General features: G+C 44.6%; 51 protein-coding genes (2 of these 51 running past the window's edge). 24 read left to right on the top strand and 27 right to left on the bottom strand.

Annotated features, from left to right (window positions below; all coding sequences use genetic code 11):
• A protein-coding gene (locus L4C35_RS11670) for an Hpt domain-containing protein (RefSeq protein ID WP_428463019.1) crosses the window boundary here: on the bottom strand, positions 1-1,569 show its 5' portion. It extends 390 nt beyond the left edge of the window; only the first 1,569 of its 1,959 coding nucleotides appear in the window; the start codon lies at positions 1,567-1,569; the stop codon falls past the left edge of the window.
• Between the two features lie 184 nt (positions 1,570-1,753).
• Entirely contained in the window at positions 1,754-2,767 is a 1,014-nt protein-coding gene (yejK, locus tag L4C35_RS11675) for a nucleoid-associated protein YejK (protein WP_428463020.1), read from the bottom strand.
• A 76-nt stretch (positions 2,768-2,843) separates the two neighbouring features.
• Here yejK and L4C35_RS11680 point away from each other — a divergent pair, with 76 nt between their 5' ends.
• Both L4C35_RS11680 and L4C35_RS11685 read left to right on the top strand, forming a co-directional pair.
• Entirely contained in the window at positions 2,844-3,059 is a 216-nt protein-coding gene (locus L4C35_RS11680; protein WP_048899141.1) for a YejL family protein, read from the top strand.
• 41 nt (positions 3,060-3,100) lie between these two features.
• Positions 3,101-4,963 carry a DUF3413 domain-containing protein gene (locus tag L4C35_RS11685; RefSeq protein ID WP_428463021.1) on the top strand — a complete coding sequence of 621 codons (1,863 nt, stop codon included), beginning with the start codon at positions 3,101-3,103 and terminating at the stop codon, positions 4,961-4,963.
• 72 nt (positions 4,964-5,035) lie between these two features.
• On the opposite strand, the gene L4C35_RS11690 is transcribed toward L4C35_RS11685, so the two are convergent.
• Positions 5,036-5,344, bottom strand: a complete 309-nt coding sequence (locus tag L4C35_RS11690) for a hypothetical protein (protein WP_428463022.1) — start codon at positions 5,342-5,344, stop codon at positions 5,036-5,038.
• A gap of 474 nt (positions 5,345-5,818) precedes the next feature.
• Between L4C35_RS11690 and L4C35_RS11695 the strand changes: the two genes are divergently transcribed.
• Complete coding sequence (locus tag L4C35_RS11695) at positions 5,819-6,970, top strand: GGDEF domain-containing protein (protein ID WP_428463023.1); 1,152 nt, start codon at positions 5,819-5,821, stop codon at positions 6,968-6,970.
• A gap of 17 nt (positions 6,971-6,987) precedes the next feature.
• On the opposite strand, the gene L4C35_RS11700 is transcribed toward L4C35_RS11695, so the two are convergent.
• The 3 genes from L4C35_RS11700 to L4C35_RS11710 form a co-directional block, all read right to left on the bottom strand.
• Complete coding sequence (locus tag L4C35_RS11700; protein ID WP_428463024.1) at positions 6,988-8,922, bottom strand: DNA topoisomerase III; 1,935 nt, start codon at positions 8,920-8,922, stop codon at positions 6,988-6,990.
• A gap of 124 nt (positions 8,923-9,046) precedes the next feature.
• Positions 9,047-9,595, bottom strand: a complete 549-nt coding sequence (locus L4C35_RS11705; RefSeq protein WP_428463025.1) for an NAD(P)H nitroreductase — start codon at positions 9,593-9,595, stop codon at positions 9,047-9,049.
• Positions 9,596-9,747: 152 nt separating this feature from the next.
• Positions 9,748-11,763: an oxidoreductase gene (locus L4C35_RS11710; RefSeq protein WP_428463026.1), complete on the bottom strand. Its 2,016-nt coding sequence runs from the start codon at positions 11,761-11,763 to the stop codon at positions 9,748-9,750.
• A gap of 267 nt (positions 11,764-12,030) precedes the next feature.
• Between L4C35_RS11710 and sppA the strand changes: the two genes are divergently transcribed.
• From sppA to L4C35_RS11725, 3 genes are all read left to right on the top strand, one after another.
• Complete coding sequence (sppA, locus tag L4C35_RS11715; protein WP_428463027.1) at positions 12,031-13,887, top strand: signal peptide peptidase SppA; 1,857 nt, start codon at positions 12,031-12,033, stop codon at positions 13,885-13,887.
• A gap of 85 nt (positions 13,888-13,972) precedes the next feature.
• Positions 13,973-14,983: an asparaginase gene (gene ansA / locus L4C35_RS11720; protein WP_428463028.1), complete on the top strand. Its 1,011-nt coding sequence runs from the start codon at positions 13,973-13,975 to the stop codon at positions 14,981-14,983.
• 179 nt (positions 14,984-15,162) lie between these two features.
• A complete protein-coding gene (locus tag L4C35_RS11725) occupies positions 15,163-15,822 on the top strand; it encodes a glutathione S-transferase family protein (RefSeq protein ID WP_428463029.1) in 660 nt (219 codons plus the stop codon).
• Positions 15,823-15,898: 76 nt separating this feature from the next.
• Here the strand turns inward: L4C35_RS11725 and L4C35_RS11730 are convergent, their stop codons facing one another.
• The gene (locus L4C35_RS11730) at positions 15,899-16,201 is read right to left on the bottom strand and encodes a YeaC family protein (RefSeq protein WP_428463030.1); all 303 of its coding nucleotides are present in this window, start codon (positions 16,199-16,201) and stop codon (positions 15,899-15,901) included.
• Positions 16,202-16,615: 414 nt separating this feature from the next.
• On the opposite strand from L4C35_RS11730, the gene L4C35_RS11735 reads away from it, so the two are divergent.
• Positions 16,616-17,476, top strand: a complete 861-nt coding sequence (locus L4C35_RS11735) for a DUF2989 domain-containing protein (protein WP_428463031.1) — start codon at positions 16,616-16,618, stop codon at positions 17,474-17,476.
• Positions 17,477-17,587: 111 nt separating this feature from the next.
• Here L4C35_RS11735 and msrB read toward each other — a convergent pair whose 3' ends face one another.
• Positions 17,588-17,971, bottom strand: coding sequence for a peptide-methionine (R)-S-oxide reductase MsrB (gene msrB / locus L4C35_RS11740; RefSeq protein WP_428463032.1), 384 nt, complete (start codon positions 17,969-17,971; stop codon positions 17,588-17,590).
• Between the two features lie 486 nt (positions 17,972-18,457).
• Here msrB and gap point away from each other — a divergent pair, with 486 nt between their 5' ends.
• Together gap and L4C35_RS11750 are read left to right on the top strand one after the other, a co-directional pair.
• Positions 18,458-19,453: a type I glyceraldehyde-3-phosphate dehydrogenase gene (gene gap / locus L4C35_RS11745; protein ID WP_428463033.1), complete on the top strand. Its 996-nt coding sequence runs from the start codon at positions 18,458-18,460 to the stop codon at positions 19,451-19,453.
• A gap of 319 nt (positions 19,454-19,772) precedes the next feature.
• On the top strand, positions 19,773-20,648 hold the full coding sequence (locus tag L4C35_RS11750; RefSeq protein WP_428463034.1) for a D-hexose-6-phosphate mutarotase: 876 nt from the start codon (positions 19,773-19,775) through the stop codon (positions 20,646-20,648).
• 34 nt (positions 20,649-20,682) lie between these two features.
• Here the strand turns inward: L4C35_RS11750 and L4C35_RS11755 are convergent, their stop codons facing one another.
• On the bottom strand, positions 20,683-21,063 hold the full coding sequence (locus L4C35_RS11755) for a VOC family protein (RefSeq protein WP_428463035.1): 381 nt from the start codon (positions 21,061-21,063) through the stop codon (positions 20,683-20,685).
• Positions 21,064-21,619: 556 nt separating this feature from the next.
• Here L4C35_RS11755 and L4C35_RS11760 point away from each other — a divergent pair.
• The 3 genes from L4C35_RS11760 to L4C35_RS11770 are packed head-to-tail and all read left to right on the top strand — an operon-like array spanning position 21,620 to position 26,423.
• Positions 21,620-23,554, top strand: a complete 1,935-nt coding sequence (locus L4C35_RS11760; RefSeq protein ID WP_428463036.1) for a PrkA family serine protein kinase — start codon at positions 21,620-21,622, stop codon at positions 23,552-23,554.
• Positions 23,555-23,584: 30 nt separating this feature from the next.
• Positions 23,585-24,856, top strand: coding sequence for a YeaH/YhbH family protein (locus L4C35_RS11765; RefSeq protein ID WP_428463037.1), 1,272 nt, complete (start codon positions 23,585-23,587; stop codon positions 24,854-24,856).
• Positions 24,857-24,890: 34 nt separating this feature from the next.
• Positions 24,891-26,423, top strand: a complete 1,533-nt coding sequence (locus L4C35_RS11770; RefSeq protein ID WP_428463038.1) for a SpoVR family protein — start codon at positions 24,891-24,893, stop codon at positions 26,421-26,423.
• 129 nt (positions 26,424-26,552) lie between these two features.
• On the opposite strand, the gene fadR is transcribed toward L4C35_RS11770, so the two are convergent.
• Entirely contained in the window at positions 26,553-27,404 is an 852-nt protein-coding gene (gene fadR, locus L4C35_RS11775) for a fatty acid metabolism transcriptional regulator FadR (protein ID WP_428463039.1), read from the bottom strand.
• Positions 27,405-27,926: 522 nt separating this feature from the next.
• On the opposite strand from fadR, the gene nhaB reads away from it, so the two are divergent.
• Both nhaB and dsbB read left to right on the top strand, forming a co-directional pair.
• A complete protein-coding gene (nhaB, locus tag L4C35_RS11780) occupies positions 27,927-29,519 on the top strand; it encodes a Na(+)/H(+) antiporter NhaB (RefSeq protein ID WP_428463040.1) in 1,593 nt (530 codons plus the stop codon).
• Positions 29,520-29,661: 142 nt separating this feature from the next.
• A complete protein-coding gene (dsbB, locus tag L4C35_RS11785; protein WP_428463041.1) occupies positions 29,662-30,186 on the top strand; it encodes a disulfide bond formation protein DsbB in 525 nt (174 codons plus the stop codon).
• A 74-nt stretch (positions 30,187-30,260) separates the two neighbouring features.
• On the opposite strand, the gene L4C35_RS11790 is transcribed toward dsbB, so the two are convergent.
• On the bottom strand, positions 30,261-30,665 hold the full coding sequence (locus tag L4C35_RS11790; RefSeq protein WP_428463042.1) for a (deoxy)nucleoside triphosphate pyrophosphohydrolase: 405 nt from the start codon (positions 30,663-30,665) through the stop codon (positions 30,261-30,263).
• Positions 30,666-30,671: 6 nt separating this feature from the next.
• Positions 30,672-31,316, bottom strand: a complete 645-nt coding sequence (locus L4C35_RS11795; protein WP_428463043.1) for a YecA family protein — start codon at positions 31,314-31,316, stop codon at positions 30,672-30,674.
• Positions 31,317-31,516: 200 nt separating this feature from the next.
• On the opposite strand from L4C35_RS11795, the gene L4C35_RS11800 reads away from it, so the two are divergent.
• Both L4C35_RS11800 and dusC read left to right on the top strand, forming a co-directional pair.
• Positions 31,517-32,185, top strand: coding sequence for an NAD(P)H-binding protein (locus tag L4C35_RS11800; protein ID WP_428463044.1), 669 nt, complete (start codon positions 31,517-31,519; stop codon positions 32,183-32,185).
• Between the two features lie 64 nt (positions 32,186-32,249).
• Positions 32,250-33,203 (top strand): tRNA dihydrouridine(16) synthase DusC, encoded by a 954-nt coding sequence (dusC, locus tag L4C35_RS11805; protein ID WP_428463045.1) that lies wholly within the window; start codon positions 32,250-32,252, stop codon positions 33,201-33,203.
• Between the two features lie 334 nt (positions 33,204-33,537).
• Here dusC and L4C35_RS11810 read toward each other — a convergent pair whose 3' ends face one another.
• Positions 33,538-33,972, bottom strand: a complete 435-nt coding sequence (locus L4C35_RS11810) for a YcgN family cysteine cluster protein (protein WP_428463046.1) — start codon at positions 33,970-33,972, stop codon at positions 33,538-33,540.
• 246 nt (positions 33,973-34,218) lie between these two features.
• Here L4C35_RS11810 and L4C35_RS11815 point away from each other — a divergent pair, with 246 nt between their 5' ends.
• Positions 34,219-34,467 carry a YkgJ family cysteine cluster protein gene (locus L4C35_RS11815; RefSeq protein WP_428463047.1) on the top strand — a complete coding sequence of 83 codons (249 nt, stop codon included), beginning with the start codon at positions 34,219-34,221 and terminating at the stop codon, positions 34,465-34,467.
• Positions 34,468-34,534: 67 nt separating this feature from the next.
• On the opposite strand, the gene L4C35_RS11820 is transcribed toward L4C35_RS11815, so the two are convergent.
• Both L4C35_RS11820 and L4C35_RS11825 read right to left on the bottom strand, forming a co-directional pair.
• Complete coding sequence (locus tag L4C35_RS11820) at positions 34,535-34,780, bottom strand: TIGR02647 family protein (protein WP_428463048.1); 246 nt, start codon at positions 34,778-34,780, stop codon at positions 34,535-34,537.
• Between the two features lie 184 nt (positions 34,781-34,964).
• On the bottom strand, positions 34,965-35,840 hold the full coding sequence (locus L4C35_RS11825; RefSeq protein WP_428463049.1) for a Tim44 domain-containing protein: 876 nt from the start codon (positions 35,838-35,840) through the stop codon (positions 34,965-34,967).
• A gap of 213 nt (positions 35,841-36,053) precedes the next feature.
• Here L4C35_RS11825 and L4C35_RS11830 point away from each other — a divergent pair, with 213 nt between their 5' ends.
• From L4C35_RS11830 to L4C35_RS11840, 3 genes are all read left to right on the top strand, one after another.
• Positions 36,054-36,452 carry an NINE protein gene (locus L4C35_RS11830; protein WP_428463122.1) on the top strand — a complete coding sequence of 133 codons (399 nt, stop codon included), beginning with the start codon at positions 36,054-36,056 and terminating at the stop codon, positions 36,450-36,452.
• 231 nt (positions 36,453-36,683) lie between these two features.
• On the top strand, positions 36,684-37,280 hold the full coding sequence (locus tag L4C35_RS11835; RefSeq protein ID WP_428463050.1) for a TetR/AcrR family transcriptional regulator: 597 nt from the start codon (positions 36,684-36,686) through the stop codon (positions 37,278-37,280).
• A 12-nt stretch (positions 37,281-37,292) separates the two neighbouring features.
• A complete protein-coding gene (locus L4C35_RS11840) occupies positions 37,293-39,173 on the top strand; it encodes an MFS transporter (protein ID WP_428463051.1) in 1,881 nt (626 codons plus the stop codon).
• Between the two features lie 101 nt (positions 39,174-39,274).
• On the opposite strand, the gene menE is transcribed toward L4C35_RS11840, so the two are convergent.
• The 6 genes from menE to L4C35_RS11870 are packed head-to-tail and all read right to left on the bottom strand — an operon-like array spanning position 39,275 to position 46,512.
• Positions 39,275-40,726, bottom strand: a complete 1,452-nt coding sequence (gene menE, locus L4C35_RS11845; protein ID WP_428463052.1) for an o-succinylbenzoate--CoA ligase — start codon at positions 40,724-40,726, stop codon at positions 39,275-39,277.
• Positions 40,714-41,694 carry an o-succinylbenzoate synthase gene (gene menC / locus L4C35_RS11850; RefSeq protein WP_428463053.1) on the bottom strand — a complete coding sequence of 327 codons (981 nt, stop codon included), beginning with the start codon at positions 41,692-41,694 and terminating at the stop codon, positions 40,714-40,716. Before menC ends, menE begins: the two co-directional genes overlap by 13 nt.
• An 11-nt stretch (positions 41,695-41,705) precedes the next feature.
• Positions 41,706-42,572 carry a 1,4-dihydroxy-2-naphthoyl-CoA synthase gene (gene menB, locus L4C35_RS11855; protein ID WP_048899114.1) on the bottom strand — a complete coding sequence of 289 codons (867 nt, stop codon included), beginning with the start codon at positions 42,570-42,572 and terminating at the stop codon, positions 41,706-41,708.
• A 46-nt stretch (positions 42,573-42,618) separates the two neighbouring features.
• Entirely contained in the window at positions 42,619-43,467 is an 849-nt protein-coding gene (menH, locus tag L4C35_RS11860) for a 2-succinyl-6-hydroxy-2,4-cyclohexadiene-1-carboxylate synthase (RefSeq protein ID WP_428463054.1), read from the bottom strand.
• Entirely contained in the window at positions 43,451-45,193 is a 1,743-nt protein-coding gene (gene menD, locus L4C35_RS11865; RefSeq protein ID WP_428463055.1) for a 2-succinyl-5-enolpyruvyl-6-hydroxy-3-cyclohexene-1-carboxylic-acid synthase, read from the bottom strand. The genes menH and menD overlap by 17 nt, the downstream gene beginning before the upstream one ends.
• Positions 45,190-46,512, bottom strand: coding sequence for an isochorismate synthase (locus L4C35_RS11870; RefSeq protein WP_428463056.1), 1,323 nt, complete (start codon positions 46,510-46,512; stop codon positions 45,190-45,192). The genes menD and L4C35_RS11870 overlap by 4 nt, the downstream gene beginning before the upstream one ends.
• 423 nt (positions 46,513-46,935) lie before the next feature.
• Here L4C35_RS11870 and L4C35_RS11875 point away from each other — a divergent pair, with 423 nt between their 5' ends.
• The 3 genes from L4C35_RS11875 to L4C35_RS11885 all read left to right on the top strand — a co-directional run bounded on the left by L4C35_RS11875 (position 46,936) and on the right by L4C35_RS11885 (position 50,298).
• Positions 46,936-48,150: a pyridoxal phosphate-dependent aminotransferase gene (locus L4C35_RS11875; RefSeq protein ID WP_428463057.1), complete on the top strand. Its 1,215-nt coding sequence runs from the start codon at positions 46,936-46,938 to the stop codon at positions 48,148-48,150.
• 196 nt (positions 48,151-48,346) lie between these two features.
• On the top strand, positions 48,347-48,931 hold the full coding sequence (yfbR, locus tag L4C35_RS11880; RefSeq protein WP_048899110.1) for a 5'-deoxynucleotidase: 585 nt from the start codon (positions 48,347-48,349) through the stop codon (positions 48,929-48,931).
• Positions 48,931-50,298 carry an anti-phage deoxyguanosine triphosphatase gene (locus tag L4C35_RS11885; RefSeq protein WP_428463058.1) on the top strand — a complete coding sequence of 456 codons (1,368 nt, stop codon included), beginning with the start codon at positions 48,931-48,933 and terminating at the stop codon, positions 50,296-50,298. Before yfbR ends, L4C35_RS11885 begins: the two co-directional genes overlap by 1 nt.
• Before the next feature lie 99 nt (positions 50,299-50,397).
• Here the strand turns inward: L4C35_RS11885 and L4C35_RS11890 are convergent, their stop codons facing one another.
• Positions 50,398-51,009 (bottom strand): tRNA-uridine aminocarboxypropyltransferase, encoded by a 612-nt coding sequence (locus tag L4C35_RS11890; RefSeq protein WP_428463059.1) that lies wholly within the window; start codon positions 51,007-51,009, stop codon positions 50,398-50,400.
• A gap of 9 nt (positions 51,010-51,018) precedes the next feature.
• On the opposite strand from L4C35_RS11890, the gene rrtA reads away from it, so the two are divergent.
• Complete coding sequence (gene rrtA, locus L4C35_RS11895) at positions 51,019-51,579, top strand: rhombosortase (protein ID WP_428463060.1); 561 nt, start codon at positions 51,019-51,021, stop codon at positions 51,577-51,579.
• A 110-nt stretch (positions 51,580-51,689) separates the two neighbouring features.
• Here rrtA and L4C35_RS11900 read toward each other — a convergent pair whose 3' ends face one another.
• The 5 genes from L4C35_RS11900 to clpX form a co-directional block, all read right to left on the bottom strand.
• Positions 51,690-51,974 (bottom strand): ComEA family DNA-binding protein, encoded by a 285-nt coding sequence (locus tag L4C35_RS11900; protein WP_428463061.1) that lies wholly within the window; start codon positions 51,972-51,974, stop codon positions 51,690-51,692.
• 138 nt (positions 51,975-52,112) lie between these two features.
• Positions 52,113-54,005, bottom strand: coding sequence for a peptidylprolyl isomerase (gene ppiD, locus L4C35_RS11905; protein WP_428463062.1), 1,893 nt, complete (start codon positions 54,003-54,005; stop codon positions 52,113-52,115).
• A 193-nt stretch (positions 54,006-54,198) separates the two neighbouring features.
• Positions 54,199-54,471: a nucleoid-associated protein HU-beta gene (hupB, locus tag L4C35_RS11910; protein WP_048899106.1), complete on the bottom strand. Its 273-nt coding sequence runs from the start codon at positions 54,469-54,471 to the stop codon at positions 54,199-54,201.
• A gap of 208 nt (positions 54,472-54,679) precedes the next feature.
• Positions 54,680-57,052: an endopeptidase La gene (lon, locus tag L4C35_RS11915; RefSeq protein WP_428463063.1), complete on the bottom strand. Its 2,373-nt coding sequence runs from the start codon at positions 57,050-57,052 to the stop codon at positions 54,680-54,682.
• Positions 57,053-57,189: 137 nt separating this feature from the next.
• Positions 57,190-57,671: the final stretch of an ATP-dependent protease ATP-binding subunit ClpX gene (gene clpX, locus L4C35_RS11920; RefSeq protein ID WP_048899104.1), read on the bottom strand. 799 nt of this gene lie beyond the right edge of the window; the window shows 482 of its 1,281 coding nt (coding positions 800-1,281); the start codon falls outside the window, past its right edge; it ends in the stop codon at positions 57,190-57,192.

A 57,671-nucleotide genomic window follows, 5' to 3' on the forward strand; every position in this document is an offset into this window, starting at 1 on the left:
GTCTGCTTTTTTTCCTGTTTGTTTCGCCTCCGCCGTAAAATGTTCACCTTTAGTAAGGGGATCACTGGCATCGATAGATTCGTTAACTGTTGCATCACTCAAGCTATCTTTTACCGCAATCTTTTCAGACTTATGCTTTTTTATGACAACCGTTATACCCTGCGTTTCTAGGTAATCCTGTACTGTTTTCACCACATCATTAAGGATAGTGCCTAATTCAATGCTGTCACCCTCAACGATCATATCTTCTTGTTTAATTGCTATCTCTAAGCGCTCAGCGATATTTTTCAATGCATTAGAGCCTATGCTGCCTGCAACCCCTTTCAAGCTATGAACGATACGAGCGGCGTCTTCAATACGCCCTTGCTCAAGCGCATCCATAAAATGAACATCATCACTATTGTGCTCTTGGACGAAAATCTCCAGTAACATCAGAACGGAATCGAGATCGTCATCCATGCAATGCAAGATATGGCTAACATCAAAAAGTTCGGTCGTGCTCACAGGTGATGAAACCGATGGCGTTTCCTGCTCTACCGCTGGCTGAATGGCAACTTGATGACTTGGTTGACCTTTTAATGGCGCAACTTGCTCTTGGGTAGCATTAGTATTAGGAGCGGCCTCTGTGGTGGTTGATCGCAACTGAGCGGTGTTTAGTGGAACTTCGTTATTTACGGCAACAGACTCTTTCGCTTCAGGGATTGGAAGGTGTGACAGTAGCTTCTTCGGTGCAACCTGAAAGAATGCAGGTAACAAGGTTGTTAATGTAAGGAAAATAACGAGTACAGCAAACAGCACCAACTGCCCTTGTGCATATTGGCTACGAACCTCTTTGATCTGAAATAAGACCTTGTTATATGTCTCGTCAAAGGGGGTGAGATGAATATCATGAATCGCCTGCAAATACTGCATATAACGCGATAGCATTGGCAATATAGACCTAATCACAAACTGTGCCTGAGCTTGTCGTTCTGGCGTTAATTGTTGCTGCTGAAAATCAACAGAAAGTAGCGAACGATTCAATGGCTCTAAAGCCATATCATTACTGATTTGCTCTTGGCTCAATAAACTTAATAAATCTAACGTCAACTGCTGATACAAGGATTCCAACATTGGATCTTCGTTATCTTGCTGCGCTGCGATCAAAGTTGAAGCGATATTGCTAAATGCGTCATGACTCATCAAGGCGACATCTAGTTGCTCGGCGTATTGACTACCTTGTAGCATCAAACGATTTAATTCTACTTGCAGCTCGCCACTTACTGCATGGCTACCTAACTGTAGCAGTCGCTGGCGAAACACAATTGAGATCTTACTTGGTTGATCTATAGATTCAAACCGATTCACAACCGCTTGTTTATGCAGGCGTAAGGCCTCTGCTTGCAGTTGTTCAACGTCATTTTCTAGCGTCGCTAATCGGCTGGATTGTATGTATAAGTAGGCAAAAGCAACCCCGACGGATAGAGCGATCACAAAAAGAGCACGAGATAACCACAAAAGTCTGGTTGGAAGTAATTTTGTCAGCGGGATTGCTATTGATGAGAAGGCAGTACTCTTGTCGTCATCCATGTCTGCTCCTGAAACGCAAGTAGTTAATATTGCAAGCATAATATTAGACAACGATGCCTAGTTAAGCCAACAAACTTCCATGTAATACTTGAAGAGAGTCACTACGCCATATTCAAAATGCGTGTCAAGCGACAGAGGTCAATCACCCCAGCCGCTTTATCTACACCTTGAATCGATAACAGGTTTAGTTATCTGAATTCAAGCGGCGTTGTAATTGATCTTTTAGATTTGGCGGCGTGCCCTTGATAGTTAGGGTATCCGTATCGGCATCATAAAAAATACGCTCACCCAGTAGCATGCTGTCGAAATTAATAGACATACCGCCACCAGAACCAACAAATTTAGTCAGTTTACGCATTGCAGTACGATCCGCTGGGAAGCTTTCTTCAAGCTCGTAACCTTGCTGAGAAGTGAACTGATAAAAATCAGTACCATCTTCTGATGGTGGTAATTCACCAGCAAGCTCTTTAACAGTGACTTCATCACCCGCCTGGAGTTGCTCATTACAGTAGTCGTACACTTGCTTGCGGTATTGTTGCTTTTCTTCTTTATCAAGGCGCGAATCCGCACAGAAGTCTTCCACAGCTTGCATCAGCACTTGGTTTTGAACTTTAACGTCTAAACCCACTTCTGCTTGTAAAAAATCTAAGAAGAAATCTGCAATTTTACGGCCAACGCGACCTTTAATGAAGGTCAGGTAACGTTTAGACTCCGCGTCCGTTTCCCATGCAGAAAGATCAATGCGCGCAACAATATCCATTTTTGCGACATCCAAATAATCCGTCGCGCTAATGTCGAGTTGCTCAGTCACTTTCATGCTATGGCAAGTTGGCATTAAACCGATGAAAAGATAATCAGTTGCCAATGATTGGTATTCAGCCATTACAAGCGTACCCGCTTCAGCAAAAGGATATTTTGCTAATTCGGCCTGTAAACGTTTTGCTGATTGGTCAGAAAATGACAGAAAATCGAGCTCTTTAGTGCGACATTGCTTCAGCCAATGGCTAAATTCGCTCTCTTCTGAGAAGTGAGCAAAACCTTTTGCACCTTTACTGCTGTATACTCGATGGAGCTCAGCAACAAGGTTTTCGGTCGACTCACTGTGATCAAGTGTTTGTTTTCTAAGATGAACTTCAAATTCATCTTTATCATTCTTAGTAAGTTGGTGCAGAATAACGTTCGAAAGTGTCAGGCTCATAATTGAAAAGTTTTTCAGTTAACCAAAAGTGTAGGTTATTATAAGCCGCTTTAGTAAACTTTAAACAAGACTTCCTATGCCTATTACTTCAAAATACAGTAACGACAAAGTTGAACAAATCATCAGTGATATGTTTGACGTACTAGAAAAACACGATGCATCAGCAGAACTTGCTCTGATGGTTGTGGGCAATATTGCTACCAACATCATCAATGCTGATCTACCAGCTGGCCAACGAAAAGCCATTGCTGAGAAATTTGCCCAAGCACTGCAGACCACAATCAAAGACTAACAGAGATACTTTGCCCAAGAGACAGAGAAGAAAAAACAGATATGGTCGCTAGCGGAAACAATTACAAAGACAAAGTATCTCAGCTGATCAGCTGGGGACACTGGTTTAGCTTTTTCAATATCATCGCTGCCATGCTTTTTGGCACGCGATATATTGTGCATTCAGAATGGCCAGTAACCCTACTCGGTCAACTGTATTTATTGCTAAGTTGGGTGGGTCACTTTGGCTTCCTTGTGTTTGGGTTTTATATACTCATCATTTTTCCTGCTAGCTTTCTGATCCCTTCTCAGCGGTTAATGCGTTTATTCGCAGTGCTTATTGCCACTTTAGGCTTAACCACTTTAATTTTAGACAGTTATGCCTATACCACCTTGGATCTCCATTTAAGCCCATTAGTTTGGGATCTTTTGCTTAGTGGTGAGAAAAGTGAACTGAATGCACGCTGGCAATACCTGTTTATTGCTGTGCCTATTCTCTTTTTGTTGCAGCTAGTTCTGTCCGAATGGTTATGGCGTAAATTACGAAAGTTAACCCGCAAACATGTGGGTGGCCCTATCGCACTGGTCTTTGGTTTATGTTTCTTAGGCAGCCATTTAGTCTATATCTGGGCTGATGCATTTTTGTATCGCCCAGTGACAATGCAACGCTCTAATTTTCCATTGTCATACCCAATGACAGCAAAAAACTTCATGGAAAAACACGGTCTTATCGACCGCAATGAGTACACTAAACGAAAAGAACAAAAAGGTGATGCTGAAACACCGCTCATTCGCTACCCAATTGAAAAACTCAGCTTTTCAGACCAAGGTACCAATCAAAATGTTCTGATCGTCATGGTTGATGGCCTACGTAGCGACATGGTCGAAAGCAGCACCATGCCGAATTTAACTAAATTTGCCGAACAGAACCTAAATTACACCAATCACTTCAGCACCAGTAATGATAATACTGTGGGTATCTTTGGCTTGTTTTATGGTTTACCCGGTAGTTACCTTGAAAGTATCCGTACCGAAGCGACGAATCCTGTTCTCGTTTCTACGCTGAACAAACGTAATTATCAATTTGGCTTATTTAGTAGCGATAACTTTACTGCTCCGATTTATTACCAAACGCTATTCGAACAGCAAAAGCTAGCAGCCCATACTTCTGAGGAAGTCACCCCAAATGATCAACTTGCTGTTAGTAACTGGCAACAATGGTTAAGCACGACACAAGAAGATGACAGCCCTTGGTTCAGTTATATTGAGCTATTGTCGGTACAAGAGTTTGAAGAAGGTGGCGATTACACCCCGACCTTTACGCCATCACTCAGTACAACAGCTAAAAATACCAAAATCACTGATCCTGATGTGTTACTTAAAAATAGCTACCGTAATGCCGCTTACTACGCTGATAGCTTAGTTAGCCAGATTTTAGACACATTAGAGCAACAACAAGCTCTTGATAATACTATTGTTATCATTACCTCTAATCACGGTACAGAGTTTAATGAAACGGGCACCAACAGTTGGGGCTCGAACAGTAACTACAGCCAGTATCAACTCAAAGTGCCTTTAGTCATACACTGGCCAGAACATGATCAAGAAGTCATTACGACGATGACCAGCCATTTAGATGTTGTTCCTACTCTCATGGAAACACTGCTCAATGTCTCAACGACCAGTGACAAATACAGCAGCGGTCATAACTTATTTGCCATCGACCCCGATCGTAGATGGGTCATTGCCGGTGACAGCAAAGACATTGTTGTTATTCAAAAGAACTCAACCACAGTTGTCGACCGTTATGGCAACTATCAAGTCTACGATAAAGACTATAAGGTCAAAGATGAACGTCGACCTAAACTATCAACGCTGATGCAGGTAATGAATGAGCTAAAACGCTTTTATCATCCTCAGAAGTAGTTCACACTAAATAGCAAAAAACAGCAGCTAAAAAGCTGCTGTTTTTATATCTGTCTATTCTATAATTCTTCACTAATGGTAATTACTGTTGCTGGCATAACATTGGTCATAACCGTCTTGCCAACCATTGGCGTACTTCCTGTCACCTAGCATGCGTTCTGGATCTTGGCGAAAGCCATCAAGATGCGTGATCGCTTGCTCTTTTCGACTATGACAGCCATCTTGATAGCCATCTAAATAAGGGCGAGTAAAGCCGAGATCAACGAGCTGCTCATGGCGGGCACTCTCGCAGCCACTCACTAATAAAAGCGCAGCCGCTATCATAGCACCTCTTTCAATGACCCCTACTCCACGTTTCGCATATCCCCATAGCAGCTTCATAAACCATCACCCATCAGATTCCCTACTTACAACCCTAGCGAAAATCACCAAGACACTGGTGTCTCAATATTGAGTTTATGAACCAAACCCAATCGGCTACTGCTCACAGCTGCAAACGACAATGGGTGGCCCCAATGCTTTAATTAATGCACAGGTTTCCGCTACAGGCATAAAAACGCCTTAGATAATCTCACGCCATCTCAAAGTGGCGCACTTTACAACGTTGATGGCACGAGCATCCCTTGGTAAGCCAAATCACATTTCGTCTCAAGTGCACTGGTAGCACTTGAGTCAATCCTGCGCATTTGCCTTTGTAAGGCAACCTACAATTGGCTTAAAAATGTGACGTTCTACACACTTCACCTCATATGCAACTAAGGTAACCCATATTTGCGAACTGCCCCTACCTTTAGTCTTAAAATTTCGCTAACAATACCTTATTACACAAACAAAAATAACAAGGAGAGTTGCGAAGTGCTTCCCCATATTCACTCATTTCACCAACAGGCATTGCTTGAGCAATTACAAGCACTTCACAACATTTCCTTTATGTTGTGGCGTACTGATTCCATCAATCAAATGCTTTTTACTGCCGTCGATGAAGCAAAAAAACAGCTCGATATCGACAGAATGGCCATCTTTCTTTTCGATGAAAAATTGCGAATGCACGGGACTTACGGCACTGATATGAGCGGTGCAACTGTGGATGAACACTATTTTGAGTCCGCGATACCAGATCATTGGTTTTCATCGCATGCCTTGAAAGGCCAAGAATATATTGTGATCAACACCAATACCGAGCTCTATCATGATTTAGAGCCTGTGGGGTCAGGGTGGAATGCCTATGTGGCACTGTGGGATGAAGACAAAGCCGTGGGCTGGATAGCTTGCGATAACTTAATTTCAGGCCGACCATTGCAAGACTATCATCGACAATTACTGAAACAGTTTGGTTTTATTGTGTCTCAGCATCTGGTTCGGCGCCAAGCGGAAGAAAAGCTGATCCGCTTAAATAAAGAGTTGGAACATAGAGTCACAGAGCGTACCCAGGCATTACAAAGTGCTAATCAACAGCTAGAACTGCTGGCAAAATGTGACCCTCTCACTGGCGTTGCTAATCGCCGTGCGTTCGACAATCAATTTAACGATGAATGGCGACGTGCAGAACGTCACCAGCTACCGCTATCTTTGTTAATCATCGATATCGACAATTTCAAATCCTACAACGACCAATATGGTCATGCCGCTGGTGATCAATGTTTACACGTTATCGCTAATGCTCTCAATGCTATCGAACGTCGCGCTGGTGCACTGTTTGCGCGCTATGGCGGCGAAGAGTTTGTCTTACTGTTACCAGGCCAAAACCATAAGGCTGCCGTTTATGCGGCCAAGCAAGCGCTGCACGCAGTCAGAAAGCTCAACTTAAAACATAAGCAGCCCAATAATGCAGATCATGTCACGATCAGCATTGGTGTCGCATCGATGACGCCATCACTGCAATATACTGCCAGTGACTTATTTAAATTAACCGACGATGCGCTTTATACCGCCAAAGCGCATGGTAAAAATGGCTATTACTTTCATACTGGGCAAGAGCGGAGCCATCCCAGTATTGCCGCTAAGTAAGGTGCACTCAACCTTACTTAGCGCTTCGTGGTTTTTCGCTTCGTGTATTTACGTTTCTTAGTGCCGCCTTTTTTAAACTCTGGCGACTTTAATTCTCGTAAACTTGGCGGTACATCGCTGGTTTTTACTTTCTCCATCAAAGTACTCACCTGCAACTGAAGGGCGTCCATAAAAGGTTTATAGGCACATTTTTTATCCGCCATATCTTGCAACTGGTGTTCCCAATGCGCGGTCATATCTGGGTAAGTCGATTCTGTCGGCAAGGCATAAATCAAACCGCGTCCAGCATCGGTCGCATGAATATTTTTACCTTCACGCTTCAACAACTGACGCTTAAACAAAATTTCAATAATGCCGGCCCGCGTTGCTTCTGTGCCTAAACCATCAGTGTCGCGTAGAATTTTTTTCAGTGAAGCATCAGATACAAAGCGACCGATCCCTGTCATGGCTTGCAGCAAGGTTGCCTCGGTAAAGGCTTTCGGTGGCTCTGTCATTTTGTCTTTAATTTCACCTTCGCGACAGGTTAATACGGTGCCTTTCTCCAACGGTGGTACCTTATCAGCAAGATCCTCGTCTTTACTCTTATCATCACGCCCTAGCAGCTCTCGCCAACCAGCACTCATCAGCTGACGTCCTTTGGCAATAAAAACGCCACCAGCAATAGTAAAGACTAACTTCGCTTCACTATAAATAGCGGCAGGATAAAACTGCATCAGATACTGACGTGCAATTAATTGATAAATTTTCGCTTCACCACTGCTCAAGGATGCAGGATTAACACCTTTGGGAGTGGGAATAATGGCATGGTGAGCATCGACTTTTTTATCATTCCATGCTTTGGATTTCAGGCTGGTATTCGCCCCTTCACACGCTTGGCTAAGCGCTGTACTGGTCGTCTGAATCGCTTTACACACATCATTCGCTTGCTTGAAGTGCTCAACTGGCAAGTAGCGGCTATCCGAACGTGGGTAAGTGATCACTTTGTGTTTTTCATACAAAGACTGACACGTTGCCAGCACATCGGCTGCACTCATGTTAAAGCGTTTAGCGGCATCAATTTGCAATGCTGAAAGCGAGTACGGCAGCGGGGCGAATTGGCGCGTTTCTTTGCGCTCTGATTCCGTTACTTCAGCCGGTTGGCCTTTGATTCGCGCGACGACATTTTCACACAGCTTGCGGTTAAGAATACGGCCATCTTCATCTTGATGAGGTTCACAGGCTGGACTCGGTTTCCAGCGCGCACGAATGTCATTACCTTGATAAGGGATCAAAGCAAACACTTCGTAGAAAGGCTTGGCCACAAAGTTGGCAATTTCATCATCACGACGCGTTACCAAGCCGAGCACTGGCGTTTGAACCCGCCCAACCGACAATACGCCTTTGTAGCCGCCCTTTTGACCCAGCAAGGTATAGGCTCGCGTCATATTCATGCCATACAGCCAATCAGCCCGAGAACGAGCCAAAGCTGACACCGATAACGGAATAAAATCTCGATTACTGCGCATCGCAGACAGAGCGCGCTTCACAGCACTTGGGTTAAGATCTGAAATCAATAATCGCTGAATTTTTGCTTTCTTAGTCGCTGATACTTTGACGTAATCAATCACTTCATCCACCAGCAGTTGCCCTTCTCTATCAGGGTCGCCTGCATGGACAATGTCTGTCGCTTGCTTGGCGAGTTTACGCACCACACTCAATTGTTGTTTGGCTGATTTTCGTGGGGTGAGTTGCCATTGCTCGGGCAAAATGGGTAAATCGACCATGTTCCACTTTTTGTATTTCTCATCATACGCATCGGGCTCAACTTGCTCTAACAAGTGGCCAATACACCAAGTGACGATATCGCCATTACCCGTTTCAATATAGCCGTTATTATTTTTATGAGGACGAGGGAGTACCGCCGCTATCGCACGGCCAAGGCTAGGTTTTTCAGCAATAAATAAACGAGACATAACAATTATTCAGCAAACTTCAATGAGTTTGAGACTTTAACCAAAGCGGCAGGTAAGAACAAGAAATACTGGATAAAAAGACAGTAAAGGGAAGGCATCCCTTCCCTGTTACATTGGTGTGGTTTTACAGGTACTCAACAAACTGACTCAGATCGCGCTCGTGCACTTTGGCTTCTCGGCAACCCGATGTACCAAGATACAGAAAACCCACAATCAGATCGTCACCTTGTACACCCAGTGATTCACGAACCACAGGGTGGTAGGCCCATTTACCTGTACGCCAAAAACCAGCAAAGCCCTGTGCTACCGCGGCCATTTGCATGGCTTGAGTCGCACAGCCCGCCGATAGGTGCTGTTCAATCACAGGGACTTTGTCGTTCTCTGTGACTTTCGCAACCACAGTGATCACCATAGGGGCGCGAAACGGTGCCTTGCTGGCTTTTTCTAAGGTCGCTTCATCAGCACCATCGGCTTTGGCCGCTTCCACTAGGATATCAGCGAATTTATTCAGTCCTTCTCCTTGCGACACAATAAAACGCCATGGTGTAAGTCCGGCATGATCAGGGGCGCGTAGCCCGGCACGAAAAATATTGTCGAGCACTTCACCTTGCGGTGCGGGCTCCATTAACTTAGGTAACGAACGGCGATTAAGTAATAATGAAAGCGCATCCATAACAACAACCTTTAATGATAATAATTATTGGTTAACAATATCATAACCATAAAGCACCGAGAAGTATCGGTGCTTTGGTCTACACATATATTTGAATTACTCGTATCAAACATTTTGCTTGTGCTTACATCATTACCGCGACTATGTCCGCGTTAGAGCTTAGCCGCTAATTCAACGCCTTGGCGGATCACTCGCTTAGCATCCACTTCACCCGCCACATCGGCACCACCAATCACACTAACTTTTACATTAATCGCCTCAAGCTGCTCCGTCAGCACATTAACAGACGTTTGTCCTGCACATACAATAATATGATCAACAGGCAATACGCGCGCCTGCCCTTCTACCGTAATATGCAGCCCTTGATCATCTACTTTGTCGTAGCTAACACCACCTAGCAACTCAACACCGCGTTTCTCTAATACTTTCTTATGGATCCAGCCCGTTGTTTTACCCGGCCCTTTCCCGACACGCCCTGGCTTACGTTGCATTAACCATACTTGGCGCTGACTGACGTATTCTTCATGCGGATATAACCCTCCCGCATGACTAATATCGGTATCAATCCCCCAGTCTTGTAACCAATCGGCAAGCACTTGATGTTCAGGCTCTGTCAGCATGGTAGAGACATCCACACCGATCCCCCCCGCACCAATCACTGCCACTTTCTGACCCACTTCCACTTTGTCACGGATCAAGGTTTGGTAATCAACCACTTTATCGCTATCTTTAAGGCCAGGGATCGGCGGCATACGAGGCTGAACACCTGTCGCGACAATCACTTCATCGTAATGTTTTAATTCATCTAAGGTAGCGGCATGGCCTAGCTTCACATTGACACCGGTCTGTTCTAAACGACGGCTAAAATAGCGAATCGTCTCTTTAAACTCTTCTTTGCCAGGGATTTGCATTGCCAGATTAAACTGACCACCGATGTAATCATTCTTCTCAAACAGATCAACGCTAAAGCCCCGCTCTGCCGCCGCGCTTGCACACGCCAAACCCGCAGGACCCGCTCCAACAACAGCGATTTTCCGTGTTGTAGCAGCAGGTGTCAGTACCAGTTCCGTTTCGTAACAAGCTTGCGGGTTAACTAAGCAGCTGGCACGTTTACCAACGAACACATGATCGAGGCAAGCTTGGTTACAGCCAATACAGGTATTGATGTCATCCGCTCTATCTTGTTCTGCTTTATTTACAAATTCAGCATCCGCCAAGAATGGTCGTGCCATCGATACCATATCCGCCTGCCCACCCGCTAAAATACCTTCCGCTACATCAGGGGTGTTAATGCGGTTACAGGTAACCAGCGGGATCTTAACTTCGCTTTTCAGTTTTTCGGTGACCCACGTAAATGCCGCCCGTGGCACTTGAGTGGCAATGGTAGGAACACGCGCCTCGTGCCAGCCAATGCCCGTATTTAAAATTGTCACGCCCGCAGCTTCCAGTGCTTTCGCTAACATCACCACTTCTTCATGGGTACTACCTTGCTCGACCAGATCTAGCATGGATAGACGGAAAATGATGATGAAATCATGGCCTGTACGCTCCCTCACAGCCTTGACCAACTCAATCGGGAAGCGCATACGGTTTTCATAACTGCCGCCCCATTCATCGTATCTATGATTGGAACGCTGACAGATAAATTGGTTAATCAAGTACCCTTCCGATCCCATTAACTCCACACCGTCATAACCCGCTTCGCGGGCCAACTCTGCACTTTTAGCAAAGGCATCGATGGTTTTATTAATTTGACGAGCACTCATTTTACTAGGCGTGAATTTAGAGATTGGTGACCGAATCGCAGAGGCACTCACGGCAAAAGGATGTAGGGCATAGCGGCCAGCATGCAGTAGCTGTAACGCAATTTTGCCACCCTCTTCATGCACAGCATCAGTGATCGTACGGTGAGCTCTTGCTTGACGAGCAGAGCTAAATTCAGCACTTAATGGGTGCAGTCGACCGCGAAAATTAGGGGAAAAGCCACCTGTTACAATCAAACCCACACCACCGCGGGCACGGGCTGCATAAAAGGCCGACAGCTTTTTAAAACCGTCACGAGATTCTTCTAGCCCTGTATGCATTGATCCCATCAGCACACGATTTTTTAATTGTGTGAAACCAAGATCTAAGGGCGCAAGTAAGTGTGGGTAAGATTTATCGTTCATGGCTTCCATTCTTTTTTAATTATGGTCAGACCAGTATATGGTCAACAAACAACAAATTTCAAACATCTGTTTACATTAACGCAACAAAGCATGATCTATGCAAGGGTTTTCATCAGGAAGCGTGACCAAAATGGATGATCGGTTATGAAAAATGGAACGTATTAACGCTATGTGGCTCCGAACCTAACGTACGGATATTGGTGAAAAATTGTGACATAGCGCTTTCCTGCGTTAGGATAAGAGCAGGAATCATTATCAGGACGTTTCATGAAAATGTTATTTAAAGGGATTGGAAAGATTTTCCGCGCCCTATGGAAACTACTCAGCTTCACTCGTCAGCTTATTCTTAACCTGTTTTTCTTGGCTTTTATTGGCATCATCATTTTTGCCTTCACCCAAGGAACAGAAGAGCCAGTACAAGCGACAAAATCTGCACTTGTACTCGATTTAGCGGGTCCTATCGTTGAACAACGCAGCATTATTAGCCCTGTCGATCAGCTGACTAGCAATGCGCTAGGCCACCAACAAGTTCAAGAAAATGTCTTGTTTGATATTGTTGATACCATTCGACATGCCTCGACTGACAACAACATCACAGGCTTGGTGCTTAACCTGAAAGACATGGCAGGTGCTAATCTCACCAAACTACGTTATATCGCCAAGGCAATTAACGAATTTAAAGAAGCAGGCAAGCCCGTTTATGCCTTTGGTGATAACTTCAGCCAAAGTCAGTACTACCTTGCCAGCTACGCCGACAAAGTTTTTATGTCGCCTGACGGTGGTGTATTGCTAACAGGCTACGGCAGCTACACCCTGTACTACAAAAGCTTGTTAGACAAACTCGATGTCAATACCCATGTATTCCGTGTAGGTACTTACAAATCGTTTGTTGAACCTTATACCCGCGATAGCATGTCTGATCCTGCTCGTGAAGCGAATACCGCTTGGTTAAACCAACTGTGGGGGGCTTACACGCAAGATGTCGCCACTAACCGCCAGATTGATGCCCAAGCGCTATCGCCTGAACTTGATGATTTCGTGACGCAATTGAAAGCGGTTAACGGTGATTTTGCGAAACTGACATTAAACATGGGTTTAGTTGATGAACTCGTGAGCCGCCCTCAGCTGCTACAAAATTTAGTGGACGCTTTTGGTAGCGATGACAACGATAGCTTTAAACACATCAGCTATTACGATTACATGCCAACCGTGATGCCAACAGAACTGCCAAGCAGCAATAAAATTGCCGTAGTCGTTGCAAGTGGCGCTATCGTTGATGGTGATGGTCGTCAACAAGGTACCGTTGCGGGAGATAGTACTGCAGCGATGCTACGTGAAGCTCGCTTAGATGATGATGTCAAAGCCGTCATTCTTCGCGTGGATAGCCCTGGTGGTAGTGCATTTGCATCCGAAGTGATTCGAAATCAAGTTGATGCCCTCAAGCAAGCGGGCAAACCTGTTGTTGTGTCGATGTCGAGCTTAGCCGCATCAGGCGGTTACTGGATTTCATCCAGCGCCGATAAAATTATCGCGCAGCCAACAACCATTACCGGTTCTATTGGTATCTTCGCTATTTTAACCACCTTTGAAAAAGGGCTGGAAAAAATGGGCGTTTATAACGATGGTGTCGGCACAACGCCATTTGCTGGTGTAGGTGTTACTCGTGAGCTACCTGAAGGCGTGGCACAAGTATTCCAACTGGGGGTTGAGCACGGTTATCAGCGCTTTATTGGTTTAGTTAGCCAATACCGCAACATGTCACTAGAGCAAGCGGATCATATTGCTCAGGGCCGTGTATGGACAGGTCAAGATGCATTGGAACTCGGTCTGGTTGATCAACTCGGTGACTTTGATGATGCCATTGCAGAAGCCGCTACATTAGCAGAGCTCGACAGCTACGAGCTACAGTGGGTAACCGAAGATCTTACCCCTACAGAGCTTTTCTTGCAGAACTTTACTGCCAAGATCAATGTACATTTACATAATATCTTGTGGGGACAAGTTCCTTCAGCATTACAACCTGTAGCACACCAAGTTGCAACAGACCTAACCACATTAAATAACTTTAATGATCCAAAAGGGCAATATGCATTCTGCCTAAACTGCACCAATAGTGAAAAGTGAGATCAGCCCAGCAACGCTGGGCTTTTTTTACCGAGCGTTAGCCGTATAATGCGCGCACCAAACCGATAAAAAGCTGTACTGAATTATGGAAAGAAAACACATATACATTGCTTATACTGGCGGCACAATTGGCATGCAGAAGTCAGACCATGGTTACGTCCCTGTTGCAGGGTTCATGGAGAAGCAATTAGCAAGCATGCCAGAATTCCATCGTTCAGAAATGCCAAAATTTACCATCCATGAATACGATCCTCTGATCGATTCTTCGGATATGACGCCAGCGGATTGGCAGCGCATTGCTGATGATATTAAAGAAAACTACGACAAGTACGATGGTTTCATCATTCTTCATGGTACGGATACCATGGCGTACACAGCGTCAGCTTTGTCGTTTATGTTTGATAACCTAGATAAACCAGTGATCGTGACTGGTTCACAAATCCCAATTGCAGAAATTCGCTCAGACGGTCAGAGTAATCTATTAAATTCTTTGCACGTCGCAGCGAACTACCCAATTAACGAAGTTACTGTGTTTTTCAACAACCAGTTAATTCGTGGTAACCGTAGTACAAAAGCACATGCCGATGGCTTTGGCGCCTTTATTTCTCCAAACCTACCGCCATTGCTTGAAGCGGGTATCAATATTCAACTTAACAATGTTGAGATTGATAAAAAACCGGATGCACCATTTACCGTACATAACATTACACCTCAACCGATTGGTGTGATCACCATGTACCCAGGTATTTCACCGGAAGTTATTCGTAACACGCTTCGCCAACCTGTTAATGCAATGATTTTGCTGACGTTTGGTGTCGGTAATGCACCACAAAATGCCGATCTTTTAGCGCAACTAAAAGAAGCGACAGATCGTGGTGTGATTGTTATCAACCTTACGCAGTGCCTATCAGGCAAAGTGAACATGGGTGGCTACGCAACAGGCTGTGCACTTGCAGATGCAGGCGTATTGAGTGGCTATGACATGACACCAGAAGCTGCGTTAGCGAAATTACATTATCTGCTGTCGAAAAACCTACCCGCAGAAACAGTGCGCAGTATGATGCAACAAGATCTACGTGGTGAACTGACTCACTAACTGGATGTACTGACGTTACTTTCCTTCTAAGAGCTGCGTATGCGGCTCTTTGTTTATCCGCTTTCTCATATCTCAACTACACTTACTAGCACTGAAAACACACAAGAATACGTTACTGTCGACACGACAAGACTTCACGTAATCACAATAAAACCAATATGCTTCGTAGGACGATACTTATGATTCTACACGGTGCTTCAATTTCTCCTTTCGTCAGAAAAATCATGCTAGCACTCGCCTACAAAGGCATTAGCTATCAGCTTGAACCCTTAAATCCATTCTTAGAAAAAGAACTCGCCCACAAACGCCATCCCATGGGAAAAGTCCCTGTTCTTGAACATGATGGGCAAAGCATTATGGATTCAACCGTCATCGCCCATTACCTAGATGATCTCTACCCTGTCCCACCTTTGTATTCTGGTGATGCCAAAGTGCGAGCGAAAATCAGATGGTTAGAAGAATACGCCGATACGCGATTAACCTCGCTGGTCAGTGGTGTGCTGTTTTACCAAAAAATTATGCGAGGCAAGATGCTCAATAAAGACATTGATGAAGATGCGATTGAGCAATGTATACAGCACCATCTCCCGTTGGCACTTCAATATCTTGAAGAACAAATGCCGACAGAAGGCTTTATTGGCGAGCATTTCTCGATGGCTGAAATTAGCGTTTGGAGTATTTTGCGGAACGGTTGGATGGCTGGTCTGCGTTTAGAGTCAGGCTACCCTAAATTACACGCCTACTTAATGGCGATAGAACAAGAACCTATCGTCGCGAATATGATGAGCGAAGAAGATCATGAATTACGTGGTTTTTATTGCGCACCTATCAAGATGTAACACGGTAAGAAATAGCGTTAGAGACCCCTACCAACTAACGCTAATACATACCTGCTGGCTCTTCTCACCACATCAATTACAGCTCGCTGTGATTGAAGCGGGCAATATCATCGGTTGAATGAGCGGCTTCTTCATTTATGCCAAAATCACGTTTGAGCTCAGCTTTTGACTTAAACTTAATCTCGCCTCCGAGCTCAACGCTCATATGCTCTGCGTCTTGATTATTGCGCGACTGATATAACATGACAGCTTGCATGGTAGCATCACGTTGTTCTTGGGTTAAAACAGTACCATCAGGCCACTTTCCTACTTCTACCGCTGTCATTAATCGCTGATACACCTCGGGGGTCATCGCGTGTAATATTTGCTCAACATCCATTCCAACACTCCATCTCTACAAGGTAGCTTCGATTGGCTACATTCACCGCGAACCCAGCAACAACCGACAGGGTTAATTTCATGTTGCATTACCTTTAAGGAGTCGTACACATCAGTCAAGCCGTAGTATAAGAAATGCTTTTCTGATCACAGCTTCCATCATGAATTGCCGACAATTAAAACAAAGCAGAGCACAAAAATAACAAGGGGCAATCACATCAGCCATGTCCAGAACGATACAGCTGCAAACAAACTCCCTATCGCAATATGGTCTCGATGATAATTTCATCAAAAGCCCATAGTGCTCGCCCACTTTCCTGAATAGCATTCACAATTTTCTATGTTTTCATCACCTCAGAGCGACTTTCCTATAGAATGAGGTCTCATAACGTTAACTATACGAGCTTCATTTACAATGCGTGTAAACACCTCCCAAAAGACAATGACGGCTAGCGTAAAACAAAAGTCGACAGCAAAATTTAAACTGCTCACTGTTTTGGGTTGCACACTACTTCTCAGTGGCTGTTTTGAACGCCACCGCTCTACAGATAGCTTATGTGAATCCTACCCCGACATCTGTGCCCAATTAAATGTGAATGACGGTCAATGCCGTTTGCAACGCGCCAGTTTAATTTGGAAACGTTATGACGTATTAAAAAACCCCATAGATAGCGAAAAGTTTAAAGAACTCAAATTCACGCATAACTATCAAATGTGTTTAGAGTACGCGGCACGTATAGAGCCAACCGAACTGAAAGAGCGCAAAACCAACCGTATGCAAGCGCTAATCCACAGTTATGACTCTATTGATCGACTCAATAAAGAACTAGAAGCATCCATCGACCCCGAGATCATCTATTACCGCTGGTCGCAAGGTGACAAACAGGCCATGCGCCAATTTTTAAGGCTCGAAGGAAAACCGGCCTTAGAAACACCTGAGCTACAACTTGCCTTGGCCACTTATTACAATGGTAAAGATCAAGAGAAAACCCTACGTATTTTATTACATGCACTCTCTCTGTATAAAAAAGGCGATACGGTAAAGCCTGAGATCATCCAAACCTTGGCGACCATTTACCATCAACAAAAAAACAATGAACAAGCTTACCTGTGGTCGATTGTCGGAGCTGAATTTAATATGCCAGTGGCAAGCAAAGACAAATTAGCCAGTTTCTATCCTATGGCGGGTGAAAAACGCGATGGCCTAGAGCAACAAGCAGAGGCTGTCATTAAAGCACTCAAACAAGGTCGGTTCATTGCTGCACTTAGTCACTAATCCTCTTACGCGATTACGCCAAGCCTCCGCTAAGAGTGACCAAGATCAAAAAAGGCATCCTAAGATGCCTTTGATTTTGTAATAATATTTCAGCCTATATGCAACGTAACATCACGCTTTAAACTGTAAAGATACCGAGTTCACACAATAACGCTCGCCCGTTGTTTGAGGCCCATCAGGGAAAACATGCCCTAAATGGCTATCACATTGTGCACAACGAATTTCCGTTCGGCTCATTCCGTGTGAGTGATCTTCAAGATAGCGAATCGCGTTTTTCTCTATTGGCGCATCGAAGCTCGGCCAACCACACCCTGAGTCATATTTATTATCCGATTGGAATAATGGCGATTCACAGCAGGTGCAGTGATAAATACCTGTTTCACGATTATGCAGCAATGTGCCACTAAACGGCGCTTCAGTACCTTGTTCACGACAGATTTGATACTGTTCAGGGGATAATTTCTCTCGCCAGTACGCATCGTTTTTATTAGTCATTGTTTTTCCTGTCTCTTCCTTTATAACGCTGAGCACATTTTTACGGCTCTTTCCTAATCATACTACGCCATAATAAATTCGCTACCCATGGTTAGAGGACGACGCATTCTCGTTAAAACATTTAAACCCTCACCACAACTTTACACATCAGAACAAAAGCTGCCGCTAAGATTTTGTTTAAAAAGTTGTCAATTCCGACTTATGTGGCACATACTTTTTGCGCTATGAGTGTTTAGTTACCGAATCAATCTAAGTGCCAACATAAAAATAGATTTGCTCAATATTAAAAGTTAACAACGTCTATGGTGACTAATTGAACAAGTTTCGTATGAATTGTCGGCAATGTAGAGGGAATGTAAAAAAAATCCGAACTTTTTTTTGACCTCAAGCAATTTAACCGCCTTTTTTGCTTGCAGCGTCACCCAGTATTCTGTAATTTTACTACCAGTTATCTTTCATTAGAAATTAAGTTGTGGAGCAACTACAATGACTATCAAAGTAGGTATTAATGGTTTTGGCCGTATCGGTCGTTTTGTTTTCCGTGCAGCGCAAGAGCGCAACGACATCGAAGTTGTTGGTATCAACGACCTTATCGACGTTGAATACATGGCTTACATGCTGAAGTACGATTCAACTCACGGCCGTTTCAACGGTACTGTTGAAGTTGAAGGCGGTAACCTAATCGTTAACGGTAAAACTGTACGTGTTACAGCTGAGCGCAACCCTGAAGATCTTAAGTGGGATGCAATCAACGTTGACGTTGTAGCTGAAGCAACTGGTCTTTTCCTAACTGACGAGACTGCACGTAAGCACATCACTGCTGGTGCTAAGAAAGTTGTTCTTACTGGTCCTTCTAAAGACGCAACTCCAATGTTCGTTATGGGCGTAAACGATTCAACTTACGCTGGCCAAGACATCGTTTCTAACGCTTCTTGTACTACTAACTGTCTAGCACCTGTTGCTAAAGTTCTTAACGACAAGTTCGGTATCGAATCTGGTCTTATGACTACAGTTCACGCAACTACAGCTACTCAAAAAACTGTAGATGGTCCTTCTGCTAAAGACTGGCGTGGTGGTCGTGGTGCTTCTCAAAACATCATCCCATCATCAACTGGTGCAGCTAAAGCTGTAGGCGTTGTTCTTCCAGAACTAAACGGCCTTCTAACAGGTATGGCTTTCCGCGTTCCAACTGCAAACGTTTCTGTTGTTGACCTTACAGTTAACCTAAAAACTGCTGCATCTTACGAAGCAATCTGTGCTGCTATGAAAGAAGCATCTGAAGGCGAGCTTAAAGGTGTTCTTGGTTACACTGAAGACGCTGTTGTTTCTCAAGATTTCATCGGTGAAGTTCAAACTTCAGTATTCGATGCTAAAGCTGGTGTTGCACTAACTGACAAATTCGTTAAAGTTGTATCTTGGTACGATAACGAAATCGGTTACTCAAACAAAGTTCTAGACCTAATCGCTCACATCTCTAAGTAATTAATACTTAGTAAGCGATGATAAAAGGCGGCCTTGAGTCGCCTTTTTTGTACCTGTTAGTTAGCCATACCCAAATGACATTGGATCTGCTACTCTCTTAGCCCTCAAATACCAGCATATCCCTTCGTTTAGCGGCTATTTAACCCCCAAGTCACTCAACTATTCTTGTAAAAAATAAAACCAAGTAACAAATTTAACAAATAAGTTTTAATTTATATTGATATTTTTTAATGAAAAATAAGTAGCATCTTATATCGTTTTTTATACATTCCGACGCCATTAAACAGCGATACAAGATGCTATTAGTAAGGAAATGATCATGGATTTACGTAATCTACCAACTATCAATGCCCTTTCAGATGCTATTACGGTGTGTGAATACAATGGCGTAAAAATTATTCGAGTGATCCACAACGCTGTTGAAGCCGGGATCTCACTGCATGGCGGCCACCTTGTTTGGTTCAAACCTGCCAACCAAGATGATGTTATCTGGTTAAGCGAAGAAGCGATTATCGATCCCGCAAAAGCAATCCGAGGTGGTATTCCTGTTTGCTGGCCATGGTTTGGTAAAGCAGGTAACCCTTCGCACGGCTTTGCACGTAACAGCCAGTGGACACTCAAAGAACACCGTGAGAATGATACTGGTGTGATCGTGGCACTAAATCTACAAGACTCAGAAACAACTCACGCTATCTGGCCACATAAGTTCGATCTGACTATCACCTTTGAATTAAGTGAGACGCTAAAAGTTCATCTGACCTCAACCAATACAGATGAGCACCCATGGTCTTACGGCGGCGCTCTACATACCTACTTTGATATTGCAGACATCCGTCAAACACACTTAACGGGTATGGGCCTGCCTTATATTGATGGTGTACTCGGTGGGGTTGAAGCTGAAGGAGATGACACACTCACGATCGCTCAAGAAGTTGACCGTGTTTACACTGCACCTGAAGCGACGGTTGCCATCCACGACACCCCTCGCCAGCGCCAAATCCTGGTCGAAAACCAAGGTCACAACGCGGCTGTTATTTGGAACCCGTGGCAAGACCTATGCGAAAGCATGGCTGATATGGCAACGAACAGTTTTGAAACTATGGTGTGCGTAGAGTCAACAATTCATGGTGAAGGGGTAACCTTAGCACCGCAAGAATCACACACGCTTTCAACCATCATTCGTATTGCTAAGTAAGCATCAGGCATCAAGGTGTGGCAACCGCCACACCTTATGCTTGCATGGTGCTATTCGCTTCAATCAACACCCAGCCATTACCATCAGGATCGGCAAAGGTTGCAAAACGGCCACTCAATAGCGTCACAATTTCAGATAAACCAACCCCACGACCACTCAACTCATTATAGGTTGAGGTAATATCGTCGGTTTGTACCACTAGCCCTTGTACAGAGCCCGCTTTCATTCCAGCAAATGGCCTCACCAAACTGATAGTGGTTTCTGCCCCTTTGGGTGCTAACTGAACCCAACGCTTATCGTCGTTTGCGCAATGATCGCGAATCAACTCAAACCCTAATGCATCTCGATAGAAAACCAATGCCTGCCCTTGATCCGATACTGGAATAGAGACAGTATCAACGCGCGAAATACCCATAAATGCAGCTCCCCAAAATACAATCACCTATCTAGCTTAAGTCAGAGTTGTTGATTTAGCTCACAAAAAAAGCATCTTAACTGAGAAATATTCTATGAATAGAAGCAAAGCGTGATAATGCTTTATCATCAAGGCCATAGTTGTCTCAATAATGCTTCACAACAGAAAAAAGTGAATTAAACCGCTCTCCGACTAGCATCCCTCACCAAACAGCTCACATGCATCTATTTTCAGTTATAGATCTCACATAAGAAAGTAATTTCAAACAATACGACTAAGCATCAAATCAAGTTTACACATCACAAAATCGTTAAATAAATGTAAAGATTTTCCACCTAAACCTTCTTGCGAAACCGATTTTTAAAGAGGATAGTAAGAATGTGTACAAAGTTTGCACACTTTTTCATTGTCACCTAGCTTAGGAAATTTATTTAAAAACCAACAACTCAGTGACGCAATTTGATCAGTTAGGTCTAGTCTTAAAGATATGAGGGATGTGAAAGTTATTTGTTTTCGTCCTTTCTAATTGATAAGAGAACGATTCAGGGGGCATACCATGAGTATTTTTGACCATTATCGTCAACGCTATGAAGAGTCCAAGGATGAAGAGCTTTCATTGCAAGAATTCCTTGAAATTTGTCGAAACGACCGAAGCGCATATGTAAACGCAGCCGAACGCCTACTTATGGCGATTGGTGAGCCAGAAATGATCGACACCGCACAAGATCCACGCATGAGTCGACTATTCTCTAACCGTGTTATCTCACGTTACAAAACGTTTGAAGATTTTTATGGCATGGAAGATGCCATTGAACAAATCGTTTCTTACCTCAAACATGCAGCGCAAGGTTTAGAAGAACGTAAACAAATCCTATACTTACTGGGCCCAGTTGGGGGCGGTAAATCTTCTTTGGCCGAAAAGCTAAAAAGCTTAATGCAAAAAGTACCAATTTACGTACTGACGGCTGATGGCGTGCGCAGTCCTGTTAATGATCACCCATTTAGCCTCTTCGACAAACACGAAGATGGCGACCTTCTTAATAATGAATACGGTATTCCAGAGCGCTACCTCAATACCATCATGTCGCCTTGGGCAGCCAAACGCTTGCACGAATTTGGTGGGGATATCACTCGCTTTAAAGTCGTGAAAGTACGTCCATCCATTTTAGATCAAGTGGGTATCGCGAAAACTGAACCTGGCGATGAAAATAACCAAGATATTTCATCTCTTGTCGGTAAAGTGGATATTCGCCAGCTCGAACACTTCTCACAAGATGATCCAGATGCGTATAGCTACTCGGGGGCGCTTTGTAAAGCCAACCAGGGTCTAATGGAATTTGTAGAGATGTTTAAAGCACCACTCAAAGTGCTTCACCCTCTACTAACAGCGACCCAAGAAGGTAACTATAACGGTACTGAGGGTCTATCTGCCCTACCGTATGAAGGTATTATTCTTGCTCACTCCAATGAGTCAGAATGGCAAACCTTCCGTAATAATAAGAGCAACGAAGCCTTCCTTGATCGTGTTTACATCGTGAAAGTGCCTTATTGTTTACGTATATCGGAAGAAACTCGCATCTACGAAAAACTGCTTCAAAGCAGTGAATTAGCAAGTGCGCCATGCTCACCAAGTACGCTCGATATTCTTGCTCGTTTCTCTGTTCTTTCTCGTCTAAAAGAGCCAGAGAACTCAAGTGTATTCTCGAAAATGCGTGTATATGACGGTGAAACACTGAAAGATACCGATCCAAAAGCCAAGTCTTATCAAGAGTACCGTGACTACGCGGGTGTCGATGAAGGCATGAACGGTCTATCAACCCGTTTCGCCTTTAAGATCCTATCGCGCGTGTTCAACTTCGATCATTCCGAAGTGGCTGCTAACCCGGTTCACCTGTTCTATGTACTAGAGCAACAGATTGAACGTGAGCAGTTCCCACAAGAAGTGGCCGAGAAGTACCTTGAATTCTTGAAAGGCTACTTGATTCCTAAGTATGTTGAATTTATTGGTAAAGAAATTCAAACCGCGTACCTAGAGTCTTACTCTGAATATGGCCAGAACATCTTTGACCGCTATGTCAGCTACGCTGATTTCTGGATTCAAGATCAAGAATACCGTGATCCTGAAACCGGTCAGCTATTCGACCGCTCTGCGCTTAACAATGAGCTAGAGAAAATCGAAAAACCAGCAGGTATCAGTAACCCTAAAGATTTCCGTAATGAAATCGTTAACTTTGTTTTACGTGCTCGTGCAAGTAACGCAGGTAAAAATCCGAACTGGACCAGCTACGAAAAACTGCGCACCGTTATCGAGAAGAAAATGTTCTCGAATACCGAAGAGTTGCTTCCAGTTATTTCGTTCAACGCGAAAACCTCTACCGACGAGCAGAAAAAACACGATGATTTCGTCGCTCGTATGATGGAGAAAGGCTATACCCGTAAACAAGTGCGTTTGCTATCTGAATGGTACCTACGCGTTCGTAAATCATCATAGCCGGTTGAATGGAAGTATGAGGGGGAGCTTATGGCGCATTTTATAGATCGCAGGCTCAATGGTAAGAATAAAAGCACGGTGAACCGCCAGCGCTTTTTACGCCGCCACAAACAGCAGATTAAAGAGTCGATTGCTGATGCGGTAAATAAACGCTCGATCACTGATGTTGAGAGCGGGGAAAATATTACTATCCCTTCTCGTGATATCAAAGAGCCAAGCTTTCACCAAGGCCGAGGTGGACAACGTGAAGTTGTCCACCCAGGCAACGACCAATTCTCTCCAGGTGACCGCATTGAACGCCCCCAAGGAGGGGCGGGACAAGGCGGCGCAGGGGAAGGTCAAGCGAGCCAAGATGGTGAAGGCCAAGATGAATTTGTATTCCAAATTTCCAAAGACGAATACCTCGACTTACTGTTTGAAGATTTGGAGCTACCTAACCTAGAAAAAAACCAGATGAACAAAGTGGTCGAATGGAAAACGTTCCGTTCAGGCTACAAATCATCGGGTGTGCCATCAAATATCGCGATTGTAAAATCGCTACAAAATTCGTTGGCACGACGCACGGCCATGACAGCTGCGAAACGCCGTCACTTACGTGAACTCGAAGCAGAACTTGAGCAACTTAAATCAACAGAGCCCGCTCAACCTTTTGAAGAAGAACGCGTAAAACAAGCAATCCAAGCGCTGCGTGAAAAAATTGGCAGTGTGCCTTTTATTGATACCTTTGATTTACGATACAAAAATTATGAACGTCGCCCACTGCCCACCAGCCAAGCGGTTATGTTCTGTCTGATGGATGTATCAGGTTCAATGGATCAAGCAACCAAAGATATGGCTAAACGCTTCTATATCTTGCTGTATTTATTCTTGAATCGAACCTACAAGAATGTTGATGTGGTCTTTATTCGCCACCATACACAAGCAAAAGAAGTGGATGAGCATGAGTTTTTCTACTCGCAGGAAACCGGTGGCACAATTGTGTCAAGTGCATTACGCATGATGGATGACATCATTAAGAAGCGCTACCCAGCTGGCGAATGGAATATCTATGCTGCTCAAGCCTCGGATGGCGATAACTGGGCTGATGATTCACCAGGCTGTCGTCAGTTATTAAAAGAGAGTATTTTGCCAGTAACACGTTACTACTCTTATATCGAAATCACTCGCCGTGCGCATCAAACGCTATGGCGTGAATACGAAACACTGCAAGGCAGTCATGATAACTTTGCTATGCAGAACATACGGACGGTGGATGACATATTCCCTGTATTTAGGGAGCTATTTAAGAAGCAAGTCAGTTAATAGCTGGATGTCAACGCGCTTAGGGGAGTGAGTTATGGTGACAACAACAAAGACAAAGCCACTCAGTGATGGGCCAGATTGGACGTTCGATCTGCTTGACCAATATCATAAAGAGATAAAGCGTGTCGCTGACCACTATCGGCTTGATGCGTATCCCAACCAAATTGAGGTCATCACTGCCGAGCAGATGATGGATGCTTACTCAAGTATCGGGATGCCCATCAATTACCACCACTGGTCATTCGGCAAGCGTTTTATTGAAACTGAACGTGGTTATAAACACGGTCAAATGGGATTAGCGTATGAGATCGTGATTAACTCTGATCCCTGTATCTCTTATTTAATGGAAGAGAACACTATTACCATGCAGGCCTTGGTAATGGCGCATGCCTGCTACGGTCATAACTCTTTCTTTAAAGGCAATTACTTATTTCAAACATGGACAGACGCCAGTTCGATTATCGATTACCTACTATTTGCTCGTAATTACATTACTGATTGTGAAGAAAAGTACGGGGTTGAGGATGTCGAGCGCTTGCTCGATTCCTGCCACGCCTTGATGAATTTTGGGGTCGATCGTTACAAGCGTCCGCAAAAAATATCACTGGTAGAAGAGACTGCGCGTCAAAAAGCACGGGAAGATTACCTGCAAACACAGGTCAACGCACTATGGCGCACTATTCCGGTCCAAGAAGATAAATCTGAGGTGTCAGAGGAACATCGTTTCCCTACGGAGCCACAAGAAAACATTCTCTACTTTATCGAAAAACATGCGCCACTGCTCGAACCTTGGCAGCGTGAAATAGTAAGAATTGTGCGTAAAGTAAGCCAATACTTCTACCCACAAAAACAAACCCAAGTCATGAACGAAGGCTGGGCAACGTTCTGGCACTACACTATTTTGAATCATCTTTACGATGAGGGGTTAGTCACAGACCGCTTTATTATGGAATTCTTGCATAGTCATACCAATGTGGTAGCGCAGCCTGAATACAACAGTCCCTATTACAGCGGGATCAACCCGTATGCCTTAGGCTTTGCGATGTTCCAGGATATTCGTCGGATCTGTGAAAATCCAACCGAGGAAGATAAATACTGGTTCCCAGATATTGCAGGTAAAGATTGGCTGGATACGCTGCACTTTGCGATGGAAAACTTTAAAGATGAGAGTTTCATCAGTCAGTTTTTATCGCCAAAAGTGATGCGTGACTTCAAGCTCTTTGCTGTGAATGACGATGATCGCCATAACTATGTGGAAGTCAGTGCGATTCATAACGAGGAAGGCTATCGGATGATCCGAGAGAAGCTCTCGTCGCAATATAACTTGAGCAACAATGAACCTAACCTTCAAGTCTGGAATGTGGCATTGAAAGGTGACCGTTCACTGACACTACGTTATATACCACACAACAGGATTCCATTAGCAGACAGCCACCCTGAAGTGTTAAAGCATATGTACCGCTTATGGGGGTTTGATATTACGCTAGAAGAAGAGTTGAGTGATGGACGGACCCAAATTTTAGGGACATGTCCTGTACGTAATACCCAATTTGGCTCTGATATTTAATTGTTGAAAGAGCGGTAAAATCAGCTCAATAAAATAAAAGCGTGATACGTCAGATTACCTCTGATTTATCACGCTTTCTTGCTTTAGATAGCATTAAAACCGACTAAAAATATCTTTTAGCGATGGCTATTACTGCTCTTCTTCGTGCATGTAACGGCCAATGGCTTCGCGATTGTTATACCAAATCACACCGCTATCTCGACCGTATTTTTTGATTCTCTCAGCCACTAATTCATGCTGATGATTATCACAAATGGCTTTCAAATCACGGTAGAACTCAAGCGCTAATTCACACGCTTCTTGGCTCATGAAGTAGTAGCCACCAACACGCGTATAAATCTTACGTAACCCGTTAATTGTTAACACATACAAGGTGTTACCCGATTTAGCCGCCATGCCTTGGAATAAACGGTAATCGTAGTAGTTAAATGCACGAGCACGGCAAATTGCTTCACACAACTCAGGCTGATCTTTGCCATATTTGTCGGTGATTTTCTTTACTTCACTCAACAACTGAATTTTTGCTTCGTTGTCTTCGATGTAGTCTGCAAATGAGTCAGCTGCTAGTAGTGATTCACATGAGCGAATAATTGAATCAATCAGCTCACTTGATTCTTCACTATTACCTTTCACAGCATAACGCATGAAAACGCTACTGATATCTGTACGTGCAGAAAGTAAATCAGTCAGAACACGTTGTACATCTTGGCCATCCAGTGTGACTAGCGTATCAAGAATACTTAAACCCGAGGTGTCCATGAAATTATTCACACGGGTTGGTTTACCATGTTGGATCGTTAACCAACCATCACGCGCAAGTCGCTGTAACACTTCGCGCAGCGTGGTACGTGTTACACCAATCAGTTCAGAAAGTTCACGTTCAGCAGGCAGGATTGAACCTTGAGGAAAGTGATTATTCCAGATACTTTCGATGATGTATTTCTCAGCAAATGTTGCTGGGCTATCAGCCTTTATAACCATTTAATTCTTTTTCCAATCGCTTCTTGCTTATACTTATAAACTCATCATACCACCAGAAAAGGATATGACGAAATTTGCCAGAAAGCACAATCTTATTTTACTTTTCACTCAAGCAAAAATTTGACGTAACGCAAGTTTTATTGAAAGCAATAAATGTAAATTGCATGGGCGGAGTTCTGATGCTTCAGAACTCCCGTTTTGGAATGAAATTTAAGTAAAATAAAATTGTTCATCAGCCACAACTTGACTGATCCAGATCAAACTGTACAGTTAGCACCGCAATGAACTGGGAGCTGAATGGAAGCTGCTGCCTGCTTTAAGTTAAACACCATATGTAATGATGTTTAGCTTAGAGGGTCTCATTAGAATATTTAATCACAGCTCTGTGGTTAACCCTTCTCTCTTGACTATAAAGGCATGACAGCTGCCAGCTCATGTATACCTTTTAGGCGCCACTTCTGTGGTTCTTCCGCCTCTGGGGTATTTTTTATTCGTATGCATTTATAACAAGAGACCTGATACATGGCTATTTCGCTGGGAAACGCCTTCGTAAAGAATTTTTTAGGCAAAGCACCTGATTGGTATAAAGTGGCGATCATTTCGTTTCTGATTATCAACCCAATCGTATTTTTTGTAATCGACCCATTTACTGCTGGCTGGCTACTGGTTGTTGAATTTATTTTCACGCTTGCGATGGCATTAAAGTGTTACCCCCTTCAGCCTGGTGGCTTACTGGCGATAGAAGCTGTCGCCATTGGCATGACAAGCCCCGAACAAGTGAAACATGAGCTTGTGGCGAATATTGAAGTATTACTACTGCTGATCTTTATGGTCGCGGGTATCTACTTCATGAAGCAATTACTGCTTTTCATTTTCACCAAAATATTGATCGGCATACGTTCTAAAATCTTGCTATCACTGTCTTTTTGTATCATGGCGGCTTTTCTATCGGCCTTCCTTGATGCGTTGACCGTTATTGCCGTTGTTATCAGTGTTACTGTGGGCTTCTACAGCATTTATCATAAAGTGGCTTCGGGGCAAGAACCTCATGCCGCCCACGATCACACCACAGATAGCAATATCCGCGAAGTGAGCCGTGATGATTTAGAAAACTACCGCGCCTTCCTTCGTAGCTTGCTCATGCATGCTGGTGTAGGTACCGCTCTGGGTGGTGTAATGACCATGGTGGGTGAACCACAAAACTTGATCATTGCCGACCAAGCGGGTTGGTTATTTGGTGAGTTTATACTGCGAATGGCTCCCGTTACTATTCCTGTCTTTTGCTGCGGTATTTTAACTTGTGTGTTAGTCGAGAAATTCCACCTTTGTGGCTACGGTGCAGCATTACCAGAGAATGTTCGAAAAATCCTTAAAGATTTTGATAATGAAGAACGTAAAAGCCGTACAAATCTAGACTATGCAAAACTGATTATCCAAGCGCTGATTGCAGTATGGTTGATTGTTGGTCTAGCGATGCACTTAGCCGCGGTAGGTTTGATTGGTTTAACTGTTATCATCTTTGCGACTTCGTTTACAGGTATTACTGAAGAGCATGCACTTGGCAAAGCATTTGAAGAGGCACTGCCGTTTACAGCACTATTGGCCGTGTTCTTCTCAATCGTTGCTGTGATTATTGATCAACAGCTCTTTACCCCTATCATTACTTGGGTACTTAGCCTTGAAGGTAGTGCACAGCTAACCATGTTCTATGTTGCGAATGGCCTGCTGTCTATGGTGTCTGATAACGTTTTCGTTGGTACCGTTTATATCAATGAAGTGAAGTCTGCGCTAGTTCATGGTGTGATCTCACGTGACCAATTTGATATGTTAGCCGTTGCGATTAACACAGGTACTAACCTACCTTCTGTTGCGACACCAAATGGTCAAGCAGCATTCCTATTTGCACTAACATCAGCCCTTGCACCGTTAATTCGTCTATCTTACGGTCGCATGGTGTACATGGCACTGCCATACACTATCGTGCTAACGCTGGTTGGTTTGGCGGGTATCGAGTTTATGCTGGTTCCGATGACGGAATGGTTCTACGACATGGGCTGGCTAGTTCACAACACAGCTGAAGCCGTATCAACGATTGCACCAGTTGCTGGACATTAATTGAATTTTCAGTAAATTTAATGGTCTGACTATCAACAAAGCCCTGATTTGTCAGGGCTTTGTTATATTATATCCATCAAACTGATATATACGCCAACGCCGAAATCACGCTGGCATATGAACTAATTGAAGAGACGATTCAATGCAATTTTTATATTCATTCTCTAAACGTCGCTCATCGTGGCTGTTACTGCTAGCATTTATACTCTTTTTTGAAGCGAGTGCGCTTTTCTTTCAGCATGGGATGAAGTTGCCACCTTGTGTTATGTGTATCTACGAGCGTGTAGCCATGTTTGGTATCGCTATTGCCGCGTTAGTGGGTTTAAGTGCCCCGCATAACCCGGTGATCCGTTGGCTTGGCTTAGCTGGTTGGGGGTATAGCGCCTATGAAGGTCTCATGCTTTCAATCAAGCACGTAGACTATCAGCTCAACCCATCGCCATTTAACACCTGTGATCTCTTTGTTCAGTTCCCTAGCTGGGCACCATTAAATCAATGGATCCCTGGTGTCTTTGAAGCCTATGGTGACTGTGGCAAAGTCGTGTGGATGTTCATGGGACAAACTATGCCACAGTGGCTAGTCATCATTTTTGGTGCAAATTTAATCGCGCTGGCAATCATTGTTATCGCGCAATTGGTCGGGATCAAAGCAAAGAAAGAAGCATAGTCACTCGGCTTGGTATGCTTAATCGTTAAAATAAAAGGCGTTCATTACGAACGCCTTTTTAATAACTTGGACTATCACCCTTTTGCAATCAGAGCATCAACTATTGGGTAATCTGCTGGGCACAAAGCGTAATCTTTGATTTGTGACTTAGCCAGCCACACCATAGCTTGATGACTATGCAGTTCACAGTGGCCTGATCGCCAATGACTGACATAGCCCTTTAGCTCGATAACTTTATCACCGTAGTCAAACACACTATTCGCAAGCCAAGCACCGGTTTGCGTTTCAATCGCTAACTCCTCGGCTAACTCACGCTCAAGCGCTTGCTCTGGTGTTTCATTAGGCTCTACTTTGCCGCCTGGAAACTCCCATAAACCACCTTGGCTAGCATCATCAAGCCGTTGAGCGAGTAGATACAATCCATCTTTCTCGATAACACCCGCCACCACGGTGATCCTTGGCTTCTTCGTCACAGTCATCACGACTTACTTACCGCAACACTGCTTGAATTTTTTACCGCTTTCACATGGACACGGATCATTACGGCCAATGTTTTTGTACGGGTTAACTGCCACGGCGCCCGCACCAATTTGCAGCTCATCAGCCGCCATCACCACTTCCGTAAGCATGATCTCAAGTTGCGGGTACAAAGAGGCAGGCGCTGGCATATTATCAATACCTGCCGCTTGCATTTGCGCTAATGTTTCTTGTTCGTTCATCACTAACATCAGGGTTGTGATCAACGCTGATAACATGTTCATTGTGCCGTCAGATAGTGTTTGCTCTGACCATGCTGGCTCAATGTGCGGCCAAACAGATAAGAAACCTTCCGCGAAATGCGCCATGCTCTCGCTGATACCCTGTTCTTCAGTCCAGCATACTTCAGCAGGTAAGTCATACTCGCCCGCTTTAATATGGCGATATTGCAGCTCAAAATGGTTTAACACCGCCACTTTGTGCTCATCAGACATGGTAACACCAGTCTCTTCCGTGCCATCGTCAAGCAGTACAGGAAGCCACACCTCGGGCTCTAGAGGCTTAGGGTTTGCGTTCGCAGCTAATAATGCGCCTTCAATAAACGCCGCTGGCATGCCTTCCCAATCATTAGGTAAGGTCATTAATGTCATCATGGGTTAATCCAATTTATCAGACTCTGGTTTGGCACGGATTATACAGCACTCCCCCGTAGCTGCCAGTCACCTCTCAGCGAAACAACTCTTAAGGTAGGTCAATAAAATTGAAGTTTTTTGCGCAAATGTGTTGAAACCAAACACAATTAGAGGCAAAACTAGCGGTGGTCGTTAACACCGTTATGCAAGGGATACAAACAATGCAGGGAAAAATGCACGCCGTCATTGCTGGGGCCAGTGGTTTAGTGGGTGATGAGTTACTTCATCAGTTACTGGCACATGATGATATTGCCACCGTTTACTCTATAGCACGACGCGAATTACCCTTTCGTAGCAAAAAGCTAAAACAAATCATCCACCCTGAATTACGTGTCACCGAATGGGGGGATACCGATCCCACACCCCAGATCGGCTTTATTTGTTTAGGCACGACCCGTAAGCAAGCTGGTTCAAATGCGGCATTAAAAGCGGTTGATTATCAACTAGTTAAAGACGTTGCATCGACCATGAAAATGCTGGGAGTTAACCATATCATTGTGGTCTCAAGCCTATTTGCCCACCCTTTTTCCCCCTCCCATTACTTACGCTGCAAAGGCAAAATGGAACAAACCCTTAAAGGGATGGGATTTGAACACTGCACTTTCGTCCGCCCAGGCCCACTAAAGGGAGAGCGTTCAAAACCACGTAAAGACGAAGCCATCACCCAAGGCTTGCTTGATTCCCTCCACCCTTTGCTGATTGGCCCTTTTGCTAACCTAACGCCTATCCCTGCAGATCGCGTCGCTAAAATCATGCTAAACCATGCTCTTCACCCAACAGGAGAAGAATCCAGCACCACAGTGATTGCAGGAAAAGATTTGTTCGCTTAGATGACATCACTCGCATTCCACACTACAATCACGCCCCTTCAATAGGTGAGATAAAAGAACTGTCATGCGAGTAATATTAGGGCCGATGGAAGGCGTCTTGGATCATTTGATGCGCGAGATGCTAACCGATATCAACGATTATGATCTCTGCGTGACGGAATTTGTCCGTGTTGTCGATCAATTATTGCCAAGCAGTGTGTTTCACCGTTTATGCCCAGAGCTACAGCAAGGCGGCAAAACAAAGGCTGGCACACCTGTTCGTGTGCAACTTCTAGGGCAAGACCCACACTGGATGGCAGAAAATGCTTATCGCGCCCACCAGCTAGGCTCTGCTGGCGTGGATATCAATTTTGGTTGCCCTGCTAAATCGGTAAATAAGAGCCGTGGCGGCGCTGTATTACTGAAAGACCCCGAGCAAATCTATCAAATCGTTAAATCAGTGCGTGAAGCCGTTCATCCAACCAAGCCGGTGACAGCGAAGGTGCGTCTTGGCTGGGACGACCCCAATCACTGTTTTGAAATTGCCGATGCAGTACAACAAGCAGGCGCTGATGAAATAGCGATTCATGCCCGCACTAAAATTGATGGTTACAAAGCCGACACGATTAAATGGGATTATATTGGCCAACTGCGTCAACGCTTACGTATGCCTATTATTGCTAATGGTGAAGTGTGGAATTATCAAGACGGGCAGCGCTGTATTGAATCGACACAGACCGATGCATTGATGGTGTGCCGCGGCGCCCTTAATCTGCCTAACCTCTGTAATGTGGTAAAGCACAACGACAGACACATGACATGGACAGATGTTTTAGCACTCTTGCTTAAATACTCTGAATATGAAATTAAAGGCGACAAAGGGCTCTACTACCCTAATCGTGTGAAGCAGTGGTTTGCTTACTTGCGCCATGAATACCCGCAAGCCAAAGAATTGTTTGTGGATATTCGCAGCCACAAAAAGGCCGCGCCGATTATTGAAGTATTACAGCGTGCACATGATAACGAGCAGTCTCAATAACCAAGCTAATCACCTAACCAATCAAGATGGTGTATATCTCGCTGTGCTTTAGTCTGTTGGCAATTCGACGATTGCTCACAATTGTAACGATAACTGTAATCGTCCCATAAGATATGATCTAAGCTCTCAGCGCCATGAGGGCTTAAACCTTGGGAGCGAAGATCTGTTCCAGCCTTTCTCTCTATCTCGTTCATAATCATACCTGCCTGTAATGAAGATGACGTTGCTTATAATATTTATAGACCAAAATTGGTTATATAAATATCACCCAATAACGCAGATCGAAAAAACCCAGCATCAAGCTGGGTTTTCAGTATTTAGCACAATTTAAAATCTAGCGATTGGGATGATTTAAAATGTGATCTTCCCAATCAATTACATCAATCTCGTACACGACTTGGCCGCATACCGATTCATTCGCTTTGTGCATCGCGTCTTTAGAGCCCGTAATCAGTGGATGCCACTCTGCTAGGTCTTTACCTTCTGCCAGCATACGGTAAGCACAGGTATCAGGAAGCCAAACGAACTCATCAATACGATCGCGAGTTAGCTTCAAACACTCTTCACCGGATTCAAAACGGTTTGGATAATCTTTACATGAGCACGTTTTATCGTCGAGCAGGCTACAAGCAACATTCGTGTAGTAGATCTCATCGGTATCGTCGTCGATAAGCTTGTGCAAACAACACTTTCCGCAGCCGTCACACAGCGATTCCCACTCATCATCTGTCATATCGCGTAAATCTTTTTGCTGCCAAAACTGCGTCATACTCACTACCTCTATCTTGTTACTCCCCGCTCGATCAAGCAAAGAAGGCGGTGTTATAGCGAGCCACAGCATAAAGTGCAAGCATTAGCCGTCAGCAAGATAACAATTACCTATGTAATAATAATCACTCTTATCTAAATGCTAAATTTACGGCTTTTTTTGACCGTTTATAGCAAGAGTGATAACGTTCGCGTCCATTTTGAGCATAGTGCTCATACGAACCACATCTAGAGTATAGGAAGTGTTATGGAATGTCGTTTAGGTTGCGGAGCATGCTGTATCGCCCCTAGCATTTCGTCCCCAATCCCAGGTATGCCAAATGGGAAGCCTGCGGGTATGCGCTGCGTACAACTAAATGAAGAGAACTTATGTAAGCTCTTTGGAAAACCAGAACGCCCTAAAGTATGTCATTACTTTAAGGCGTGTCCTGATCTGTGCGGTAAAACGAATCAGCAAGCATTGGATAATATTACAGAGTTAGAAAGCTTAACCTAAGTCGGTTAGCGAGCTATCGCTAATCTGGCTATCTGAGTAATACTGCTTACCTGAACGCTACGGCCAACTAAGACGCAATTTTCCCCGTTAAAATACGTAATGCTGATTTAGCATGTTCTACAGCCTGATGGCCAGAGAACGTTAAGTAGCCACCATCTTCTTGGGTTACTAATCCTTTCGCGTAAAGACGCTTCGCTGCATCGACTAATTCAGGCGCTGCATCTGTACGTACTTTGATCCCTTCTAAATCACTGTGCATTGGGAATTTAACTAACAGGTTTAGTTCTGCGACAAGTTCATTGTTGTATGGCATAGGTACCTCATTCTCTATTTTTAGTGCTGTCTTAATACTAGCGGCTAGCCATAATAAAAATAGGTGATGAGATCATATCTCTGCCACTCTATATCGCGAATAAAGCGACATAGTTCAAAGATTGCAAAATGAAAAAAAACCGCTCTAAAAGAGCGGTCTTAATATTGAATGTTTTTTCAGCAGTTTATGCTTGAATACCCACAATCAACCAGGGTGCATTTGGTGTGACTAAGTCACGCTCTAAATGCCATACGTCCGTGATATCTTCTTCAACACCCTCGTTACTGTCTTTGTAACGGCCAGAGAATTGAATACTCAGCTGCGCCATATTCGCATCGTAATCAGCACGCACTAGCTCAGCATCAACATACATTACCTCGGTATGTTGCTCACCAACTAGCTTTGCGCGTTCACCAGAAAGATCAGCAAATAATGCTGGTGAAACATATTCACGAATTTTATCTAATTCGTTATGGTTCCACGCACCTTGAATGACGCGGTAGTGATCGCGAGATCCACTTAAAAACGCATTCATATTGAAGTTTGGCGGCAGATTGAATGGCACATCACTATCTGTTGATGCATAACCATGGTTAGGTTGTGCGCTTGATGCTGTATTCGCTTGTGCTGCTTGACGGTATTGAGGCTGTTGCTGCTGTGGGGAATTCCCCGCATAAGCTTCTCTGTGTCCCATTGGCGTCGATTTAGTACCACGCATAGTTTTGAATAGTTTGAAAATAACAAACGCAATCAAGCCAATGATCAGGATATCCATGAACTGGATACCATCAAAAGCACCGCCAAAGAATGCCGCTAATAATCCACCAGCAAGCAAGCCACCTAACAAACCACCCATTAAGCCTTTTTTACTCGACTGAGCTGCTGGGCTGGCTTTTTGTTTGCCAATCGAATCCGTTTGTTGTGGCTGTTGTTTTTTCGCTGGGGCTGTTTTAAAGCTCTTACCGAAAGATTTACCGCCACCAAATTTCTTTGCGTCTGCATGAGGTGCAACAAATGTTACCGCCACGATCAGAGCAAAAAGCGTGAAAAAGCGTTTCATCAAAAATACCTTTGCCAAAATAAGCTCCCAGCATCGTAGCGGCAAGCGTTGGAAAGTCAATCACACAGGTATCTCAAAATGTTACCATTTCGTTTATTTCCCTTAATTCAACACTTTTTAAGCGAATTAAACTTTCTTAGCCTGCATGATAATGCTAATACTTAACCTATCCAGGCCGTCATAATGGACGGCTATACTTATGGTGAACATACAATGCAAGATACGCATAGCAAAGTCATTGGCTACCTTCTGTGGATTTTTGGTTTCACAGGGGCGCACCGCTTTTATTACGGCAAACCAGTAACAGGTACAATTTGGTTTTTAACGCTGGGACTGTTCGGTATTGGCTGGTTAATTGACTTGTTTTTAATCCCATCGATGGATAGAGAAGCTGACATGCGATTTCAAGCCGGTGATGTTGATTACAATGTCGCGTGGTTGTTGCTGACATTCCTTGGCTTTTTAGGTGTACATCGCATGTACATGGGTAAGTGGCTTACTGGCATTTTGTATCTTTGTACATTTGGCTTTTTCCTGATTGGGATACTGATCGATTTTTGGACGTTAAATGATCAAGTATCGATTGAAAATAGCCAGAAACGCCGCAGCTAAAACGTCATAAAATTGACAGGCAAATATTTAGCCAACCTAGAGTGAGAGAGGGTTCACAACATGTTTTGTAATGAAAAACGGCCCCTCAATACACCTTGACCCGAGGTGTATGGAAGGATTAAAATATCGAACATCGTTCTATATTGTACAGCTATAATTCAGTTTCCTAGGTGAGGGTTTACCAATGAAATGTAGCTGAGTGAAATTTTTATATTCGAAAGAGACAACTTAATGGCAAGAAGAAATGACCACACTCGTGAAGAGTTGGTAAGCATGACATTGGAGCAAGTGAAGCTATTTTTAAGTGAGCATCCGCATCACGAACTTAGCCTTCGCAAAGTTGCCGCCATGATTGGTTATGTACCAAGTACGCTGGTCAATGTTTTTGGTAACTACAACCTTTTGCTACTTCACTCTGTTGCCCAAACTCTTGATGAATTATTTGCTGAAGCTGCAGTACAAATGGATAGCGCAACCTCATCAGAAGATGCATTGCGTAAGTTGGCCTACTGCTACTTAAATTTTGCGTCTAAAAACCCATACCGTTGGCAGCTTATTTTCCAGCACACCATGAATGGTGAGCAACTACCTGACTGGCAATCTGATCGTATCAACAATATGACAGGCATGCTTGAAAAGCTGATCCGCGACATTAACCCGAACAACAGCGATGAGTCGATTCTAGAAGCAAGTCGTGTGATTTGGGCGGGTGTACACGGTATTACTCTACTGTCAGTTGACGACAAATTATTTACCTCAACACCTGTTGATGGCAAAGCACTGATCGATAACTTGCTCAATACTTATTTAGCCGCTTGGCAACAATAAGCGGAGTAAACAATGAGTAACAAGCCTCAGTCGCGGCTATTAACAAAACAACGTTTTTTACCGTACTTTCTGACTCAGGCGCTAGGGGCATTCAACGATAACGTGTATAAAAACGTGTTATTGATTTTGATTGCCTTTTCTGCACCTGGCGCACTCCCTTTTAGTTCAGACTTAGCAATTAATCTTGCTGCGGGTCTGTTCATTTTGCCATTTTTCTTATTTTCAGCCACTGCCGGTGTGTTAGCCGATAAATATGACAAAGCGCAGATCATGCGAATCGTCAAATTTGCTGAAATTGTTATCATGTCTTTAGCGGCTGTCGCTTTCTTATTTGAGAGTTACTTACTGCTGCTGGTGCTCTTGTTCCTAATGGGGACACAGTCGACATTTTTTGGCCCGGCAAAATACGCACTACTGCCTCAACATTTGAAAAAAGATGAGTTAGTTTCAGGTAATGCTTTAGTTGAAACAGGCACTTTCGTCGCTATTTTGTTGGGAACCTTGCTGGCAGGTATTATTGCCAACCAAGAACACGCACCACTTATCGCGGCGATCAGCGTGGTGAGTTTTGCCGTGATGGGCTATCTGACATCGCGTTGGATCCCTGAAGCCAAACCAAGCACACCCGATATCACCTTCAAATGGCAACCTTGGCGTCAAACTCGGCATACGCTGAAATTAGCTCGTCAAGACAAAACCATTTTTCAGTGTGTGATTGGTATCAGCTGGTTCTGGTTCTTGGGGGCTTGTTACCTCACGCAGTTCCCTAACTTTGCTAAGCAATACTTAGGTGGCAATGCGGCGTCGGTCTCTTTCTTGTTAGCACTGTTTTCAATTGGTATTGCCGTCGGCTCACTCTTGTGTGACCGCTTGTCGAACCACAGAATTGAACCTGGTATTGTGCCGCTCGGCAGTTTAGGCATCACGATCTTTACCGCAGATCTCATGTTTGCCACGCCAACAACCATTGCTACTGCGGATTCATTCTTGGCCTTTGTGACGAACCCTGAATTACTCCGTGTATTCATCTCGTTAACCATGCTTGGCGTGTCTGGTGGTATTTTTATCGTGCCTTTGTATGCCATGATGCAAAACCGAGCAAAACCTGAAGAACGAGCCCAAATCATCGCTGCAAATAATATCTGGAATGCCTTATTCATGGTAATGAGTGCAATCACAGCCATAGTTTGCCTCTCGATACTGGGCATGGGTATACCACAATTTTTCTTTATGCTCGCCATGATGAACTTAGTGGCTGTTTGCTATATTTATTGCCAAGTGCCTGACTTCTTTTGGCGTTTTATGGTGTGGATTGTGACCCACACTATGTACCGTGTTAAACACAAAGATTTACTTAATATTCCAGAAACAGGTGGCGCTTTAATTGTCTGTAACCATGTGACCTACATGGATGCGCTGATATTAGCAGGTTCGACACCTCGGCCGATCCGCTTTTTAATGGATCGCGATATCTATAGCTTGCCGCTGGTTAAACGCTTCTGTAACGCATGTAATGTGATCCCCATTGATGCTGAAGATCGCCGCTCTGTGGCTATCGCATTAAACCAAGTGAGTGAACGCTTAAACCGTGGCGATGTTGTTTGCATCTTCCCTGAAGGGCAACTGACATACGATGGTGAAATGGGCCCCTTCTTACGTGGCATTAATGTTGTGCTTAAGCGCACCAACCCGACGGTTAAAGTTATCCCTATGGCATTGCAAGGCCTGTGGGGAAGTTACTTCAGTCGTGAGGGGGGGAAAGCGATTTTAAAAATACCCAAGCGTTTTTGGTCTAAGGTCACTGTGCTTGCAGGAGAGCCAATGCTCACTAGCGATGTTACAAGCGATATACTACGCGAGCGCGTATTACAGCTACGTGACAATAAAGGCTAACCTCTTCAGGTAATATATTACTGTCTATCTCCTAGGTGGGAGTAGACATGAAAAAGGCGCTATTCATAGCGCCTTTTCTTTCTGGGTAACAACGTATTCAGTTACTTAGTGGAATTGGGATAACTTTGCTCATCCAGCCATTGCTGTAATTGTGAGCGTGAAACTTTAATGCCTCGCCCACTCAGATGTTCAGGAAAAGTTAGATAGCTAACGGGTCTTTTGAATCCTGTCACCTGCTCTGCCATAAACAGCTCCAGCTCATTTACTAAGCCAGCATCTAAAGGCAAGGCCGTGGTGATAATGGCAACAGGGCGTTGGCCATACTCATCGTCTGCTCGCGGTAATACAAATGCTTGCTGAACCTTAGGGTGAGTCGTTAGTACCTTTTCAACCGTCTCTGGTTGTATGTTTTCGCCACCAGAGATAAACATATTGTCCGCACGACCAAGAATGACTAGCTCATCGTTTTGCCATTCACCCAAATCACGGGTGCTAAACCACTCACCTTCTGTGGCTGGAAAAATCATTTGATTACGGTAATAGCCTAAACATAAACTCGCTCCGCGAACAAAAATCTCCCCCTCTTTCACCATCAGCTCTCGATGCGGGATCACATGCCCGACACCGCTACTGCGATCTGCCCGCTTCACTGTGACCGTTGATGCCATTTCTGTCATTCCATAACCGCACCAACAGGCAATACCCGCTTGTTCAGCTTGCTCGGTTAATGATGGCGGGATCACTGCTCCACCAAGTAACACTTCTTTTAGTTGCCAAGCTTGATTAGGCTCTTGAGTGTTATCCAGTAAGCGTTGTAATTGCGTTGGCACTAAAGACGCATGCGTCACTTGACGCAATTCATCGGCTAAATCCGCCGATTTAGGGATCACAATAGCAGCACCACTATGCAGCCAACGCCACACAATCGCCATACCCGATACATGGTACAAAGGCAGCGATAATAACCAGCTATCACCGGGGGTGAAACTCATCAAACTGAGCAAGCCATCGGCGCTGGCAAGGTGTTGCTCTGCGGTATGAACTACGGCTTTCGGTAGCCCAGTTGATCCCGACGTTAAGGTATACGTAACAGCTCGTGACGGTTGCCAAGTCACAGGGACAAGGCGCGGCTGGATTGCAGGCAGTAAACGCAAGATTTGAGGTACGTTGACTGACGAGCAAGCGTCATCTTGCTGCTGTGGAATAAAGCTCGATTTTGGCGGTAACCAAATAGCTTGTGGTTTTAATTCATCAAGAATGGCATTCAGCTCAATATCTGAAAACCTTGGGTTCAATCCCACATAGCGTGCACCAATGCGTATCGTTGCCAAAAAGAGCCAAACTAAATGCACAGAATTAGGTGCTATTGCCGCCACTAATTGATCACGCTTAATGCCTTGTTCGATCAAACCCTGGGCATATTGTTCAATACGCTCAGATACTTCATGCCAACTAAAGCTTTGTTCCCCAAACGACAAAGCGGCCGCTGACGGCCGCTCTGTTGCCCAATGTTGCCAGGGCCATGTGGAGAAGTGAGTTATTACTTCTGCCATACCACCTCAAGTTCTGAGAGCGGCGTCACCGGTAAATCACAACCCGGCCAAGCCTGCTCCAACTGTGCTTTAAATAATTGCATCGTATCAAGCCCAGGGATCACAGCGGGTGTTTGCCACTGCGACAAACGCGCTAACTGATTCAAACCTAAGCTTGATTCCATGCTTGAACTAATAATTGCCGTTAAACCGACGGCTTGTGCTTGCGCTACCAACGAGATACAGCGAGCGACCGAACCAACCAATGTTGGTTTAATCACAATTGCCACCACGCCGTCTTCCGCTTTCACTTCAAAACCTTCATCGCGTACGGTTTCATCCCACGCAATGCTAATGCCGGTTTCTTTGGCAAACGCTAAGCTATCTGCTGGGTTCATGCAAGGCTCTTCTAAGAAAGCGATCCCAGCACGATGTTCTGGCTTAACATATTTAGCAAATTGCTGCGCTTTAATAGGCGTCCATTGACGGTTTGCATCTAAACGCAATTTTACGTCAGGGATCGCTTCAATGAACATGTTTGCCACAATACCATCGCGTACTGCTTCATACATACCCACTTTAATTTTAGCGACTTTTTCACCCGGCATTTGGTTAAGTTGTTCAACCAAGTCATCGGGATCGCCAGAGCATAGCGGTGCAACTAAATAATTACCTTCGGCAGGTAACCCACCCGCTAGCTCAAGTTCCGCCATACTCAGGCCGAACGCGACAGATGGGTAGGCATCGCTAAGATCAAATGCGGCATTTTCATTGGTAGCCCAAGCTTCAAGTAACTGCTGAGCTTGCTCACCCGCTTGCTCAGCCGTTTCATTACTAAATTCAGGTAATGGGGCAATTTCACCAAACGCCACTTTATCGCCGTCACGCAGCTCAACGACCCAACCTTCACGGGTCACTAAACGCTGTGAGCGTAAGATGACGCCCGAATCCATCGGCAGCGCGTAACGATACAGTTTTACACTTCGCATATCGGTTAGCCTTATGGGTTACGCTTAAACTTGCTGAAGTCAGGGCGACGCTTCTCATTGAATGAGTTACGACCTTCTTGGCCTTCTTCTGTCATGTAGAACATCATGGTTGCGTTACCCGCCAGCTCTTGAAGACCCGCTTGGCCATCACAATCTGCATTGAGCGCTGATTTCAAGCAACGCAGTGCCATTGGGCTGTGTTGCAGTGTTTCACGACACCAACGCACCGTTTCACGCTCAAGTTCAGCATAAGGAACAACATGGTTTACGAGCCCCATATCCAATGCTTCTTGTGCATCGTAGAAACGGCATAAGAACCAAATTTCGCGTGCTTTTTTCTGACCAACGATACGCGCCATGTAAGACGCACCCCAGCCACCATCAAATGAACCAACCTTAGGGCCCGTTTGACCAAACTGTGCGTTATCAGCCGCAATGGTTAAGTCACACATCATGTGTAAAACATGACCACCACCTACAGCGTAACCCGCTACAGCAGCAATCACAGGCTTAGGACAAGTACGGATTTGACGTTGGAAGTCCAGTACATTTAGGTGGTGAGTACCTTCATTGTCACGGTAACCGCCGTAGTCGCCACGGATCTTCTGATCACCGCCAGAACAGAATGCATCTTCACCCTGACCAGTTAAGACAATCACACCCACATTTTCGTCGTAACGTGCGTTTGCTAACGCATCAATCATTTCTTTAACCGTTTGCGGGCGAAATGCATTACGAACTTGTGGACGGTTAATGGTAATTTTTGCAATACCATCCGCTGATTTTTCAAAAAGAATATCTTCGTAGCCTTCAGAGCAATCAGCCCATTCAACCGGTGCGTACAATTCTTCTTCTGTCAGACCTACAGTTCTAGCCATGATGTTTTCCTAATCTTTTTTAACTGCGTTATGAGAGCAATCGCACTCAACAACGTTTAACAAACTCTTCGACGCACCCACTAAACGCTTGAGGTCGTTCAATGTGTACATTATGCCCCGCACCCACAACAGCAATATTGTCTAGTGCTGATGCTTGTGCCAAGCCTTTAAATTTTTCATCGTGCTCACCGTATATATAACAGTGAGGTACCGTGAGTTTTTGTAACTCTGGCAATAGTTCAGGCTGCTTGGATAATGACGTAGCCATCATCATTGCCGCCACTGCACTGCCAAGGTTATCACTGCGTTTTGTGATCAAACCTTGTCTTTGGTCATGATCCAGTGATGAAAATACCGCTTGCTGATACCAATCGGTTAAAACCTGATGCATCGGCTCATGGGCAAAACGATGCGCCCATTTTTCGTCATTTGCAAATCTTGTAGCACGTTCTGTCTGCGGTAACCCAAAATGACCGCCTTCAATCACCAAGCCTTTAAGTTTTGGTTGATTGTTAAGCATTGTTTCTGTGTTATTCACAACCGCCGCATGCTCAACTGTAAAATCTGGCTCATTTGAAAAAGCAGCGACAGCATGATACATGGCTAAACGCGCCCCCAACGAGTACCCAATCAGAACATACTCTGTCACCCCACGATGAAGTAAGGTCTCTGTAATTGCCGCATTCGCCTGTTCAAAATCAGTTACCGTCACACACTGACTCTGGCTGTGTCCTGGTAGATCAATGGCTAAACAAGGGTAATACGGTGATAAATAATCAATCACCAATCGCCAATCTTGCCCGCTCCCTAATAACCCATGCAGAAAAACCAAGGTGGGCTTACTCTGTAACAAGGTGAGGTCATTAGGGTAATAACTCTCAGAGTAGAGCAGCATTTTTCACCTCAGCAAAAAGGGCTTTTAAGGCTTCGCCCGCTTCACCCGCAGGGGTTTTCACTTCAATGAGAGTTGTACCTGCATGCGCTAAGCCTAAACGGACGGCATCTTCTGCTTGTGACAAGTTTTGTGGACACGCATAACCTAAACCAAACATGGCAGCTGCATGCTGAAAATCAAGACCATGTGGCATACGATAGAAGTCATCACGCTGATCGCTCGGCACAGGCAGCAAATCAAAGATGCCGCCACCATCGTTATTGGTCACTAGCACCACAATAGGGGTTGAAGCTTCTCGTAATAAGGCTAGTGAATTAAGGTCGTAGAGCAAAGAGGTATCACCAAGTAATACCATTAACGGCGCTTGTCGTGCGCGTTGTACACCCGCAGCCGTTGCAATCAAGCCATCAATACCCGAAGCACCACGATTGGCAAAAGTAACTGCAGTCGGCAAGCTACCACACATATCAAGTAAGCGTACAATGAGGCTATTACCTAAAAACCACTCAGTGTCCGCAGATGTCCAACTTGGTAAGCGCTCTGCAATGCTTAATTCACAAAGTTGTTCAGTATGCGATTGCAGTAATTGGCGGTATTGGGTACCCGCCCCTTCCAGTGCCTTCGCCCACCCTTTATACGCAGATTCTACAGGTAACTGCTCACAAATAATGAATGCTTGTTCAGCCCAATCTTTGGCATTGGATTGAATACGCACACCACGACGATGAGATGCATCTAAGCGGCCAATAGACGGGTCGATTAACCAATAATGCGACCAGTCAGTCGCAGCAATAAATTGACCTAAGCGTTTAGAAACAAGACGGGCACCAAATTGCAATAATGTATCGGCTTGCGCCATCAACTGCTGGCATGCTTCATTTTGTAGCCAGACATCAAAACCTTGATAGGCCGTGCTGCCCCCACTTTGCGGGTCGGCCAATAATGGCCAGCCAAGTTGCTGTGCTAATGCTTCAACCGCCGCAAACTCATAAGGCGGTAACTTACCCGCAACAATAACACCGCGGCCACGAAGCATTTCCGTCCATTGCTGAGGGTCGATGCAAGGCATGGCCGATACGGTGCCTAGCTGAAAAGTCAGGTAAGGCCGCTCATCCTCTTGCCATGCAGAAACCGGCGCAAGGTACTCTCTGAATGCGCGAGATTCACCGTATAAAGGTTCTGGATAATGGCAATTAAAATGCACCGCACCGCCAAGTTGCGCTTGCTGGTGCATGGCTTCATCAAGGGTTGTTAATAACCATGCGGCAGGAACATCAAGACTGGGAGACGGTATATCGTGATAAGCAGTAACATGAGAGGAGAAAATCCCTGCTTGGACAATCGCTTGGTTTGCGCCACAGGCAATTAACTCAGCAGGTCTATCTGAGGTTAATAACACCAGTTTTTCACCCGTTAACCCAGATTCAGCCACTGCAGGTAATAAGTTTGCCACTGCAGTGCCTGATGTCACTATCACCACAACAGGCAAATCACTGGCTTTCGCCAACCCTAATGCTAAAAAGCCTAAGCCACGCTCATCAAAATGCGTATGAATCGTTATATCAGGGTGATTTGCCGCCGCCAATGTTAGCGGCGTAGAACGAGAACCAGGCGCAATACAAACATCTTTAACACCTAATCGACTCAGCTCTTCAAGCATTAATCCTGCCCAGCATTGATTAAGTGCGGCGCGATAGGTGGTTGAAGGCATTAAAGGTTGTGTCATGCCGACTGACGCTCCATTTCTGTTTCATTACTATTCAGTAAGCTACACAATGTCGACGTTTTACGATCCAGCTCTTTCCATTCACTGTCCGCCGTTGAGCCAGGTACGATCCCTGCCCCCGCAAACAAGTGAATTTCCTCACCCATGATCAGGGCACTGCGGATCGCGACACAAAACTCACTACGGTGGCGACTTAAAAAGCCCACAGCACCACTGTACCACCCACGCGCAAACGGCTCATGAGTAGAAATAAAATCCAGTGCTTTATCTCGTGGCAAACCAGCAATCGCCGCTGTCGGTTGTAAGTTATCTAACAAGTCGGCGTTATACACCAGCTCATTAAGCTGACCACCAATACGACGCTTTAAGTGCTGTACTTTGCGTAAGCGCACTAACTCTGGCGTCTTCGCAACATCCAGAGCGTGACAACAGGTATTTAAGCGACTCACAATATCATCAACCACTAAGCGGTTTTCGTAACGATTTTTGCTGTCGTCCAATAACCACTGCGCCAAACGCCCATCCTCCGCTTCATTCGCGCCACGACCAATCGTGCCCGCTAATGCCTCGGTTTTAATGTCGCAGTGGTGACGCATGAATAGGCGTTCTGGGGTTGAACCAATAAAGCAATGCTTGGCATCAAGCGCCATCATAAAGTGAAAGCTATTCGCATTGCTGCTTCGACTGGCTTTCAATAACTGCGCAGGAGATACAGGCGCATCTAATTTCAGCGTCGTGCGGCGGGCTAAAACGACTTTTTCAAACACTTTTTGCGATATAGCATCAAGCGCTTGCCCTATCATGTTCGACCAGCCTGAAAAATCAGGCGCATGAGTTCGACCAATCACATTAGAGCGTATTTGGCTGATCGGCGACGTCGCTGTAGTTAATTTACTCAGCGCTGCGATCAACTGATCACGAATGGTCGATGATTCAGACAGGTTCACCGCCAAATGCCAACTATCATCCATTCGGATCACTTCGCACTGGGGCAAAAAGAAAAAAGAAGATAAGCAACGACGATTACGATCAGTACGGCCATCAAACGAACGGCCGCCCCACACTCGCTGATCATCGGCTAAGATTTTTTCAGCAACTAAAGGGTCGGTAAATGTCTTGATTTGACCTAAGGCCACCACTTCTTCTCGGCTATCTCGCGATTGCCAATAAAATTTTGGAAAAAGAGGCTGGGCGTCCATCCAGTCAATAAGATCAGTGTTTGTCGGTAAATTCATCTTTACCATCAAACGTTGAGTTGATTTTGAAGCGTGTTGAATCTTTTGGATTAATTGCTCAACAGCAGTTTGTAACGCGGTCAAGGTAACCTCACTCAGCTCTCTAGCACCTTACGGCTCATCCCTGGCTGATTGTTAGTGCGCCTATCACTGGACACAAATTCTACCTTCGCTACACCAATTATTCAGCCAAACACATAAAGTATGCATAACGCGAATCGGTATAACCATAAATTGATTGGGTCATTCTATCGTACTAATCCCAATCTGACTAATAAAGTCATTACTCAACATGAGTTTTCATATCTGGTCATAAAACGTCACGCCTTACACATCCAGCTCCTCTTCATTGAATTCAACGAAAAAGACCAGTTGATATCACTGGCTAGAACAGAATTTAATAACAGAAAAAACTATTTTGCCTGATTATTTTCTGCAAGGTATTTATTTCAATCCATTTTATCGTGTAATTTATCGAAATATCGTCATTATTGTCAGGAAAGTAAAATGCAGAACATCGGGATGTCCTCCAAGCTCAACAATGTATGTTATGACATTCGTGGGCCCGTTCTTAAGCATGCCAAACGCATGGAAGAAGAAGGGCAGAAAATTCTTAAACTCAACATTGGGAATCCCGCCCCATTTGGCTTTGACGCCCCTGATGAAATTCTAGTCGATGTGATCCGTAACCTACCGACATCACAAGGTTATTGCGACTCAAAAGGCATTTACCCTGCCCGTAAAGCGGTAGTGCAACACTACCAAAAACGTGGCCTACTCGATTTAGATGTCGAGGATGTTTACATTGGTAATGGTGTGTCTGAGTTGATTGTAATGGCGATGCAAGCCTTACTTAACTACCAAGATGAAATTTTAGTACCGTCACCTGACTACCCACTTTGGACTGCGGCGGTATCACTATCTGGCGGTACTCCTGTACATTACATCTGTGATGAACAGTCAGACTGGTATCCCGATCTCGACGACATTAAAAAGAAAATCACTCCAAACACCCGCGGGATTGTACTAATAAACCCGAACAACCCAACGGGTGCGGTTTATAGCCGAGATTTCTTATTAGAAGTGGTTGAGATCGCGCGTAAGCACAAACTGATCATTTTTGCCGACGAAATCTACGATAAAATCCTTTATGACGGCGCACAACACACTTCCATTGCCCCACTGGCTGAAGATGTTTTCTGCGTTACCTTTAACGGTTTATCAAAATCGTACCGTGTCTGTGGTTTCCGTGCGGGTTGGATGGTGCTATCAGGGCCCAAAAATATCGCGAAAGGCTATATTGAAGGCCTGGAAATGCTGGCCTCTATGCGTTTGTGTGCCAATGTCCCAATGCAGCACGCCATTCAAACAGCGCTAGGTGGCTATCAAAGTATTAACGAGCTGATCTTGCCTGGTGGCCGACTATTAGAGCAGCGTAATAAAGCCTACGAGCTCATTACTCAAATTCCAGGCGTAAGCTGCGTGAAGCCAAAAGGCGCATTGTACTTATTCCCGAAACTGGACCAAAAGAAATTCAACATTGTTGATGACCAACGTATGGCACTGGATTTCTTACAGCAAGAAAAAGTGTTGCTGGTTCATGGCACAGGTTTTAACTGGAAGAAACCGGATCACTTCCGTATTGTGACATTACCTCGAGTTGATGATCTCGAAGTCGCGATTGGCCGTTTAGAGCGCTTCCTTCACAACTACCGTCAATAGGTTAGCACCCATAGATAGTCGCCAATAAGTAACGGTTAGCCCGTTATCACAACATGGCTCTTTAAGCCTCTGCCATGCAGGGGCTTTTGTTCATTTGAAGCCGCCACAAACTCACATTTTTCTGTTACCTTTAATAGACAGAAATCAGCATGACATGCTGAGCTTACGCTATTCATAACCTTATAAGCAGTCGATCATGAAACGTAGTCATTTCTTTGCTCACCTAGCACGTATGAAGCTCATCCAACGCTGGCCTTTAATGCGTTGTGTCTCTAACGAAAACATTTCAGAACATAGCCTCCAAGTTGCTTTTGTTGCTCACGCATTGGCCCTAATCAAAAACAAAAAATTTGGTGGTGAACTCAACCCAGAACGCATTGCGCTATTAGGAATGTTCCACGATTGCAGCGAAGTGATCACGGGGGATATGCCGACACCAATCAAGTACTTCAACCCAGCCATTGCTGAAGAATATAAAAAGATCGAGCTGGCAGCAGAGCAGAAACTTTTGTCGATGTTACCCGAAGAATTTCATGATGATTACGCGCCTTTAGTCGACAGTGAGCAAATCAATCAAGAAGATTACGCCATTGTGAAACAAGCGGATTCATTGTGCGCCTATCTAAAATGTTTAGAAGAGCTCAACGTCGGTAACCATGAATTTGCCAAGGCGAAAGCGAATATCGAGCACAACCTACAAAAACGGTCGACGCCTGAAATGGAATATTTCTTAGCGACCTTTGTTGATAGTTTTAATTTAACGCTGGATGAAATCAGTTAATGGAAGACTTTACTCTCACCGACAGCTGGCAAGATCGTAAAAGCAACGAGCAGAAAACACGCCGAAATGATCACCGTTCGGTTTATCAGCGTGACCGCGCCCGTATTCTTCACTCCGCCGCTTTCCGTCGCCTTCAAGCCAAAACGCAAGTCCATGGTGCTGGGCATCATGATTTTTACCGCACACGCCTTACTCACTCACTTGAGGCATCACAGATCGGAACTGGCATTGTCGCCCAGTTTAAAATCAATCAACCTGAGTTTCGTTCGCTCTTGCCATCGACCAGCTTGATGGAAAGCTTATGCTTAGCCCACGATATTGGTCACCCCCCTTACGGGCATGGTGGTGAAGTCGCGCTAAACTACATGATGCGAAACCACGGCGGCTTTGAAGGCAATGCACAAACCTTTCGTATTGTGGCCTTATTAGAACCTTATACTGAACATTTCGGTATGAATCTGTGTCGCCGTACACTGCTTGGTTTATTGAAATATCCCGCATTTATCGATCAAACTCATGCCGCTATCACGCCACCTGATGTAATCAACTATCGCCACTTAAAAGCCAAAGACTGGCACCCTGCCAAAGGAGTGTACCGCGATGACCAAGTCACTTTTGATTGGGTACTAAATACATTAAGTGCTAACGATCGGGCGCTATTTAGCACCATGCGTGATGAAAAAGCAGATAATCATGCTCATCAAAAGACACGCTTTAAGTCCCTAGATTGCTCTATCATGGAGCTTGCTGATGATATCGCTTACGGTGTTCATGATTTAGAAGATGCGATTGTGATGGGGATTGTCACCCGAGAACAATGGCAAGAAGTCGCCGCAAGCCAACTGGCTGAGTGTGGTGAGCCTTGGCTAGAAGAGCGGATCAGCACCTTAAGTGAACAACTGTTTGATTCGCACCATAAACGCAAAGATGCGATTGGCGCAATGGTGAACGCCCTGCTGACTTCTATTCATATTGCGCCCAGTATTCAAGACGGTTTAAATAGCTTTGACGAGCCGCTACTTCAATGGAATGCCTTTTTATCAGAACCCATGGAACGAGTACTCGATATTCTCAAGCATTTTGTGAGCGAGTACGTCGTGAAAAAGCCTGAAATTCAGTTGCTAGAATACAAAGGGCAACAGTTGGTGATGGAGCTCTTTGATGCCTTTGCTTCTGATCCTGAACGTTTACTGCCAGAAAACACTCGAACGCGTTGGCAACACGCTGTTGATAACGGTGACAATGAAATGCGGATCATCGCAGATTATATCTCAGGCATGACAGATGGCTTTGCGCAGCGCTTATACAGCACACTCTTTCACCCCACTACGGCAATGAGTGTGGGTAGCGAAGGGCATGGCTTCTAAGAGATATTAAAGACTAAGAGATATTAAAGGCGATAAGCTTCTACCTGGGGCTTATCGATTCAAAGGCGAGAGATACTCGCCTTTACACATCAAGACGACTTATTTTAAATAATTCCGCTCAAATACACCTGCTGGCATTTGCTGAATTTGAAATTCAATCATCTGGTTAAAGGTCTCTAACAATGGCGTAAAGTCGGTTTCATTCCCTTCTAGCGCGGTTAACGCGAGATAACCGGCCTCAACAGTTGAGACCCCTTCCTCTTTCGGTGATTTGCGAATACGGTAGTTACCACAGCTCACGTTGTCTAAATTGACCGTGGGAAGAGCGTGTAAGTTGGTTGAAAGCTGCCACATTTTATAGGCCTTCTTCCACGTGCCATCAAGCAAGATCAATGTCAGGGGCTTATTACCAGTCTGCTGCTGAGCCAACCTAGTTACAGCAGTTGACTCCTCACTTGGGTACACCAGCCAGACTTCACGAGTAGGATCCGCAAGCAGAGTATTGAGTACTTCATGCTCGCTAAAGTCTTCACCAACTAATAGCACACTATTTGTCAGCGACAGCGACAAAATCCGTGCCGTACCAATTGCACGATTAACTTCAGAGGGGTGTTGTAAAATACACAATTGCGTTTTAGCATCAATAGCTTGTATCCATTGGCAAATACACGCTTTTTTTGCTTTTCCACATTGTTCGCAATATCGACTCATGAGGTTGCCTTGTCTACTCGTCATTACTTAGTGTTCGCGGTACTTTTAGGGATCATCGCCCAATTGCCGCAGCTTCAACCGCTATTGGTTTGGGACCGAAATCTAATTCTCAACGGCGAAGTGTGGCGCATACTAACAGGAAACCTCACCCATACCAATTGGGCGCACCTGATAATGAATGCGTTTGCTTTCATCATCATCACCTTTATTTTTAGAAAACACATAACCATTAAGCCATACACCCAACTCATCGCAACAATCTCATTCATTATCGGTCTAGGTATTTTTGCAACCAGTATGGGATGGTACGCAGGCTTCTCTGGCGTATTACATGGTCTATTTGGTTGGGGAGCGATACAAGATATTAAATCGAAAACCAAAGGGGGATGGTTATTACTACTTGGCCTGGTGACTAAAATTGGTTGGGAGCAAATCTTCGGAGGCTCAATAAGTTCTGAGGCACTTATTGGTGCACGTGTTGCGACAGAAGCACACCTGATTGGCGCTATCGCAGGCATTCTGTTGGGTTTTATCCCCTTGTTCGCTAAACAGCAAAAAGATAACCACTGAATAATAGGAATACAAATTCAATTTTCAATAGGAGTACAACTTATTCTCCTGTTCGTATTTCACCTATTTTTACAAGGCCGCTTATTGTAACGCTGGTAAATCACCCAGTGTTAAAGCTCTATGCGGTCACGATTTTTCTCGACCGTCGCCAAACCAATCCCTTTTACCTTCGATAAATCATCCGCCGTTTGGAAGTCGCCATGTTGCTTACGGTACAGAATAATATTCTCGGCTTTTTCAGGCCCGATCCCCACGAGTAACTTATCAAGTTCTTCAGCATTCGCATCATTGATATTGATGGTAATTTCAATGCCTTCATGACTATCATTCGCGCTCACAGGTGAAGCGCCCAGTACTGCCCCACATAACAATGCACTGACCAATAAATGTTTCATTCTTTCTCCAGTTTTATATTGTGTTCGAATTTATATCGTAATGAACACAAACTCTGGGAAAAGAAATAATCCAATTCTTTAGCTAAAAAAACAACGGGCCGCACAATGGCGGCCCGCTAAGCAATCAATTAATTGCAATTAGTTTGTAGCTGTGTCCAAAGCTGGGTAAGCCACTTCAGATGTATCACGCAGCACTTTAAGTGTTGCCATAACATCTTGCTGAGCAAACATTTGCTCTAGTTGCTTCGCCATTTGGCTATCCGTCGCAATCGCTTCAACGTCATTTTCAACAACGCTATCAAGCGCGACGATAACAACATTGCCAGATGCATCACGCGTCATGCCATATACAGCTTTACCATCAACTGGTTTAGCCAAGGTAAAGACAACCTGTGCAATAGTCGGTTCACCACCATTACGGGCGATAGTGTGTGATTCACCAAAGCTTAAACCTTCAGTCGCTAGCATGTCAGTGTTACCATCACGCAAGGCCGCAATCACTTCATCTGCTTTTTGCTGTGCTTGTTGCTCACCTTTTTGAGCAGCTAGCTTACCTTTAACAGACTCAGCAACCTCTTCAAACGGTAATACTGATTCAGGGCGAGATTCTTCTACACGCACAACGATCACATGCTCTGGTGCAAGTTCAATCACATCAGAGTTCATACCATCTTCTAGCACTTCAGGGCTTAGTAATGCACGGAATACAGCAGGGTTTTTCAAGATTTCAGGCGCGTCAGCTTCTGAAATAAAGTCTGTTGTATGTACATCAGCACTCACAGCAGCTGCAGCATCTTCTAATGAATCAGGCATTTCATATGCCGTTTTCGCTAGTGTTTCTTGCATTTCATAGAAGACTTCCGCCGCTTGTTGATCACGAAGGTCAGCAACAATGCTGTCTTTCACATCAGCTAAAGGCTTCACGACTGATGGTTTAACCGCATCTAATTTAATGATGTGGAAGCCAAATGCCGATTGCACAACACCAGAGATATCACCCGCTTTCGCTAATGCAAAAGCCGCTTTATCAAACTCAGGATCCATCACACCCGCTTCCATCCAGTCTAGCTTGCCGCCATCTTTCGCACTGAATGTATCGTCTGAATCCGTCGCAACAAGCGCGGCGAAATCAGCACCATCGTTTAGCTTAGCAAGTACCGCATCTGCTTTCGCTTTTGCTTCGTCGCTATCGCCTTGAATAAGGATATGGCTAACTTGGCGCTGCTCGGCACTGCTGTATTTCGCTTGATGGTCATTATAGTAAGCTTCTACCTCGTCATCTGAAATAACGATGGTGTCTTTCAGGCCTTTACCAGAAAGCTCGATGTAAGCCACTTTAACTTGTTCAGGACGCATAAACTGCTGTGGATTTTGATTGTAGTAGGCTTGAATTTCTTCATCTGTGATTTCCGCTTTTTGCGTAAAATCAGCCAAAGAAAGTGTTAGCGTACGTACTTCACGCTGCTGAACTTCAAGTTTACGTAATGCAATCAGTTCATTGCTTAGTGCGAAATCGCTGCCTTGAATTGCAGTTAAGAACTGTTGACGAAGCATGTCGCCACGCATGTACTCAGCAAATTGATCAGGTGTGAAGTTAGAACGACGCAACAACATGTTGTATGTATCGTTATCAAACTTACCGTCACGTTGGAATTCAGGCATGGTTACAATTGCTTGACGAACTTGCTCATCGCTAATGCGTAAACCTAACGCATGAGCGCGCTGTTCAATCAGTACATCGTTAACCATACGGTCAAGCACACTGCGACGGAACTGTTTTTTGTACTCTGGATCGCCTAATAGCGTTACAAAGTAATCACCCAGTTGCGACTGCATGCGGTTACGTTCGTTTTGGTAGGCTTGTTCAAATTGGCGTTGACCAATTTCTTGATCACCTACTTTTGCAGCTGCTTGTTCACTGCCGCCTGCAAGGTAGCTACCTACACCTGCGAAGACAAAAGAGAAAATGATCAGGCTAAGAATAATCTTAACCCAAATGCTGCTAGCGCCTTCGCGCAATCGCTCCATCATAACTTGCCGTATCTCCTAGTTGTTCGAGCTGGCAGGGTTGTGTTAGCTACTTCAAGGATGAAATTAAAGCTAACAATGACACCGGTATAAAATGTAAAAAAGCGCATCTCGATGATGCGCCCTTTCTGTCGGTTATTTCACCAAGTTAGACTTAGTCAATGCGTAATGCAAATAACCTAAGGGCAAAGCCCTCTTAGTTTACAGAATCTTTTAAAGCTTTACCTGGTTTAAAACCTGGAACTTTAGCTGCTGCGATTTGGATCTCAGCACCCGTTTGAGGGTTACGGCCCGTACGAGCAGCACGCTCACGTACAGAGAAGGTACCGAAACCTACAAGAGCAACTTGATCACCATCTTTCAGTGTGTCAGAAACAGCATCGATAAATGCATCAAGTGCACGACCTGCTGATGCTTTAGAAATATCTGCGCCTTCGGCAATCTTATCAACTAACTGAGTTTTGTTCACGATTTCATCCCCTCTATGAACATTGTCCGTAATATCCACAATGGCACGGACAATCAAATTAACTTGGACCTAATTATACCAGCACTATCAACCGATGGAGTGTGTAAGCCTTGATTTTGTTAGGCTTACAGCAAAATTAGACCTATCTTATAGCCAGTGGAAAAAACGCTGACAAGCCTTTTCGTGCCTGACTGCGCCTTTTCTTCACTTAACTTTGCTGCATGTCACTGTTTTGAGTTTCAACCAGCTCAATACCTGATGGGTTGTTTTGCAGTGCAATTGTTAGCACTTCGTCAATCCACTGTACTGGGCAGACTTTAAGATCAGCAATCACGTTGTCTGGGATCTCTTCCAAATCACGCTCATTCTCTTTCGGGATCAGTACTGTCTTAATGCCACCACGGTGCGCAGCCAGTAGCTTCTCTTTCAAGCCACCAATCGGTAATACTTCACCGCGTAGGGTAATTTCACCTGTCATTGCCACATCGGCACGTACAGGGTTACCCGTTAAGCTAGACACCAATGCCGTACACATTGCGATACCGGCACTTGGACCATCTTTTGGTGTTGCACCTTCAGGTACGTGAACGTGAATATCACGTTTTTCGTAAAAATCAGGGTTAACACCAAGACGTTCTGCACGGCTACGAACAACGGTCATTGCCGCTTGAATTGACTCTTGCATGACATCACCAAGCGAACCTGTGTAGGTGAGCTTGCCTTTGCCTGGCATAGATTCAGTTTCAATCGTAAGCAGATCACCACCCACTTCTGTCCACGCAAGACCCGTTACTTGGCCTATGCTGTTGCTTTCGTCGGCTTTACCGTAATCGAAGCGTTGAACACCAAGATAATCTTTCAGGTTATCGATGGTGATAGACACTTGTTTGATATCTTTGTTCAACAAAATTTCTTTCACTGCTTTACGGCACAGTTTAGAAATTTCACGCTCTAGGCTACGAACACCGGCTTCACGCGTGTAGTAACGAATAATGCCTGTTAGTGCAGAATCATCCACATCAATTTCAGCAGGTTTCAAACCGTTACGCTGAATTTGCTTACCTAATAGGTGACGCTTGGCAATATTGAGTTTTTCATCTTCGGTATAACCCGATAGACGAATCACTTCCATACGGTCAAGCAATGGTCCTGGGATATTCATGGAGTTCGACGTTGCCACAAACATTACGTCTGACAAGTCGTAATCCACTTCAAGGTAGTGATCGTTAAACGCACTGTTTTGTTCTGGGTCTAACACTTCAAGTAATGCTGATGATGGGTCACCACGCATATCCGAAGACATTTTGTCGATTTCATCCAATAGGAACAGTGGGTTTTTCACTTCCACTTTTGCCATTTTCTGAATCAGCTTGCCCGGCATAGAGCCGATATAGGTACGGCGATGACCACGGATTTCCGCTTCATCACGCACGCCGCCCAACGCCATACGGGTATATTTACGCCCCGTTGCAGCCGCAATAGACTGACCAAGCGATGTTTTACCGACACCAGGAGGACCAACCAAACATAAAATTGGACCTTTTAGCTTGTTAACACGGCTTTGTACTGCGAGGTACTCAAGAATGCGCTCTTTAACGCGCTCTAAACCGTAATGGTCGGCGTTAAGGACTTCTTCAGCCTTGGCCAAGTTCTTCTTCACTTTAGAGCGCTTGTACCAAGGTACACTCAGCATCCAGTCAATGTAGCCACGTACAACCGTTGCTTCGGCTGACATAGGCGACATCATTTTTAGCTTCTGAAGTTCTTGCTCTGTTTTTTCTTTTGCTTCCGCAGGCATTTTCGATTCTTCGATTTTAAGCTTCAAAGATTCGAACTCATCTGGCGCATCATCAAGCTCACCCAGTTCTTTCTGGATCGCTTTCATTTGCTCGTTGAGGTAATACTCACGTTGGCTTTTTTCCATCTGCTTCTTCACGCGACCGCGAATGCGTTTTTCAACTTGAAGCAAATCGATTTCAGATTCCATCATTGCCATCAAGAACTCTAAACGCTCTACGATATCAATGATCTCAAGTACTTTTTGCTTATCGGCTAACTTCAGCGGCATGTGCGCGGCAATCGTATCAGCAAGGCGTGCAGCCTCATCGATGCCATTAAGCGACGTCAGTACTTCAGGTGGGATCTTTTTATTCAGCTTGATAAAACCTTCAAACTGACTGATAGCCGTGCGTACCAGCACTTCCTGCTCGCGCTCATCCATTTCTGGCGTTACCAGGAACTCAGCTTGGGCAGTAAAGAAATCGTCGTCAGTGAGATTTTCAACTTTTGCGCGTTGCTGACCTTCGACAAGTACTTTCACCGTACCGTCAGGCAGTTTCAGCAACTGGAGAATCGTTGCGACAGTACCAACATCGTACATGTCTTCGATAGAAGGCTCGTCCGTGGCCGCTTCTTTCTGAGCCACCAACAGAATTTGTTTGTTGTTATCCATAGCCGATTCAAGGCAACGAATAGATTTTTCCCGGCCCACAAACAATGGAATAACCATATGAGGGTAAACCACTACATCACGTAATGGCAGAACGGGGATATCAAGGCGTTCAGAACGCTCCAGGTTCATATTTTTCTCTCTTCCGTTCAGTTGTATACCTGAGTATATGGGGGTAAACCCTCAAGATTCAACGACAGAAACGAGAGAAAATAAAAAAGGAGGCCTTAGCCTCCTTTTTTTGGTCATTATGGACGGTAATTAAGCAATTACTCAGCACCAGCTGCTTGATTTTCATTATTTTCGTAAATCAGTAGCGGCTCAGATTCGCCTTTAATTACTGATTCATCGATCACAACTTTACTCACACCTTCCGCAGAAGGAAGCTCGTACATAGTATCAAGCAATACAGCTTCTACGATTGAACGTAGACCACGAGCACCTGTTTTACGCTCCATCGCTTTACGAGCGATAGCTACTAGCGCGTCGTCACGGAACTCAAGCTCAACATTTTCAAGCTCTAGTAGCGCGGCATACTGCTTAGTAAGGGCGTTTTTAGGTTCACGTAAGATCTGTACTAGTGCATCTTCATCTAGCTCGCTAAGGATAGCAGCTACAGGTAGACGACCAATAAACTCAGGGATCAAACCGTATTTCACCAGATCTTCTGGTTCTACTTTCTCGAACAAGTCACTCAGTGTACGTGAATCTTCTTTAGAGCGAACTTCCGCACCAAAGCCAATCCCCGTAC

Origin of the sequence: Photobacterium kagoshimensis (assembly GCF_050337045.1) — a bacterium.
Classification (GTDB): domain Bacteria; phylum Pseudomonadota; class Gammaproteobacteria; order Enterobacterales; family Vibrionaceae; genus Photobacterium; species Photobacterium kagoshimensis.

Bases quoted from the DNA above. Each gene is read 5' to 3' on its own strand.
- menC (WP_428463053.1), bottom strand. From the start codon at position 41,694: ATGCGAAGTGTAAAACTGTATCGTTACGCGCTGCCGATGGATTCGGGC.
- msrB (WP_428463032.1), bottom strand. From the start codon at position 17,971: ATGACTAATAAAAACGATGCGTACTGGCGAGAGAAATTATCCCCTGAA.
- L4C35_RS11700 (WP_428463024.1), bottom strand. From the start codon at position 8,922: ATGTCTCGTTTATTTATTGCTGAAAAACCTAGCCTTGGCCGTGCGATA.
- L4C35_RS11875 (WP_428463057.1), top strand. From the start codon at position 46,936: ATGCAGAACATCGGGATGTCCTCCAAGCTCAACAATGTATGTTATGAC.
- L4C35_RS11810 (WP_428463046.1), bottom strand. From the start codon at position 33,972: ATGACGCAGTTTTGGCAGCAAAAAGATTTACGCGATATGACAGATGAT.
- L4C35_RS11815 (WP_428463047.1), top strand. From the start codon at position 34,219: ATGGAATGTCGTTTAGGTTGCGGAGCATGCTGTATCGCCCCTAGCATT.
- L4C35_RS11900 (WP_428463061.1), bottom strand. From the start codon at position 51,974: ATGAAACATTTATTGGTCAGTGCATTGTTATGTGGGGCAGTACTGGGC.
- menB (WP_048899114.1), bottom strand. From the start codon at position 42,572: ATGGCTAGAACTGTAGGTCTGACAGAAGAAGAATTGTACGCACCGGTT.
- L4C35_RS11790 (WP_428463042.1), bottom strand. From the start codon at position 30,665: ATGACTGTGACGAAGAAGCCAAGGATCACCGTGGTGGCGGGTGTTATC.
- nhaB (WP_428463040.1), top strand. From the start codon at position 27,927: ATGGCTATTTCGCTGGGAAACGCCTTCGTAAAGAATTTTTTAGGCAAA.
- L4C35_RS11710 (WP_428463026.1), bottom strand. From the start codon at position 11,763: ATGAACGATAAATCTTACCCACACTTACTTGCGCCCTTAGATCTTGGT.
- L4C35_RS11725 (WP_428463029.1), top strand. From the start codon at position 15,163: ATGATTCTACACGGTGCTTCAATTTCTCCTTTCGTCAGAAAAATCATG.
- L4C35_RS11800 (WP_428463044.1), top strand. From the start codon at position 31,517: ATGCAGGGAAAAATGCACGCCGTCATTGCTGGGGCCAGTGGTTTAGTG.
- L4C35_RS11795 (WP_428463043.1), bottom strand. From the start codon at position 31,316: ATGATGACATTAATGACCTTACCTAATGATTGGGAAGGCATGCCAGCG.
- ansA (WP_428463028.1), top strand. From the start codon at position 13,973: ATGGAAAGAAAACACATATACATTGCTTATACTGGCGGCACAATTGGC.
- L4C35_RS11825 (WP_428463049.1), bottom strand. From the start codon at position 35,840: ATGAAACGCTTTTTCACGCTTTTTGCTCTGATCGTGGCGGTAACATTT.
- menH (WP_428463054.1), bottom strand. From the start codon at position 43,467: ATGCTGCTCTACTCTGAGAGTTATTACCCTAATGACCTCACCTTGTTA.
- L4C35_RS11820 (WP_428463048.1), bottom strand. From the start codon at position 34,780: ATGCCATACAACAATGAACTTGTCGCAGAACTAAACCTGTTAGTTAAA.
- L4C35_RS11750 (WP_428463034.1), top strand. From the start codon at position 19,773: ATGGATTTACGTAATCTACCAACTATCAATGCCCTTTCAGATGCTATT.
- yejK (WP_428463020.1), bottom strand. From the start codon at position 2,767: ATGAGCCTGACACTTTCGAACGTTATTCTGCACCAACTTACTAAGAAT.
- L4C35_RS11885 (WP_428463058.1), top strand. From the start codon at position 48,931: ATGGAAGACTTTACTCTCACCGACAGCTGGCAAGATCGTAAAAGCAAC.
- L4C35_RS11730 (WP_428463030.1), bottom strand. From the start codon at position 16,201: ATGGATGTTGAGCAAATATTACACGCGATGACCCCCGAGGTGTATCAG.
- L4C35_RS11705 (WP_428463025.1), bottom strand. From the start codon at position 9,595: ATGGATGCGCTTTCATTATTACTTAATCGCCGTTCGTTACCTAAGTTA.
- L4C35_RS11840 (WP_428463051.1), top strand. From the start codon at position 37,293: ATGAGTAACAAGCCTCAGTCGCGGCTATTAACAAAACAACGTTTTTTA.
- gap (WP_428463033.1), top strand. From the start codon at position 18,458: ATGACTATCAAAGTAGGTATTAATGGTTTTGGCCGTATCGGTCGTTTT.
- L4C35_RS11765 (WP_428463037.1), top strand. From the start codon at position 23,585: ATGGCGCATTTTATAGATCGCAGGCTCAATGGTAAGAATAAAAGCACG.
- L4C35_RS11890 (WP_428463059.1), bottom strand. From the start codon at position 51,009: ATGAGTCGATATTGCGAACAATGTGGAAAAGCAAAAAAAGCGTGTATT.
- menE (WP_428463052.1), bottom strand. From the start codon at position 40,726: ATGGCAGAAGTAATAACTCACTTCTCCACATGGCCCTGGCAACATTGG.
- L4C35_RS11685 (WP_428463021.1), top strand. From the start codon at position 3,101: ATGGTCGCTAGCGGAAACAATTACAAAGACAAAGTATCTCAGCTGATC.
- lon (WP_428463063.1), bottom strand. From the start codon at position 57,052: ATGAACCTGGAGCGTTCTGAACGCCTTGATATCCCCGTTCTGCCATTA.
- ppiD (WP_428463062.1), bottom strand. From the start codon at position 54,005: ATGATGGAGCGATTGCGCGAAGGCGCTAGCAGCATTTGGGTTAAGATT.
- dusC (WP_428463045.1), top strand. From the start codon at position 32,250: ATGCGAGTAATATTAGGGCCGATGGAAGGCGTCTTGGATCATTTGATG.
- L4C35_RS11770 (WP_428463038.1), top strand. From the start codon at position 24,891: ATGGTGACAACAACAAAGACAAAGCCACTCAGTGATGGGCCAGATTGG.
- L4C35_RS11690 (WP_428463022.1), bottom strand. From the start codon at position 5,344: ATGAAGCTGCTATGGGGATATGCGAAACGTGGAGTAGGGGTCATTGAA.
- sppA (WP_428463027.1), top strand. From the start codon at position 12,031: ATGAAAATGTTATTTAAAGGGATTGGAAAGATTTTCCGCGCCCTATGG.
- L4C35_RS11735 (WP_428463031.1), top strand. From the start codon at position 16,616: ATGCGTGTAAACACCTCCCAAAAGACAATGACGGCTAGCGTAAAACAA.
- menD (WP_428463055.1), bottom strand. From the start codon at position 45,193: ATGACACAACCTTTAATGCCTTCAACCACCTATCGCGCCGCACTTAAT.
- L4C35_RS11830 (WP_428463122.1), top strand. From the start codon at position 36,054: ATGCAAGATACGCATAGCAAAGTCATTGGCTACCTTCTGTGGATTTTT.
- L4C35_RS11680 (WP_048899141.1), top strand. From the start codon at position 2,844: ATGCCTATTACTTCAAAATACAGTAACGACAAAGTTGAACAAATCATC.
- L4C35_RS11835 (WP_428463050.1), top strand. From the start codon at position 36,684: ATGGCAAGAAGAAATGACCACACTCGTGAAGAGTTGGTAAGCATGACA.
- dsbB (WP_428463041.1), top strand. From the start codon at position 29,662: ATGCAATTTTTATATTCATTCTCTAAACGTCGCTCATCGTGGCTGTTA.
- yfbR (WP_048899110.1), top strand. From the start codon at position 48,347: ATGAAACGTAGTCATTTCTTTGCTCACCTAGCACGTATGAAGCTCATC.
- L4C35_RS11760 (WP_428463036.1), top strand. From the start codon at position 21,620: ATGAGTATTTTTGACCATTATCGTCAACGCTATGAAGAGTCCAAGGAT.
- fadR (WP_428463039.1), bottom strand. From the start codon at position 27,404: ATGGTTATAAAGGCTGATAGCCCAGCAACATTTGCTGAGAAATACATC.
- L4C35_RS11755 (WP_428463035.1), bottom strand. From the start codon at position 21,063: ATGGGTATTTCGCGCGTTGATACTGTCTCTATTCCAGTATCGGATCAA.